This is a genomic window from Marinobacter sp. SS13-12 (assembly GCF_030227115.1).
Taxonomy (GTDB): Bacteria; Pseudomonadota; Gammaproteobacteria; order Pseudomonadales; family Oleiphilaceae; genus Marinobacter.
Genome location: NZ_JASSUA010000003.1, coordinates 401,932 through 459,602 on the forward strand (window position 1 = coordinate 401,932; position 57,671 = coordinate 459,602).

General features: G+C 55.9%; 48 protein-coding genes and 1 pseudogene (2 of these 49 only partly in view). 26 read left to right on the top strand and 23 right to left on the bottom strand.

The window, feature by feature from the left end; genetic code table 11:
* On the top strand, nucleotides 1-1,338 hold the 3' portion of the coding sequence (gorA, locus tag QPL94_RS17785; protein ID WP_285359237.1) for a glutathione-disulfide reductase. 24 nt of this gene lie to the left of the window's left edge; 1,338 of the gene's 1,362 nt are visible here — the last part of the coding sequence; its start codon lies beyond the left edge, outside the window; it ends in the stop codon at nucleotides 1,336-1,338.
* Between the two features lie 18 nt (nucleotides 1,339-1,356).
* Here the strand turns inward: gorA and QPL94_RS17790 are convergent, their stop codons facing one another.
* From QPL94_RS17790 to QPL94_RS17800, 3 genes are read right to left on the bottom strand one after another with little or no spacing between them, the layout of a single operon-like run.
* The gene (locus QPL94_RS17790) at nucleotides 1,357-3,303 is read right to left on the bottom strand and encodes an ATP-binding protein (protein ID WP_285359239.1); all 1,947 of its coding nucleotides are present in this window, start codon (nucleotides 3,301-3,303) and stop codon (nucleotides 1,357-1,359) included.
* Nucleotides 3,296-4,273 (bottom strand): ABC transporter substrate-binding protein, encoded by a 978-nt coding sequence (locus tag QPL94_RS17795; RefSeq protein WP_285359241.1) that lies wholly within the window; start codon nucleotides 4,271-4,273, stop codon nucleotides 3,296-3,298. The genes QPL94_RS17790 and QPL94_RS17795 overlap by 8 nt, the downstream gene beginning before the upstream one ends.
* A 32-nt stretch (nucleotides 4,274-4,305) precedes the next feature.
* Nucleotides 4,306-6,444 (bottom strand): TonB-dependent receptor plug domain-containing protein, encoded by a 2,139-nt coding sequence (locus tag QPL94_RS17800; RefSeq protein WP_285359243.1) that lies wholly within the window; start codon nucleotides 6,442-6,444, stop codon nucleotides 4,306-4,308.
* Between the two features lie 183 nt (nucleotides 6,445-6,627).
* On the opposite strand from QPL94_RS17800, the gene QPL94_RS17805 reads away from it, so the two are divergent.
* Complete coding sequence (locus QPL94_RS17805) at nucleotides 6,628-7,278, top strand: J domain-containing protein (RefSeq protein WP_285359245.1); 651 nt, start codon at nucleotides 6,628-6,630, stop codon at nucleotides 7,276-7,278.
* Here QPL94_RS17805 and QPL94_RS17810 read toward each other — a convergent pair.
* The 4 genes from QPL94_RS17810 to QPL94_RS17825 form a co-directional block, all read right to left on the bottom strand.
* Nucleotides 7,249-8,253: a bile acid:sodium symporter family protein gene (locus QPL94_RS17810; protein ID WP_285359247.1), complete on the bottom strand. Its 1,005-nt coding sequence runs from the start codon at nucleotides 8,251-8,253 to the stop codon at nucleotides 7,249-7,251. The genes QPL94_RS17805 and QPL94_RS17810 overlap by 30 nt on opposite strands.
* Complete coding sequence (locus tag QPL94_RS17815; RefSeq protein ID WP_285359249.1) at nucleotides 8,250-8,930, bottom strand: FadR/GntR family transcriptional regulator; 681 nt, start codon at nucleotides 8,928-8,930, stop codon at nucleotides 8,250-8,252. Before QPL94_RS17815 ends, QPL94_RS17810 begins: the two co-directional genes overlap by 4 nt.
* Before the next feature lie 79 nt (nucleotides 8,931-9,009).
* On the bottom strand, nucleotides 9,010-10,491 hold the full coding sequence (locus tag QPL94_RS17820) for a flavin-containing monooxygenase (RefSeq protein WP_285359251.1): 1,482 nt from the start codon (nucleotides 10,489-10,491) through the stop codon (nucleotides 9,010-9,012).
* A 106-nt stretch (nucleotides 10,492-10,597) separates the two neighbouring features.
* The gene (locus QPL94_RS17825) at nucleotides 10,598-11,566 is read right to left on the bottom strand and encodes a beta-ketoacyl-ACP synthase III (protein WP_285359253.1); all 969 of its coding nucleotides are present in this window, start codon (nucleotides 11,564-11,566) and stop codon (nucleotides 10,598-10,600) included.
* Between the two features lie 187 nt (nucleotides 11,567-11,753).
* Between QPL94_RS17825 and QPL94_RS17830 the strand changes: the two genes are divergently transcribed.
* Nucleotides 11,754-12,536 carry a hypothetical protein gene (locus tag QPL94_RS17830; protein WP_137434354.1) on the top strand — a complete coding sequence of 261 codons (783 nt, stop codon included), beginning with the start codon at nucleotides 11,754-11,756 and terminating at the stop codon, nucleotides 12,534-12,536.
* Between the two features lie 92 nt (nucleotides 12,537-12,628).
* Nucleotides 12,629-12,883, top strand: a complete 255-nt coding sequence (locus tag QPL94_RS17835) for an HP1242/YdcH family protein (protein WP_137434355.1) — start codon at nucleotides 12,629-12,631, stop codon at nucleotides 12,881-12,883.
* Nucleotides 12,884-13,217: 334 nt separating this feature from the next.
* Here QPL94_RS17835 and QPL94_RS17840 read toward each other — a convergent pair whose 3' ends face one another.
* The 4 genes from QPL94_RS17840 to QPL94_RS17855 all read right to left on the bottom strand — a co-directional run bounded on the left by QPL94_RS17840 (nucleotide 13,218) and on the right by QPL94_RS17855 (nucleotide 18,610).
* A complete protein-coding gene (locus QPL94_RS17840) occupies nucleotides 13,218-14,447 on the bottom strand; it encodes an MFS transporter (RefSeq protein WP_285359256.1) in 1,230 nt (409 codons plus the stop codon).
* Between the two features lie 124 nt (nucleotides 14,448-14,571).
* Nucleotides 14,572-15,447 (bottom strand): peptidoglycan-binding domain-containing protein, encoded by an 876-nt coding sequence (locus QPL94_RS17845; RefSeq protein ID WP_285359259.1) that lies wholly within the window; start codon nucleotides 15,445-15,447, stop codon nucleotides 14,572-14,574.
* A gap of 106 nt (nucleotides 15,448-15,553) precedes the next feature.
* Nucleotides 15,554-17,557 carry a methyl-accepting chemotaxis protein gene (locus QPL94_RS17850; protein WP_285359261.1) on the bottom strand — a complete coding sequence of 668 codons (2,004 nt, stop codon included), beginning with the start codon at nucleotides 17,555-17,557 and terminating at the stop codon, nucleotides 15,554-15,556.
* 87 nt (nucleotides 17,558-17,644) lie between these two features.
* Nucleotides 17,645-18,610, bottom strand: a complete 966-nt coding sequence (locus tag QPL94_RS17855) for an ABC transporter substrate-binding protein (RefSeq protein ID WP_285359263.1) — start codon at nucleotides 18,608-18,610, stop codon at nucleotides 17,645-17,647.
* Nucleotides 18,611-18,998: 388 nt separating this feature from the next.
* Here QPL94_RS17855 and QPL94_RS17860 point away from each other — a divergent pair, with 388 nt between their 5' ends.
* On the top strand, nucleotides 18,999-20,453 hold the full coding sequence (locus QPL94_RS17860; protein WP_285359267.1) for a malate:quinone oxidoreductase: 1,455 nt from the start codon (nucleotides 18,999-19,001) through the stop codon (nucleotides 20,451-20,453).
* A 23-nt stretch (nucleotides 20,454-20,476) separates the two neighbouring features.
* Here QPL94_RS17860 and QPL94_RS17865 read toward each other — a convergent pair whose 3' ends face one another.
* Nucleotides 20,477-23,089 carry a putative bifunctional diguanylate cyclase/phosphodiesterase gene (locus QPL94_RS17865; protein ID WP_285359269.1) on the bottom strand — a complete coding sequence of 871 codons (2,613 nt, stop codon included), beginning with the start codon at nucleotides 23,087-23,089 and terminating at the stop codon, nucleotides 20,477-20,479.
* 165 nt (nucleotides 23,090-23,254) lie between these two features.
* Here QPL94_RS17865 and QPL94_RS17870 point away from each other — a divergent pair, with 165 nt between their 5' ends.
* The 6 genes from QPL94_RS17870 (at nucleotide 23,255) to QPL94_RS17895 (ending at nucleotide 30,464) form a co-directional block, all read left to right on the top strand.
* Nucleotides 23,255-23,803: a methanogen output domain 1-containing protein gene (locus tag QPL94_RS17870; protein ID WP_285359271.1), complete on the top strand. Its 549-nt coding sequence runs from the start codon at nucleotides 23,255-23,257 to the stop codon at nucleotides 23,801-23,803.
* 14 nt (nucleotides 23,804-23,817) lie between these two features.
* A complete protein-coding gene (locus tag QPL94_RS17875) occupies nucleotides 23,818-25,959 on the top strand; it encodes an EAL domain-containing protein (RefSeq protein ID WP_285359273.1) in 2,142 nt (713 codons plus the stop codon).
* A 26-nt stretch (nucleotides 25,960-25,985) separates the two neighbouring features.
* Nucleotides 25,986-27,734 (top strand): isocitrate/isopropylmalate family dehydrogenase, encoded by a 1,749-nt coding sequence (locus QPL94_RS17880; RefSeq protein WP_285359275.1) that lies wholly within the window; start codon nucleotides 25,986-25,988, stop codon nucleotides 27,732-27,734.
* Between the two features lie 142 nt (nucleotides 27,735-27,876).
* The gene (egtB, locus tag QPL94_RS17885) at nucleotides 27,877-29,205 is read left to right on the top strand and encodes an ergothioneine biosynthesis protein EgtB (RefSeq protein ID WP_285359277.1); all 1,329 of its coding nucleotides are present in this window, start codon (nucleotides 27,877-27,879) and stop codon (nucleotides 29,203-29,205) included.
* Nucleotides 29,202-30,176 carry an L-histidine N(alpha)-methyltransferase gene (egtD, locus tag QPL94_RS17890; protein WP_285359279.1) on the top strand — a complete coding sequence of 325 codons (975 nt, stop codon included), beginning with the start codon at nucleotides 29,202-29,204 and terminating at the stop codon, nucleotides 30,174-30,176. Before egtB ends, egtD begins: the two co-directional genes overlap by 4 nt.
* 57 nt (nucleotides 30,177-30,233) lie before the next feature.
* Complete coding sequence (locus QPL94_RS17895; protein WP_285359280.1) at nucleotides 30,234-30,464, top strand: ChaB family protein; 231 nt, start codon at nucleotides 30,234-30,236, stop codon at nucleotides 30,462-30,464.
* 69 nt (nucleotides 30,465-30,533) lie between these two features.
* Here QPL94_RS17895 and QPL94_RS17900 read toward each other — a convergent pair whose 3' ends face one another.
* The 4 genes from QPL94_RS17900 to QPL94_RS17915 form a co-directional block, all read right to left on the bottom strand.
* Nucleotides 30,534-31,118 (bottom strand): DUF6448 family protein, encoded by a 585-nt coding sequence (locus QPL94_RS17900; RefSeq protein ID WP_285359282.1) that lies wholly within the window; start codon nucleotides 31,116-31,118, stop codon nucleotides 30,534-30,536.
* Nucleotides 31,119-31,321: 203 nt separating this feature from the next.
* Nucleotides 31,322-32,473, bottom strand: coding sequence for a helix-turn-helix domain-containing protein (locus tag QPL94_RS17905; protein ID WP_285359284.1), 1,152 nt, complete (start codon nucleotides 32,471-32,473; stop codon nucleotides 31,322-31,324).
* Entirely contained in the window at nucleotides 32,464-33,789 is a 1,326-nt protein-coding gene (locus tag QPL94_RS17910; RefSeq protein WP_285359286.1) for an ATP-binding protein, read from the bottom strand. The genes QPL94_RS17905 and QPL94_RS17910 overlap by 10 nt, the downstream gene beginning before the upstream one ends.
* Nucleotides 33,779-34,444: a response regulator gene (locus QPL94_RS17915; protein WP_285359287.1), complete on the bottom strand. Its 666-nt coding sequence runs from the start codon at nucleotides 34,442-34,444 to the stop codon at nucleotides 33,779-33,781. Before QPL94_RS17915 ends, QPL94_RS17910 begins: the two co-directional genes overlap by 11 nt.
* A 142-nt stretch (nucleotides 34,445-34,586) precedes the next feature.
* Between QPL94_RS17915 and QPL94_RS17920 the strand changes: the two genes are divergently transcribed.
* The 4 genes from QPL94_RS17920 (at nucleotide 34,587) to QPL94_RS17935 (ending at nucleotide 39,133) form a co-directional block, all read left to right on the top strand.
* Nucleotides 34,587-35,897 (top strand): ferredoxin reductase family protein, encoded by a 1,311-nt coding sequence (locus QPL94_RS17920; protein ID WP_285359289.1) that lies wholly within the window; start codon nucleotides 34,587-34,589, stop codon nucleotides 35,895-35,897.
* An 88-nt stretch (nucleotides 35,898-35,985) separates the two neighbouring features.
* Nucleotides 35,986-36,390, top strand: a complete 405-nt coding sequence (locus tag QPL94_RS17925) for a PepSY domain-containing protein (protein WP_285359291.1) — start codon at nucleotides 35,986-35,988, stop codon at nucleotides 36,388-36,390.
* A gap of 30 nt (nucleotides 36,391-36,420) precedes the next feature.
* Entirely contained in the window at nucleotides 36,421-36,891 is a 471-nt protein-coding gene (locus QPL94_RS17930; protein WP_285359293.1) for a DUF2271 domain-containing protein, read from the top strand.
* 22 nt (nucleotides 36,892-36,913) lie between these two features.
* Nucleotides 36,914-39,133, top strand: coding sequence for a PepSY domain-containing protein (locus QPL94_RS17935; protein ID WP_285359295.1), 2,220 nt, complete (start codon nucleotides 36,914-36,916; stop codon nucleotides 39,131-39,133).
* A 102-nt stretch (nucleotides 39,134-39,235) separates the two neighbouring features.
* Here QPL94_RS17935 and QPL94_RS17940 read toward each other — a convergent pair whose 3' ends face one another.
* The 3 genes from QPL94_RS17940 to QPL94_RS17950 all read right to left on the bottom strand — a co-directional run bounded on the left by QPL94_RS17940 (nucleotide 39,236) and on the right by QPL94_RS17950 (nucleotide 44,261).
* The gene (locus QPL94_RS17940) at nucleotides 39,236-41,350 is read right to left on the bottom strand and encodes a putative bifunctional diguanylate cyclase/phosphodiesterase (RefSeq protein ID WP_285359297.1); all 2,115 of its coding nucleotides are present in this window, start codon (nucleotides 41,348-41,350) and stop codon (nucleotides 39,236-39,238) included.
* Nucleotides 41,351-41,559: 209 nt separating this feature from the next.
* A complete protein-coding gene (locus QPL94_RS17945; protein ID WP_285359299.1) occupies nucleotides 41,560-42,303 on the bottom strand; it encodes a response regulator in 744 nt (247 codons plus the stop codon).
* Complete coding sequence (locus QPL94_RS17950) at nucleotides 42,300-44,261, bottom strand: DUF4118 domain-containing protein (protein WP_285359301.1); 1,962 nt, start codon at nucleotides 44,259-44,261, stop codon at nucleotides 42,300-42,302. Before QPL94_RS17950 ends, QPL94_RS17945 begins: the two co-directional genes overlap by 4 nt.
* 309 nt (nucleotides 44,262-44,570) lie before the next feature.
* On the opposite strand from QPL94_RS17950, the gene QPL94_RS17955 reads away from it, so the two are divergent.
* The 5 genes from QPL94_RS17955 (at nucleotide 44,571) to QPL94_RS17975 (ending at nucleotide 48,907) form a co-directional block, all read left to right on the top strand.
* On the top strand, nucleotides 44,571-46,025 hold the full coding sequence (locus QPL94_RS17955) for a TrkH family potassium uptake protein (protein WP_285359303.1): 1,455 nt from the start codon (nucleotides 44,571-44,573) through the stop codon (nucleotides 46,023-46,025).
* A 111-nt stretch (nucleotides 46,026-46,136) separates the two neighbouring features.
* Complete coding sequence (locus QPL94_RS17960) at nucleotides 46,137-46,547, top strand: ACT domain-containing protein (protein WP_285359304.1); 411 nt, start codon at nucleotides 46,137-46,139, stop codon at nucleotides 46,545-46,547.
* A gap of 206 nt (nucleotides 46,548-46,753) precedes the next feature.
* Nucleotides 46,754-47,293 (top strand): glycoside hydrolase family 108 protein, encoded by a 540-nt coding sequence (locus QPL94_RS17965; RefSeq protein ID WP_285359305.1) that lies wholly within the window; start codon nucleotides 46,754-46,756, stop codon nucleotides 47,291-47,293.
* Nucleotides 47,293-47,883, top strand: coding sequence for a 3TM-type holin (locus QPL94_RS17970; protein ID WP_285359306.1), 591 nt, complete (start codon nucleotides 47,293-47,295; stop codon nucleotides 47,881-47,883). The genes QPL94_RS17965 and QPL94_RS17970 overlap by 1 nt, the downstream gene beginning before the upstream one ends.
* A gap of 118 nt (nucleotides 47,884-48,001) precedes the next feature.
* The gene (locus QPL94_RS17975) at nucleotides 48,002-48,907 is read left to right on the top strand and encodes a pirin family protein (protein WP_285359342.1); all 906 of its coding nucleotides are present in this window, start codon (nucleotides 48,002-48,004) and stop codon (nucleotides 48,905-48,907) included.
* Nucleotides 48,908-49,529: 622 nt separating this feature from the next.
* Here the strand turns inward: QPL94_RS17975 and QPL94_RS17980 are convergent.
* The gene (locus QPL94_RS17980; RefSeq protein WP_285359307.1) at nucleotides 49,530-49,745 is read right to left on the bottom strand and encodes a hypothetical protein; all 216 of its coding nucleotides are present in this window, start codon (nucleotides 49,743-49,745) and stop codon (nucleotides 49,530-49,532) included.
* Between the two features lie 275 nt (nucleotides 49,746-50,020).
* On the opposite strand from QPL94_RS17980, the gene QPL94_RS17985 reads away from it, so the two are divergent.
* Nucleotides 50,021-50,518, top strand: a complete 498-nt coding sequence (locus tag QPL94_RS17985) for a hypothetical protein (RefSeq protein ID WP_285359308.1) — start codon at nucleotides 50,021-50,023, stop codon at nucleotides 50,516-50,518.
* The gene (locus QPL94_RS17990) at nucleotides 50,515-51,195 is read left to right on the top strand and encodes a hypothetical protein (protein ID WP_285359309.1); all 681 of its coding nucleotides are present in this window, start codon (nucleotides 50,515-50,517) and stop codon (nucleotides 51,193-51,195) included. The genes QPL94_RS17985 and QPL94_RS17990 overlap by 4 nt, the downstream gene beginning before the upstream one ends.
* A gap of 85 nt (nucleotides 51,196-51,280) precedes the next feature.
* On the opposite strand, the pseudogene QPL94_RS17995 reads toward QPL94_RS17990, so the two are convergent.
* The 3 genes and pseudogenes from QPL94_RS17995 to QPL94_RS18005 all read right to left on the bottom strand — a co-directional run.
* Nucleotides 51,281-51,424: pseudogene (locus QPL94_RS17995) on the bottom strand (IS3 family transposase); the annotation flags it as partial.
* A gap of 135 nt (nucleotides 51,425-51,559) precedes the next feature.
* The gene (locus QPL94_RS18000; protein WP_285359310.1) at nucleotides 51,560-52,435 is read right to left on the bottom strand and encodes a PhzF family phenazine biosynthesis protein; all 876 of its coding nucleotides are present in this window, start codon (nucleotides 52,433-52,435) and stop codon (nucleotides 51,560-51,562) included.
* 13 nt (nucleotides 52,436-52,448) lie between these two features.
* Nucleotides 52,449-52,661, bottom strand: a complete 213-nt coding sequence (locus QPL94_RS18005; protein WP_285359311.1) for a DUF1127 domain-containing protein — start codon at nucleotides 52,659-52,661, stop codon at nucleotides 52,449-52,451.
* A gap of 120 nt (nucleotides 52,662-52,781) precedes the next feature.
* Between QPL94_RS18005 and QPL94_RS18010 the strand changes: the two genes are divergently transcribed.
* The 4 genes from QPL94_RS18010 to QPL94_RS18025 all read left to right on the top strand — a co-directional run.
* A complete protein-coding gene (locus QPL94_RS18010; RefSeq protein WP_285359343.1) occupies nucleotides 52,782-53,669 on the top strand; it encodes a LysR substrate-binding domain-containing protein in 888 nt (295 codons plus the stop codon).
* A gap of 272 nt (nucleotides 53,670-53,941) precedes the next feature.
* Complete coding sequence (locus QPL94_RS18015) at nucleotides 53,942-54,403, top strand: (2Fe-2S)-binding protein (RefSeq protein ID WP_285359312.1); 462 nt, start codon at nucleotides 53,942-53,944, stop codon at nucleotides 54,401-54,403.
* Entirely contained in the window at nucleotides 54,400-56,736 is a 2,337-nt protein-coding gene (locus tag QPL94_RS18020; protein WP_285359313.1) for a xanthine dehydrogenase family protein molybdopterin-binding subunit, read from the top strand. Before QPL94_RS18015 ends, QPL94_RS18020 begins: the two co-directional genes overlap by 4 nt.
* A 5-nt stretch (nucleotides 56,737-56,741) precedes the next feature.
* Nucleotides 56,742-57,671, top strand: partial view of an XdhC family protein gene (locus QPL94_RS18025; RefSeq protein ID WP_285359314.1) — the 5' portion only. It continues 60 nt past the right edge of the window; only the first 930 of its 990 coding nucleotides appear in the window; the start codon lies at nucleotides 56,742-56,744; its stop codon lies beyond the right edge, outside the window.

Sequence of the window (57,671 nt, forward strand, 5' to 3'; positions counted from 1 at the left end):
CTGATCATTATTGGCGCCGGTTCCGGCGGTGTTCGGCTGGCCCGGATGTCTGCTGCCAAGGGTGCCCGCGTAGCTGTGGTTGAATCACGTTACCTTGGCGGAACCTGCGTCAATGTAGGCTGCGTTCCCAAAAAACTGTTCGTCTATGGGTCCCATGCTGGCGAGGATATAGAGGATGCGGCCGGTTATGGCTGGAACGTGCCTGGCGACCAGGTCACCTTTGACTGGACCCGGCTGGTGGCCAACAAGAATGCCGAAATCGAGCGGCTCAATGGCATTTACGGCCGCATGCTGGAGAACGCAGGGGTGACAGTCATTGACGGGACTGCGTCACTGGCCGATGCCAATACCGTAGTTGTTGGCGACCAGACCTTCACCAGCAAACACATTACCATTGCGACCGGCAGCTGGCCTGTGGTGCCTGAGGTGCCGGGCAGGGAATGCGTTCTTACCTCAAACGAGATGTTTTACCTGCCGCAACTGCCAAAACAGGCTGTGGTCTGGGGTGGCGGTTACATTGCCGTGGAGTTTGCCGGTATTCTTGCCGGTCTGGGTGTGGACACGACACTGCTGTACCGCGGAGAGCTCTTCCTGCGGGGGTTTGACGACGACGTCCGGGACTTTACCGCGTCGGAAATGCGTAAGAAAGGTATCAACCTCCGTTTTGGCGTCAATATCGAATCCATTGAGACTGACAACGCTCACTATGCCGTCAACCTGACCGATGGCTCTCGCCTGAATACCGGGCTGGTCATGGCAGCAACGGGCCGTCGGGCGCTGGTGGACGGCCTTGGCCTGGAAGAACTGGGGGTTCAGCTAAGCGCCTCCGGGCACGTGGTGGTGGATGATCATTTCCAGACCGCGGTTCCTTCCATTACGGCGTTGGGTGACGTGATTGGCACGCCCCAGCTGACACCGGTGGCCCTGGCCCAGGGCATGGTACTCTCGCGGCGCCTGTTCGGGGATGGCAAGGGAGAAATGGATTACAGCAGCATCCCCACAGCCGTATTCTGCCAGCCCAATATCGGCACGGTTGGCCTGACCGAAGCAGAGGCTCGGGAGGCCGGCCATAAACTGCGCATTTACCGCTCCGAATTCAAACCCATGAAGCACACCCTCAGCGGGCGGGACGAGCGTTCGCTGATGAAACTGGTGGTGGATGATGAATCGGACCGCGTGCTTGGTGCGCATATGGTAGGGCCGGATGCCGGCGAGATTACCCAGGGAATCGCTGTTGCCATCAAGGCGGGTGCCACCAAGGCACAATTTGACAGCACCATAGGTATCCATCCGACCTCTGCAGAAGAGTTCGTCACCATGCGTGATCCCGTCGCGTAACCGCGTTTTGGCCGCTGTTTACATCGGTATCCAGCGGCTGAGCACCTGTCTCAGGTTTTCTTTTCTGACCGGCTTTGAGAGGTAATCGTTCATTCCCGCTTCGCGGCAGGTGGATTCGGTGCCCGGCAGTGCGTCAGCGGTGAGCGCAATGATCGGGGTACCACCCTGGCCGTTACTCTTTTCCCACTCCCGGATGCAGCGGGTGGTTTCGTACCCGTCCATCACGGGCATCTGGCAGTCCATCAGAATCACGTCATAGCCGGAGTGGTTGGTCTGTACCAGCTCCAGTGCCTCCTCACCATTGATCGCGGCATCGGCTTCAAATCCCAGGCGCCTGAGCAGGGCAGTAGCGACCCGCTGATTGACCATATTGTCTTCCACTACCAGCGCCCGGGCCTTGCCTTTCCCGGTTATCAGCGGGCGCGGATTTCTGGGGAGGGCTGAGGCTGGCGGGGTCGCCAGCTCAAACGGCAACTCGAAACGGAACGAGGAGCCCTTGCCAAGGTCGGTTTCCACCTTTACGTGGCCGCCCATCAGTTCCACCAGCCGTTGCACCAGGGAGAGCCCCATACCGGTTCCACCGTAACGCCTGGAATGACCGGTTTCCAACTGCTCGAAGGAGTTGAAAATGTCATGAATCCGTTCGACGGGGATACCGCAACCGGAGTCGCTGACGGTGCATTTCAGGACAACGCAGTTTTCCTCCAGCGAGAACCAGTCGGCCTGAACGTTGATGAAGCCGTCGCCGGTAAACTTGATGGCATTATCAATCAACCCGGCGAGGATCTGTCGCAGTCTGGAGGCATCCCCAAGCACCAGGGGATGGTCTGGCCATTCCCCCACGAACTTGGTGGATAGCGTCAGGCCCTGCTGCTCGGCAATATGACGAAAGCTTGCCGTACAGTTGGTGATCAGCTGTTGCAGGTCAAATTCGCGGCTGTCCAGTTCCAGCGTTCCACGGTCAATGTGGGAGTAATCCAGAATATCGTTGATAACGGTCAGCAGGTCTTCGGTGGACTGGCGTGCGGTCTTCAGATAATCAATCTGGCGAGGGCTCAGTGGCTCCTCGGTGACCAGTTCAATCATCCCCAGCACGCCGTTGAGAGGGGTGCGCAGTTCATGGCTCATGGTTGCCAGGAATTCTGATTTCGCACGGTTGGCCAGTTCTGCCCGCTCCCTGGCTTTCTCTGACGAGGCAAGTGTCTCGTCCCTCGATTGCTTCAGTGTTCTCAGGTGGGTGGCCAGCGAATTCAGGCTCTCTTCCAGTTCGCGGATTTCACGGGTAGTGCCGGTGCGGCTGACCGGAACTTCTTCATACTCCCGGTTGGTCAGTTTCGTCACCCGCCTGGACAGACCGCGAATGGGAGAAATGATGCTGTTGAGGGAGTGGTTTACGATCAGCAACGTAAACAGCAGCAGTGAAAAGCCAACGGCGAGCGATGTCCAGAGGATGTCCTGACGACGGGCAGCCAGTTGTTCCTTGTTAACACCAACCTGAACGGTGCCCACCCTCAGGGCGCCGGCGCCGAATCCGTAATCCGGTTCAAACCACTCTGTCTCGCGGTCTCCACCCAGGTCTACTGGCTGTTGCAGTATTTCCGATTCAAAAACATCGAAGGTTTCGTCCGGCGTTGTCTTTAGCGGCTGTTCGGTAGACACAAAACCGACTTCGTCACCCATCAGGTTGGACACCCTGATCCATTGTGCCCGGCTGCGGCGCAGCGATTGCGAGAGAATCTGCTCAAGGGCTGCGGTGTTGCCGGATACCACCGCGTACTCAACAGCGGGAGCAAGGCTGTCCGCCAGCATCTGGCTGCTATCGGCGAGATCCTTGCGGGCATCATCGAGCCGTGCCGAGGTGAAAAACACCATCAGTACAACGAACATGACGATCGCCGGCGCGGCCCCCAACAGCAGAAGCTTTCTGGAAAGCGGGGCCTGCTGCACGTCTGGTTGCTTATTCATCAGCAGCCTCCTCGGGCCCGGCAAGCTGTTCCATTACCGATGTAATAATGTCCTGCCTGTCAGGCAACGGTATATTCAGGGATCTCGCTACTTGCTGGTTCAGATCGATACTGAAGTTTTCCGGATAAGCTGGCGCAGGAAACTGGCCGCTGGCCCGGTACTCTTCGATGTAGTCCGCTGCCAGTTCAGCAATCTGGGTCAGGGGTGTGTAGGTGGACGCCAGTGATCCCGCCTTCACATAAGCCTGACTCGGGCCTATGACAATCCGGTTGCGCCGGTAAGCCGTGAGCAGGATGTGCTTGATCGTTCTCGGGTTGTAGATGCTGCTGTCAGGCGCAGCGAGAATGAAATCCCCGTAGTTCAGCGCCCGGATCAGAGTCGGTATCAGCTTGTCATCGGAAGTGACAACAAATATTTTGCCCTCCATCCCATAGTCAGGAAGCTGTTCCGTTACCGGCTCATATATTTCAACCGTATCAGGGCGTGCCAACATCGCCACCCGGGTGGCTTGCGGCAGAATGACCCCGCCGGCAATGGCTTGCCGCAGAAGGGGAGGGTTGTAAAGAATGCCAGAAACGGAACCAACGGAGCGCTCGGCATAGCCGTCAATGAATGTCTCATCAACGAGCAGTGCCAGGATAGGTACGCGCTTGTCCTCCTGACGAACGCGGGTAAAGGCTTCGGCGCCAAGGGCAATAACGGGTGTTGTCCTATCCTGGGATGTTTGCCCCCGGCTGAAAGGCCGGATAACCGTTGAACTTCCCAGTGCGTCTTCAAGCAGGGATAGCATGCGGCGGTTCAGGGCATTATTCTCGGACCCGGCAAGGTAGACCAGTGCACCGGTGTCGGATTGAGCGACCGCAGGATGAAGTGGCGCGACAATCAGGAAAAGGGCAAGGATAACCAGATACCATCTGGTTACAGGCGAAGCTGTTCTTGCCGGGTTGTTCGGGGTATCTGGTGCTTTCATACCATCCGGGGTCTGATGACATCCGTGTTGTTTCAGAATCTTACGCCCGCTTCAACGAAGAACTGATTGTGATCTTTGATAATGTTGTCCGGGCTGAGAGTCGGGACCGTGTTCAGATAGTGTTGCATGGTTAGCGCCAGTTCGTAACTGTAGCCTGTGTGGAAAACCTGCCGGGCCAGCCGGAAATCGGCCCGCTCGAACTGGGAACGGCGGAATTCGTCGGCAAAATAGAAAGCAGCCGAGGAGGTCAGGTCAAACGGCAAGTCCTGAATCCACGCGAAGCTTCCCGAGTGCCTGACTGAAAGCCGCCCCAGCAGATCGATGGCGTATTGCTTGTCCCCGGCATCACGGTCATTTTCCCCGGTGTAGCGTCCGTCCTGGTCCAGGTAAGCATAGCTCACCCGGAGTTTGGTGCCCGGGAAATCCAGGGATGCTTCCACCTCGAAACCCTTCTGATCCAGTGCGACATTGTTATCAATGGTCCAGTCCTCTTCATTGATAATGCCACTGATCATGTCCCTGAGTTGATCGTTAAAGTACCGGACCTCCAGAGAAACAATAGATGAGTCAAGGTAGTACTGGCCGAAATAGCTTATTTCCCGTGATGTTATGCGCTCTTCTTCAAGTGTCTTGCCAAGCGTGGATGTGGCGGGATTTACCAGGTCTTCCACAAGGAACCTCTGGCCTTCCACGGCCTCGAAGGGCGGCCGGACGTTTCTGGGGCGATAGGACCAGTCCGGATTCTGCTCGAAGGCATCCGGTGTCCGGACAGCCCTGGAGTAGACGAAACGCAGGGTATGATTGTTCGAGAGGATAAAGTTTGCAGCAAGTCGCGGGGAGAAATAGCCCTCATCCGTTGTGGTTGTTTTCTCCCAGTTGCCACCGGAATTCAACGTTAGCCAGCGAAAAGGTGAGTACTCAAGATTGCCGAATACCCGCGACTGGTAATTATTGCCGCGGCCGTTAAAAAACGTCTCGGACCGATAGGTATCCTTGCGGTAGCCCAGACCGGAGACAAGTTTCAGGTCCGGACTGAACAGAATGGTATCCTGAATCTCGAACTCCAGGCGCGACTCTTCCGTATCCTCATTCAGGTTGGCCCTGAAGGGATCGGCATCGCCCGGCTCACATGCCCTGAGCTCGGGGGTTGGTGTATTCGGATCAGCAATGGCAATGAACTGGTCCTGAGGAATACAGATGGTCCACCTTTGCCTGCGATCGTAATTCTGGAACGACGCCTGAACATGGTAGAAGTGGCGTTCCGAGGTGGTAATGTTCAGCCGTGTCTGGAGGTAATAATCGTCAACCAGGATGTCAGGGTCCTGGTCCGCACCCAACTTGCCGTTCTTGCGCGCGTCTTCCTCGTCAACGCCATCGACAACGCCGGCTCTAAAATCGAGATCATAGTCGTTGCTGATTGCAAGATTGCTGTCGTAGTTGAACGTGTTCATATCGTACCCGTCATGAAACGGGTAGACCTTGTTGTCGTCTACCTGCTCATCGAAGCCATCTGACCTGCGTTTTTCATAGGCCAGACGCCACCTGTACTCTTCAATGGCGTCGCCCACTGAGCCAAATGCCCGCCGGTAACCCCGCGAACCCGAGATGGCGCGCAGTTTAATGCCAGCGGTGTCCTCGGGTGCATGGGTAATGATGTTGATGGTTCCGAGGAACGCGTTGATGCCATAGGCTGCGCTGTTGGGGCCGCGGCTGATCTCGATCCGCTCAATCAGTTCCAGCGGTACCGGCATGGTGTTCCAGTCCATATCCGACAGGCTGGGGGTATAGGCGGTGCGACCGTCAACCTGAACCTGCAGCCGGCGCTGCTCATAGTGTACGGTTCCGTGGTAACTTGTTACCGGCTGGTTACTGCCTACCGAATTTACTGTCATGCCTGGTACCAGGCGGAAAACCTCGACCAGGTTCATGATGCCGAGATCCCGGATCATGTCTCCGGTAATGATGGTGGTTGTGCCAGGAACCCGGGACTTCGGTTGCCTGAGCCGGGTAGTGGTCAGAACCTCGGGGATAGCCGAGTCCGTTTCAAAGGCTTCAGGGGCGTCACTGAGGGCAGCCAGATCGTAGGTTTCGGGAATGTCGTCTGCTGCTTCCGCCGTTGTAGCGGTGGCAATGACGCCAGCCAACAGGATGGGAATCAGGCGAAGACGCATCCGGGAGCGTCCGGGAAGCTCCGGATTTTTAAAGGGATAGTTCGTAACGGACATGGGTGTCGTTTTATACTTTGCCGAGTGTTGGAGTTTTTTTTATGAACTGCCTTATCTTTATCCTAAGTGACAAGATTACATTTGTCTCTCAAAAATGTAATGAATATACGCTAAATGAGTTGTAACACTATGAATTGTTGGGAAATATTGGGTATTGAGCCCACCCGTGACCGGGCCCGGATTGATGCCGCTTACGAGCGGCAGGAGAAGTTTGCTTCTGAGGAGGAGCTGGAACGCTTGCGTCAGGCCTATCGTGAAGCCACTGGCGGCGAGTCTGTCGTGTCCGGGGTCGAACCGGAAAACAGGGAAGAGGCAAACCAGGCTTCGGAGCAGGCCGAACCGGCCGAGCTGGATGCGTCTGAGCAGCAGATTGTGCGGGAAGTGGTTATTCAGATCCGCGCCCTGCTCAATGATTCCCGCCGCAGCAGCGACCCGCAAATCTGGAAGGCCATTCTTGGTGAGCCGCCAGCGGATCAGCCCCGAATAAGGAAAGAAATAGGCCGCGCCCTGGAACAGCAGGTACGGCCGATGGCCGAGAATGGCACGTTCCCGGCGCCTGTGGTGGAGTTTCTGGCAGGTTGGTTTGACTGGTACAGCCTTCGCGATGCGCCTGAACTCCAGGCTGAGGATGAAACTTTTTCCGATAGACCCGATGCAGACCAGGGGCCCCAGGAAGAGTTGCCGCCCCAGATGGTCAACTTCTGGCCTGCGGTCATCGGCTGGATTGTAGGCCTGGCAATCCTGGCGACCTTATTCAGTGGAATGGGCGGAGGTGGCTGACGCCGCCTCGATCTTGCTGCGGTATTTTTGTGCCAGCATGGCACCGACGATGACCTGAATCTGGTTGTAGCACATGATCGGCAGCACAATCATGCCGAACCCGGGATGCCCGGAGAATAACACCTTCGCCATGGGCAGGCCTGACGCCAGGCTTTTCTTGGAACCACAGAACACCACCGCGGCTTCATCTTCCAGGCTGAACCCGAGCCTGCGGACGACAAACATCGCCATCACCATAAAGAACCCGAGCAGTGCAAAGCACAGCGCTATCGCCAGCAGGATGGCGTTCAGGGGCAGGTTTTGCCAGAGGCCGCTGGCAACCGAGTGCGAGAAGGCGGAATAGACGATCAGCCAGATCACACACTGGTCATAGCGGGAAGTGAGGGTCTCGTGGCGTGCCAGGAAGCCGCCCAGCCACGGTCGCAGTCCATGGCCGACTGCGAATGGCAGTAGCAGCTGAATCACGATGTCGCGGAGCGCTTCGGCCACCGAGAAATTGCCATCACCGGACGTGCTCACGAGCAATAGCAGCAGGAACGGCGTCAGCATCATACCGAACACATTGGACGCAGCAGCGCTGCAGATCGCGGCAGGAACGTTGCCTCTTGCCATGGCGGTGTAGGCGATGGAAGAAGACACCGCGGATGGCAATACCCCCAGATAGAGAAAGCCCAGACCCAGGTCCGGTGGCATCCAGCTCGGTGCAAAGCGGCTGATCTCATTAATGGGCAGCACCACCAGCGGAAAGAATACGAAGGTAAACGCGGTAATAATGATGTGCAGTCGCCAATGGGTGGCGCCAGCGACAATCTGCTCGCGGGACAGTGCCGCACCGTGCAGGAAGAACAGCAGTGCAACCGCCACCGTTCCGGCGCTTGCCAGAGCGTCGGCAGCATCGCCACGAACGGGCAGGAAAGTGGCCAGAACAATGGCGCCAAGCAGCAGGCTGGTGAAGGTGTCGAGGCGGAATTTCATGGCAGACGGCTTCCCAGGGCATCCAGGCTTGGTTGCAGCAGAGCCCTGGCCAGTTCTTCTGCCTTTGTCTCATCCTGCCGCCGGATAGCCGCCAGCAACAATTCATGATCTTCCTGAGAAGGCTCGGGGAGTTCGGCATCGAGTTCTGTCTGCTCGATGGTGAGCGCGACCGCATGGGCGAAATAATCGTACAGCTCGGTGAGGGCAGGGTTGTGGGACGCGGCTACCAATGCTGTGTGAAAGGCCTGGTCATGGCGGATACGGTCCTCGATCATGTCACCGGCCTTTGCCCGGTTATCCAGGGCAAGGGTCATCCTCTCCATATCCTTCGAATCACGCCGCTTCGCTGCCAGCTTCGCCGCTTCCGTTTCCAGCATGATGCGCACTTCCAGTTTGTCTCTCAGTTCAGAGCGGCCGATTCGTCGCAGGGTTTCTCCGGCGTCTTTCGTAGCCCGAACGTAGGTACCGTCGCCCTGGCGGGTTTCCAGCATGCCCACATGAACCAGTACCCGGACCGCTTCCCGAACCGTGTTACGGCTGACACCCAGTGATTCCGACAGGTCTGCTTCCACGGGGAGGCGGGCACCAATGGCCCAGTGACCGTCTTCGATAGCGTGGCGAAGGCTCTCGATGGCTGTTTCGACCAGAGAGCCCCTGGTAATTCTTGCGAGTTTCATGTTTAAGATCCTGACAGCAGATGATCCAATCATCCTATGAATATTCTGGCGCTGTCAAATCCTGACCTTCAGCGGGCTGTTATTGGGAGGGTTGAAGAAACTCGTAGTCGTCCGGGTCTACCTGCCGGGTGGCCTTGCGGTAGGTAAACGTAAAACCGGGCCAGTTGACGGTATTCTTGCCGTTCTTGTCCAGGTACCAGGACTGACAGCCGGACTCCCAGACGCTGTGTTGAAGCTTCTGCTGGATAGTGGCGGAAAAATCCCGGAGCCGGTCCGGTTTTACATCCATGGCGACGCCCGGCTGAGCCTGCAGTGCGTCAATGCAGCTGAGTACGTACCGAACCTGGGATTCCAGCATATAGACAATGCTGTTGTGGGCGAGGTTGGTATTGGGGCCATAGAGCATGAACAGGTTGGGAAAGCCTGAAACGGTGATGCCTTTGTAGGCTTCCGTGCTATTGGCCCAGGCCTGATTCAGTGACACGCCATTGCGCCCGGTGATTTCCATGGGCGACAGGAATTCAGAGGCGGCGAAGCCGGTGCCGGCAATAATGGCGTCTACTTTATGTAAGGTGCCGTCGGAGGTCACAATGCCGTCTTCGACAACTCGTTCGATGCCGTTGGTGACAAGGTTCACGTGAGGCTGATCCACAGCCGGATACCAGTCGTTGGAGATCAGGATCCGTTTGCAGCCAATCTTGTAATCCGGGATCAGATGCCTGAGCTTGTGCGGTTCGCGAACCTCGCTTCTGGCAAAACGCTTCGCCTGCCAGGCGAATATCTCCAGCAGGCTGTTGAAGCGGGTAAAGGCCAGGGCGCGGCTCTCGTTCTTCCAGTAAATCAGGTAGCGGTAAAGGCGGTCCCAGGCCGGAATCCTACGGAACAGCGTCTGCTCCCATCGGTAAAAGGGCCTGTCCGGTTTTGGCAGTACCCAGGCGGCGGAGCGCTGGAACAGGCTGAGGGACTGAACCTTCGGCACAATTTCCGGCACAAACTGGATGGCACTTGCGCCGGTGCCGACCACCGCAACCTTCTTTCCGTTGAGGTCATAATTGTGGTCCCAGCGCGCGGAGTGGAACATCTTGCCGGTAAAGCTTTCGAGGCCCGGGATTTCTGGCCATGCCGGCTGGTTCAACTGGCCAGTGGCGGTTACCACAATATCGGCGGTATGCGAATCGCCATCGGTGGTTGTGACCGTCCAGGTGTTGGTTTTCTCGTCAAACACGGCTGTGGCGACTTCCGTGTTGAAACGGATGTGGCCAGCCAGACCGTATTTGTCGACGCAGTGCTGCAGGTAGCCGAGAATTTCCGGCTGCAATCCGAACTTCCTGGACCAGTCGTGCTTGGGCTCGAAGGAAAACGAGTAGAAGTGAGACTGCACATCGCAGGCGGCGCCAGGGTAGGTGTTGTCCCGCCATGTGCCGCCAATACCGGATGCCTTCTCCAGCATGGTAAATGCGTTGATGCCCGCCTTTTTGAGCTGAATGGCCATACACAGGCCGCCAAAGCCTGTGCCGATAATGACCACGGAGGGTGTCTTGCCACTGGCGCTGTCAGCCATGAAAGCTTCCCTTTAGCAGGTTTCAGGGTTCCTGACAGAGTATACGGGTGGTTGTCCCTCGGGTAGTTGGCTTTACTCTCCAATGGGAGTAGTCAGAACGATCATTTTAGAAACGGATCAGCGCTGAGCCCCAGGTGAAGCCGCCGCCAAAGGCTTCCAGCAGGAGCACTTCGTTTCTTTTGATACGCCCGTCGCGAACGGCGGCGTCCAGCGCCAGGGGAATAGAGGCGGCAGAGGTGTTGCCGTGCTTGTGGACAGTAACCACCACCTGGTCCATGGACATGTTCAGCTTGCGGGCCGTGGCGGAAATGATCCTCAGGTTGGCCTGGTGGGGCACCAGCCAGTCGATGTCTGACTTCTTCATCTGGTTGGCTTCCAGGGTTTCATCCACAATCCTGCCAAGGGTATTCACGGCAATCTTGAAGACCTCATTGCCCTTCATGTGCACATGGCCCTTGCCGGCGCGAACCTGGTCGAAGCCATCGCCAATGCCGAAGGGAACATGAAGCAGGTCTTCGTATTTGCCATCGGCATGAATGTGTGTGGACAGGATGCCGGTTTCTTCGCTGGCCTCCAGCACCACCGCGCCGGCGCCGTCGCCGAAGAGCACGCAGGTGCCGCGGTCTTCCCAGTCCAGAATGCGGGAAAATAGTTCCGCACCCACCACCAGGACGCGCTTGCTGCTACCGGTTTTGACGAACTTGTCGGCGATCGACAGGGCATACACGAAGCCACTGCACACCGCCTGGATATCGAAGGCCGGGCAACCATGGATATCAAGCCGGGCCTGGAGGATGCACGCCGAGCTCGGGAAAATCTTGTCGGGTGTGGACGTGGCGAAGATGATCAGGTCAATGTCATCGGGCTTCAGGCCAGCGGCTTCAATCGCCAGTCGGGAGGCTTTTTCAGCCAGATCAACGGTGGTTTCGCCTTCCACAGCAATGTGCCGCTGCTCGATTCCGGTACGCTCACGAATCCATTGGTCGCTGGTGTCGACAATCTTTTCCATGTCTTTGTTTGTCATGACATTTTCGGGCAGGTAGGAGCCCGTGCCGACAATTCGCGCGTACGTCATGTGCCATAGTCCTCAGGTAAACAGGTCAATGTCCAGATTCTTTCAATCATGCTATACCTTTTTGATCGCTCCCAGCTATTAGCGGTTTGTCAAAGGCGAGAGCAGTGGGCTGAATGCAACGTTGGTAGTCAGGCCATAATCAGCTATACCTGTATAAAGGAATCCCTGTTGTGAAGGAGAGCTGCTGGTGACAGACCTTCCCCTCGGCATGAAGTACTACCTGTTAATTCTCACCTCTAGCCTGATTGAAGACCTCAACGACTATGGCGTCAAATGGGTTGCTAACGAGCCCGGTGTCGCCGGCCGTGATGTAGAGAAGGCATTTTTCAGCGCCCGCGCTATTGAAGCACGGCTTCCGGACGAACCCGGGCAGGCCGATCCCCGGCTCTGGCCAGAGCTGATGAAGTCTATTCACACCATTCGAAGGGTGCTGGATGTGGTCGAAAAGACCACGTTTGACGAAGTCATTGCCGAAGCCATGGAAACGACCTCCAGCATTGCCCGCGCTGACATAAAACAGGTATTCGAACAGAAACGAGCGGCAGGCGAAGTCGATTTCCGCTTGCACGGCTTGCTGAATACCCGCCCAACGGCCGATGAACCGGACCCGGCGGTGAAGGAAGCCTTCATGCTGAAACGGGCACGGCGCTACCAGAGCTTTATGGAGTTTGATGGCGCAAGCCTGAACGATGAGGAAACCGTAATACTGGGCGATGCCAAGGCCCTTGCGCGTCACATCATGGATGGAGACCGTGACAACCGGCGCATTGACGCTTTGCTGGTCATGGGAGCCGTGCTGATTGAAACCGCCAGTGTAAGGCTGAAAACAAACATTCCCGGCCTGATTCGTGATAGTTTTGATCGCATGGCCACCAAGGCCGCCATGGCGCTGGGGGCGATCGTCTACCGCGATAAATACAGGGATTTCAAGCAGTCCCTGGGCCTGGAGCCACTGGATTCGGATTTGTAGATTTCCTGAAAATCAGCTGTTCGGCTGTTCACAAATCCCGAACAGGAATGGCATTCTGACTAACCACTCTGCGACAAGAAGGAGACGAGGTAATGGGCATTTCCAACCACGAGCTTCACAACGAATTCCCGCAATTCAGGGAACTGATCGACGAGTTAAAAGAGAACGACCTGACGTTCAAGGAACATTTTAGGCATTACGCAGAGCTGGACCAGGAAATCGAGGGGCTCGAGCGCCGCGATGCACCAATTGGTGATGACAAACTGCACCGCATGAAACAGAAACGCCTGCAATTGAAAGATGACCTCTACAAAACGCTCGTGAACAAGTCCAACGGCGCAGGATAGGTATAAATCATTAGGCTTCCGGGCCCCTGAATGAGGCTGAGTAGTGGTTTCCAAGTATGGGGCCGGGAAGGCATTATCCATAACATAGGTAACTAACAAAGACCGGTTACGGTTTACCCCTTTTGTGCGTACCTATGAATGGATGATTGAAATGAACAGAGCAGCATCACTATACAAAGGGTGGAGAATGAAGCGTAACTTCCTCCACCTGGTCTTGACCATGGAACCACGCCTTCTCAAGGATGTAGGATACCCGCCCGAAGTTGTTGAGCAGCGTTTGAGAACGCCGTTCTGGAAGTTCTCGGCATAACGTCCCGGCATGGCTGAGAGCGACTCAGTCAGGCTGAATGCTTTGCCGGGCCGGGTTTTCCTGAAGGGTTTCCGCTGAGGCTTGCTGCCGCCAGGCCAGCATAAATATCGCCAGACCTGCTGCAGCCGTTGTGGCACCAACATAACCTGTCGACTGCCACCCCAGCCCGGCGCTTATGGCCATGCCCCCGAGCCATGGCCCCAGCGCATTGGCAACATTGAACGCAGCGTGGTGAGACGCCGCAGCCAGGGTTTGGGCGCCGTGAGCCACATCCATCAAGTGGGTTTGCAAAGCAGGGCCAAGGCCCACCATCAATGCCACCAGGAAACAGATCATAAGCATGGTCCAGATGGTTTCGGTGGCGTAGGGGTACAAAAGCAACATACCGATGGCCCACAACAGCATTAAGCCAATGCTGCGAAATCCCAGCCGATCGAACAGCCACCCGCCCAGGATATTTCCGACAAATCCACCCAGCCCGAATACTGCAAGCGCGATTGGTATCCAGTATGGGCTAACGCCGGTGACTTCCAGCAATGTCGGTGCCATGTAGCTGAAGACACAGAACATACCGGCAAAGCCGATGGAGCCGATAGCCAATGGGTACCAGATTGCCGGCCGGTTGAAAGCGCGTAATTCCGAAAAAGGGCTTTGCCGCACCTCGTCACGATTGAGGGGCAGGAAAACAATGATCATTACGCCGGTAAGTGCTGCAATGGTGCCGACAAATCCAAACGCATAACGCCAGTCCAGACTCTGGCCGAGTATTGTCGCGAGTGGATTGCCAATCAATAGCGCGAGGGTGAGCCCCATCATTACCAGGCTGACAACTTTGGCACGCCGGTTAACCGGCACCAGAGAGGCCGCCACCAGGGCTGCAACACCGAAATAGGCTCCATGGGGCAAGCCGGCAATAAAGCGGAATGCCAGTAGCGTGCCGTACCCGGGCGCCATGGCGCTGGCGATGTTGCCGACGGCGTAGAACCCCATCAGCATGATCAGCAAATGACGGCGATATAACCTGGCGCCGCTAATGGCCAGGAGTGGTGCACCAACCACAACACCCAACGCGTAGGCACTGATCAGGTGGCCGACCTGCGGTTCGGAAACCCCCAGGTCCTGTGCGACCCCCGGCATCAGACCCATGATGGCGAATTCTCCGGTACCAATACCAAAGCCGCCCATGGCGAGGGAAAATACGATCAGCGTTATCCGGGCGGGCGAGTAGGGCGCTTCCTGCGATTGAGAGGACATCAAATAGGGGGCCTTGGCGTAATTCAGCGGATTTGAAACAAGGCCATCTATTGTGGGCTATTCCGACAGGTTTCGGAATAAGAGGATGCCCCGATTCATCAATCGGGGATGTAGAGGGTAGAGGTCAGATCAACCAGCCAAACAGGAAATCGAACACGGAACTGAAAAAGCCGCCGCTGCTTTGTACCGGCGGTTCAGACTCGTCCGGTGTTTCTGACATCTGGGGATTTCCCGCCGCCGTTGGTTCGTCTGGCAGCTGGAAATCGGCCTCAGGCGATTCCTCAACGGCTGAGACTTCAACTATTGCCTCTGCCTCAGGCCCTGTCTTTGTCTCAGGCTCTGCCACCGTCAGTTCTGGTTCTGGTTCAGATTCTGGTTCTGGAATGGATTCCGCCACAGGCTCGGTGGTCTGGGAGGCCAGCTCAGGCTCGGCAGTGGGTTCCCTGGCTGGAACCACTTCGGGTTCGGCCGGCGCGGACGCCACAGGTTCTGGTTCCGGCTTCTCCTGAACGGCTACTTCCGGTTCTGGCTGCACCTCAGGCTCTGGGGCAGGCTGTACTACCCGTTCGGGCTCAGGTTCGGGCTCAGGTTCTGGTTCCGGCTCGGGTGCAGCGGCCATCCGGCGGCTGGCACTGCCCGAACCGAAACGCTCTTCGCTCAAACCTATCGTAGCCATGGCGGCCTTGCGATCGGGAGCGGCATTATCGCTGATGGTGCTGTTGCTTTCCGGGGCGATCCCCAGCGCGGATAACGTTTGCGGGTCGAGATTGCCAGTAGCCTGCAACTCGTCGTTACCGGACTGATATTGCCGGATGGCAGAGCGCAGGGTGTTATCCATCCACCCGTCGGCCTTGCCGATCTCATGGCCGGCACCATACAGCGCGTTTTCGGCGGCATAGATGGTCTGAGCGGGGCCGGCCTGAACGGAAACTGCATACAATGAAGCCAACACTGCAGCTGCGGTAATACCGGGTGCCCGGGTAAAGCGTGATTGGCTCATGGGTGAATCTCTCCCTGATACTCTACGTAACTTTTTGTTGAGTATTGAAAGTATCAGTAATTCGAGATGTCGCCCATGACGCAGTTAACACCCGTGAAAATGAACGTTAATTTGATGTCTTGAAGCGGCGCACCACGCTGCCCAGATCTTCCGCCATATCCGCCAGTGATTTACTGGATTGGTTCACATGGGAGATGTCATCCGTCAGTTTATCAATGGCACTGCTGCTGGCTTCAACGTTCTGGGTCATCTCGGCGGCCGTTGCCCGCTGCTGCTCGGTGGCACTTGCTACCTGTGTTGTCATGTCCACAATGCGGTTCACCGCAGCCAGGATGTCCGTCAGCGCCTGGCCTGACTTGCCTGCTTCCTCGCTGGCCTCGCCGGCCATCTGCTTGGCCTTGCTCATATCCACCACCGCGCCAGCCGCGCCACTCTGCAGATTGGACACGATGCGTTCGATATCTACCGTCGAGTCCTGAACCCGCTTGGCGAGATTGCGCACTTCGTCAGCAACAACCGAGAAACCACGGCCTGCCTCACCGGCACGAGCGGCCTCGATGGCGGCATTCAGGGCCAGGAGATTGGTTTGTTCCGCAATAGCCTGGATCACTTCCAGGACGTTGCCGATTTCACCCGACTCCTGCTCCAGGCGCTGGATACGCTTTGAACCTTCTTCAACCTGCTCCGCGAGCCTGTTCACGGATTTCACCGCCGTTAAAACCGTCGATTGCCCGGTGCCTGCCAACTCGGCAGCCTGGCGTGCGGATTCATCGGTATCACTTGTATTGGAGGCAATCTCGTCCGACGTAGAGACCATTTCCTGCATGGCTGCTGACACCTGGGTGACCTGATCTCTCTGTTGCTCGGCATTTGCGGTGGTACTGTCGGTAATGCCGGACAACGATTCGGATTCGGTGCTGAGTTTTCGCGATGAAACAACAATCTTCGAAATGATGTCTTCCAGGGTTTCCAGGAACGAATTCACGGCAGCAATAAAGTCGCCGATCTCATCCGGGCGTCCTGTGGTCAGGCGGGTGGAGACATCGCCGTTGTTATTACCAATGTTCTCCAGGTAGCCCAGGATTTCTGCTCGCGCACGCTTCACGCTGGCCCCCATCATTCGGCTCATCAGCAGTGCAACTACCAGGCCCAGAACAATGGAAATGACAAAGGCGGCAAGTATCAGTGTCAGTGCGGTTTCGGTTTCCGCTTCTGCCTCGTCCGCCACTGCTTCCAGTGAAGTGAATACTTTTTGTTCAAGATCCCGCGCCAGACCGGTAATCTGCGGCCCCAGTACATCAAGCTTGTCCTCTTTCGTGCGGATCATCGTTTTTTGCTGAATCAACAACTTGTCGACCGATGCCTGGTAGTTCTCGAGCGCCTCAATGGCCGTATCAAAATACTGCCTGACGTAATCCGGCACCGTATCCATATCCAGAAACTCCAGGGCATCCGAGACATCCTCCATGGCATAACCGAGGGCCGTTTCCGAGGACTCGTTACCGTCTGCGAAGAAACGCTGTGCCGCCATCCGCATCAGGAGCGTGTCGTGAATCAACTGCTCCAGAACCACTCGCAAGCGGCTGTCAGGCTCACGGTTGGTAACCCCGTCAATGGCTCTGCGCAGTGCTTCCGACGCATCGGGGCCGTATTGGTCGAGTTCATTGGCAATGATGGATTTCACTTGCTGTTTGGCGGGTACCAATTCGTTCTTGAAGACACCCACAAACTGCAGGGTTGCCTGCTCAATTTCTCCGACAAGCCGTGTCCGCTCCGCATTATCAATAGCCTGCCTGGCGTCCGAAAGTTCTTTCAGAAAATCCGATTCAAGCTGCTCGAAGCGGGACAGAATGTCATCGTTACCGGTGTCGTAGTAATCAAACACCCTCAATCGCATGTTGTAGAGATTGATCAGGACACCTGTGGCAATAGACGTTTCCGGGGCCAGGTCCCTGGCAACGGTGCCCATGCGCTCGTCCAGCACCTGGAATTCCCTGACACTGTAGAAAATGACGAGGGCAAACAATAGAAGAATGAATACAGGAGCAATCAGGAGTTTCCCGCTTACACCAAGACGACGCTCAATTCCTTGAAATGTATTTACAGCCACTGGTCTGCCTCTTTTCCCATGCTCGATGTCTTGCTTAACGACTGGCCGGGGATAATCTCCAGCCCATCGCCTCGAATTTATTCAACTCTATTCAACAAACTTCGCCTGGCTGGCGATCATGGGTGAGAGTTTCAGGTTCCAGTGTTTCATGCCGCTATCGCTGTAAACATAATGCCCGCTCAAGGAGTTCATTTTCGGAATGCGGTTCGGCTTGACCCCATTGAGTATCAGTGACGCGAGGCGGGATGCAGTAAGGCCTTCCTGATGGGCGGAGATGGTGAAGCCACCAATGGCTTGCTGCTCTCCAATGAAAATATCCCAGAACGAGAAGATGGGAACCTGGCTACGTGTAAATGCCTCACCGATCAGGTCTTTCGGCTCGATATAGTTTTCCTCGGCGTCCCGGATGGTGTGGTGCGTACCGACCACGATGGCGTCATACTGTTCGTGGGCACTGAAAACCGCCTGCAACCAGGTGTCTTTGTCGTTGGTGAGGACAATGTCCAGTTGTGAGCCATACACCTCGGCGCTTCGCTTTTCGCCAAAGTATTCATTGACTGCATTACGCATGGTTGGTGAATCATCCATCAATACGAGGAAACGTTCATCCACCCTCAGTACCTTCTGCAAGTGGCGAATGCTCTCTGCGAAAAACGGACGCTCCAATATGCCTGCGACCAACTCATGTTCCAGGGTAGGGTGTTGGGCAGGCCCGCCATTGACCCCCAGGAATACAACAGGAATCTGCTTCTCGACCAGGTGGCTCGCCATCAGTGAAAATGCATTGTCATCGCCGAGGATGGCAACGTCGGGCTGAAGCTGTGAAATCGATTGCTGGATACTGGCAACTTTCTGTGGCCATTCAGATTTGGGTAAACGTTTGGTGTCCAGTTCAAAGATATGGATGTCATGGTCATCGCCAAGTACCGACTGGACGGCATCGACGTAATCCGCATCCCATTTGTATCCCAGGTGGTAGCTTTGAATGACGACGACGGTTTTCGCAAAACACAGGGGGCTTGCCAGCAAAAGGGCCAGGAGGAAAAAGCGCATGGAAGTACCTTATTGTTATCTGAACGACGGATATACACCCGTTCTTTCTTGTTGGTGACGCGTAGTTTTTATAATTATCAGAGCCTCCCTAACAGAAACTGTGCCAGTTTCTCAGCGCACTGTTTTTTCGGGTTTTTTACGACAGTTCAGTGATAAATTAGCGATGACACAGGCATGGTTGTCTGGTTCTCGGGACAATTCCCTGAATTTCGGGATAAAAGTGTCGGCTTATAAGGACATCTACGTCCTGAATTACGGACATCCATCAGGGAACCTGGCGCGTAGGGTCCGGTAGTGGAAGTCATGATGTAAAGCCACGGTACCACTGCTGTAAAAAAGCCAAATCATCAGATACCCTGAAAATCATCAAAACTGGCGAGAAGACTTTATGAACGTAGTCATTATTGGTGCGGGGATTATGGGAACCACTTTTGCCACCCTGGCAAAAAAACTGGCACCGGATCTGGATATCACCATTCTGGAGCGGCTGGACGGTCCCGGCGCGGGAAACTCTTCTGCATTCTGGAACGCCGGAACGGGCCATGAGGCCAACTGTGAGCTTAACTATACCCCGGTGGATGAAGAGGTCATTTCAGTTGAAAAAGCCTTGAAGATCCATGCGCAGTTTAACGTTGCCAAGCAGTTCTGGGCGCATTTGATCGAAAAGGGCGCCATCAAAGACCCTAAGACTTTTATTAATCAAACCAAACACTGCACCATCGTTTCCGAATCTGCCATTGAAGAACTGAAATTGCGTTTCAAGGAAATGTCGGCTCATCATTTTTTTGAGCACATGCGTTACTCGGAAGACTTTGATGAAATAGAAAGCTGGATTCCTTACACCATGGAAGAGCGTCCTCGCCATGAAAAGATGGCGGCTACCGTCATCGAGACAGGCACAGACGTTAACTTTGGTGCGTTAACGGCGCAAATGGCGGCACATGCAGTGAATGATCTGGGTGTAAAAATTGAATATGGCACTCACGTCAAGCGCGTACACAAGAGCCCGACCGGCCGCTGGGTTATCGAGGCTGTTAATAAAGGTGAGCCCATTCAGCACCGGGCAGATGTGCTGTTTGTAGGGGCCGGTGGGGGCGCATTTCCACTCCTGAAAAGGAGCCACCTGCCGTTTCGTAGCCGGTTCACAGGATTTCCTGTCGGCGGTCGGTTCTTGCGGGCAGCGATCAGTGAAGAACAGGCGAAACATTACACGGCCAAAACCTATGGCAAAGCCAAAGTCGGCGCGCCTCCCATGTCTGTTCCGCACCTCGACCTGCGCGTGGTGGATGGTAAGCACTATTTGCTTTTCGGCCCTTTCGCGTCATTCAAACCGGTTCTCGAGAGAGGCCGTGGATTTTTCGATTACCTGACTTCAATGCGCCTGCATGATATTCCCGGCTTGCTTAACGTTGCCCTGGAGCATTTCCCACTGGTCAAATATCTGATTTCGGAGAGCTTCAAAGGCGAGAAAAGCATGTTCGAGGAACTGGACAGCTTTGCTCCGGGCTTGAGTAAAAAGTTTGACTGGAAACCGATTGAAGCGGGCCAGCGCGTGCAAATCATCAAAGACGGAGATCTGCAGATGGGCACAGAAATCCTTGTGTCCACAGACAAAACCTACGGGACACTCCTGGGGGCGTCGCCCGGCGCATCGGTTTCGCCTGAGGTGATGTTGCGCTGTCTCGAGCAATTGATACCGTCGGTTTTTTCCAAAGAAGAAGCCAGGAAAAAGAGGAACGAGATTTTTCCGGAGGACGATCTGGATACCTTGATCAATCAACCTGATCGTTACCGGGAAATTCGCGATGCAGTCAACCAACAGTTGGGCATAACCCGGCCCTGACTGTGTCCCGGGACCAGGGGGTTTCACGAGTATCGCTTCTGGTCGATCAGTAATTGACGCCAGCTGGGCTCTGGTACCGCGTGGCTGTAGTGAAAACCCTGACCTTTTTTGCATCCAAGGTGCTGCAAGGTTGCTATATCTTTCGTTAATTCAATACCTTCAGCAACGACAACGGCATCAATCGCCGCGGCGATGAAGATAATTGCCTTGACGATGGCCTGGGCGTAAGGCCCATCGTCCAGTTGCGAAACAAAGCTCTTGTCGATTTTGATTTCGTCGAAAAAGTAGTCGTTCAAATGCGCCAGTGACGAATAGCCCGTTCCGAAATCGTCGAGGGACAGGCGGACCCCCATTGCGCTGAGGGCCTCCAGATCCTTCTTCAAATCACGACCATGGTGCTCGAAAACGCTTTCGGTGATCTCCAGGGTCAGTTCCCCCGGGGCGATATTGTACTCGGTTAACGCCTGGCGAACCCTGTCGGGAACAGAACCGAGCTGAAACTGGATCAACGATAGATTGATCGAAACCGGGCAGACTGCAAGCCCCGCATCTCGCCAGGCCTTGAGATCCCTGCACGCCTGGCGGAGCACCCAGTCCCCCAGAGGCCCGATGAGCTGGCTTTGTTCAGCCAGCGGGATGAACAGGCCTGGAGGGATAAAGCCTGCCTGCGGATGATTCCAGCGCAACAGGGCTTCCGCTGAGATGATACAGCCGCTCGCCAGATCGACCTGAGGCTGGTAGTAAAGCTCAAGTTGATCGGCTTCTAGGGCGCGCCGTAGCTTCGTTGTCAGGTCCACGGTTTCGCGGGTTTTCTGCTGGAGGGCTTTCGTGTATTGGGTCCAGGGCAGCGCCGGATTATGCTGGCTTCGATGCATCGCTAATGCGGCGTCTGTCATCAACTTTCTGGCATCGCCGGCGCTGCTACGGATTCGGGCATAGCCGAACGATGCCTCGACGTGGAAAGCAAAGCCTCTGATTTCGAATGGCACGTCGAAGACAGCCGCCATGCACTTTCGTAATTGACGCTTCGTGCGCTGGTGCTCAAGGAGGGTAAGCACGGTGAATTCATCACCTCCGGTGCGTGCAATCAGACCACTGTGACCTATCTCCGCCGTCAAACGACGGGCAGCCTCCCGCAGTACCTCATCTCCGACGTCATAACCCCGGGTATTGTTTATTTCCCTGAGCGCCTTTATGTCCACCACTACCACAGGGCTCGCCGGATGAAGGTTCATCGCTTTCAAGAGCTCGTCCAGGCGATGGGCGAAGCCTTCCGGAGTCAGAAGACCGGTCAGCCGGTCCTCATAGGCGGCACGCTCAACTTCCTTCTCGGCACGTTTCAGTTCAGTGATTTCCTGTGAAGCGGCGATCCACTCGATCAGATGATTATTGTCATCGAACACGGGCGTGACGCAATCCAGAAACCACCTCGGAGATGAACTTTGACCGGATAATTCATAGACCACTTCAAACGGTGTCACGGTCCTGAGGGCTTCGATCCATCGGTCGTGGAACGCCAGTGCTGCCTCTGGCGTCAGGGCGCCGCGGATGGCTGCCAGATCGGGCGGACCGCTCACGGATGACAGGCCGGCCAGCTCTAACCATTTTTCGGGTACGTCCTTGAGTTCGCCTTTCCCATTCATGAGCCAGATGTATCCGGATTGCGTTCTGATCAGGCTTTCGTAGCGGCGCTTTTGCCGAGCCAGCGACTCGAGGGCCAAGTGCTCCCTGGTGACATCGAGCTGAATACCGATTATGTGAGAGAGGGTGCCATCATTGGTACGGATAGCTCTTAGCTTGACCCTGTTTTCGAAGGGTTCACCGTTTCGGCGGAAGTTGGTTACCACAGCTGTGCAGTCTGTACCACGGGCGAGGGCGTTGCGAATAATCCGAAGACCGGGCTGATCGTGAAGATCTCCCTGCAGGAAGCGGCAGTTGCGACCCAATAATTCCGCTCTTGAATAGCCCGTCATACGCTCGAACGCGGCGTTGGCATAGACTAGGGGGGTGTCTTCAAGGCCAGGATCAGCGATGGTCACGCCGCATTCGATTTCCGCAAAAGCAGCTGCCAGAAATGGCGTTTGCCTCAGAAACATCAGTTCATTGGCGGCTTCTGTTGCCAGGGAGTGCAAGAGCGCCACCGCGCGGTCGCAATCGGTGAGGTGCTCGCCTGCAAACGCAATCACAGTTGTTAATGATTGTTGGTGGGGGAGACTCAGGGGTTCGACTGCAATGAAGGCGGCTGCGGCCAGAGCCGTGTCGGGTGGCGGCACTTCTGTCCTGGGAATCCCGTCAGCCAGTGTTGCCTGAACGCTGTCGAGCGACAGCAGTAGCTGGGCGGCTTCGGGGTCGCCGATATAATGATCCGGAGATTCCCTGTCTTTGACAACGATTGCCGCGCAAACCACAGAGCAGGCCATCGCTAACGCTTCGGTGAGGTCAGTGAACAACTCGTCGTTGTCGGGCGTCCCTGCCATAGATCTCTCCTGAAAATTGCTGTTACACGATTGAATTGGCAATGCTACGGAGGAAACTGTTGCTGTGTTCCTGTCAGCAACCGCTCCTTGCACAAAGATAGTACCTGAAAGCAAAATTTTTAACCGGAGTTTGAGCGGCTGCGCAGCGAGGCCGCGCATTACCTAACCGGATTGTAACGACTCGGCAATCAACTGCCCCCCAGTATTGGTTGTATAATGACCAGCGGCTATTTAGGCGTTACCGGGTCAGGGACATTCTTTGTCGCTCATCTTTTCAAGCAATGCCTTCCCTCTCCGGTGTTGCCAAGCAAGCAGGAAACTGTCATGGCAACCCTTGATACCGATTCCAGAAGAATCCCCCTGGCCCAGTTGGACATCCCACTGGAAAGAGATCTTTTTCTTCGCAATTTGATACGTGAACTGTCCGGTGTGCTGGAAGACGTCGTGGGGCTCAGAGAGGCCGCGGGGTTTATCAGTATCGTTGGCCAGAATATGGGGAATCAGATGGACCTTGATTATAAAGAGGCCCTGGGTGTTTCCAGGCTAACCCGTTCCCAGGTTGCCGACGTGCTCGTGGACCTGAAACGCAGAATCAAGGGCGACTTCTACATTGTCGAACAGAATGACGATCGCATTGTGCTTGGTAACCGGGCCTGTCCTTTTGTTGAGAAGGTAGTCGGGCGCACTTCCATGTGCATGATGACCAGTAATGTGTTTGGCATCATCGCCTCTCAAAGTCTTGGTTACGCCAAAGTCACGCTGGAAGAGACGATAGCCCGGGGCGATCAGGGGTGTCGGGTCGTCGTTCATCTTAAATCCAACGCAGAGTCTGAAGCTGCGTCAGGCCAGGAATATTTTGAGTCTTTAACTTGATGGCTGATTCGGATATGAATCATAAATCGCTGGAAAACCTGCTTCCCGAGCCACTACTTCTGCTTTCCGCCCAGGGCCGGGTTGTTGATATGAACCATGCTGCCCGGAACGCATTCACTGCTCTGGATAATGGACACCAACTGCATAAACTGGCTAACGATCCGGCCAGGCTGGACTCCTCGATAAGACTCTGGGTCCGGAGTGGGGATTTTATTCGCGGCCTGGTCACCATCAGTAGCGCCATCGGCGAACGATACATTACCTACGGAGCCAGACTTCGTGCAGACAAGGGCTCAACTGCTCAGGTTATCGTGCGCTGTTATGTCGAGAGTAAGGCCAACCAGCGTTTTGTCGAGATCACCCGGCGCGTAAATGCCCTGAATCGGGAGATCGCTCGTCGCAAGAGGGTAGAAAGCCAGCTGTTTGCTGAAAAAGAACTGGCACAGGTCACACTGCATTCCATCGGCGATGCCGTCATCACGACTGACAAAGAAGGTCGGATCAACTATCTGAATCCCGTTGCAGAAGAACTTACTGGCTGGTCTGCAGCCGAAGCCCGGGGGCTTCTGATGCCCGAGGTTTTCCGTATTATCAATGAGCAGACTCGCGAGCCGGTGGAGAATCCGGTAGTGCGGGTATTAGCCGGTGGCCAAACTGTGGGAGTGGCTAGTCAAACGGTGCTGCTGCACCGGGATGGTACAGAGTTTGCCATTGAAGATTCGGCTGCGCCCATTCGGGACAGGGATGGGCGGATTATCGGGACTGTCATGGTCTTCCAGGATGTCACCCATGCCCGCAGGCTGGCGGCAGAGGTGGCACACCAGGCAAACCACGACAATCTTACAGGGTTACTTAACCGGCATGCATTTGAACAACGTCTGCGTAGCCTGCTGGATGCACCCTTGGGACTGGATGGCTCCCACAGCCTTATGTTTATCGATCTCGACCAGTTCAAGGTGATCAACGATACCTGTGGACACATGGCGGGTGATGCCTTGTTGCGCGTTCTGGGGCCCGTTTTCAAGAAACACCTCAGGCAGTCTGACCTGCTGGCACGCCTGGGTGGCGACGAATTCGGCGTATTGCTGCAGGATTGTCCCGCGCCCGTAGCCAAGCGGATTGCCAGAGCTCTCAAAGAAGAGATCGAGGACCTAAATTTTACCTGGGAAGGCAAGCCCTTCCGCGTCGGCCTGAGCATTGGCCAGGTTAACTTCAGCGACAATAGCTGGTCGCTGGCCGACCTGCTCAGCGCCGCCGACAACGCTTGCTACCTGGCCAAGGAAAATGGCCGCAACCGGATCCATCTCTACAGCATGGACGACCAGGCTCTTGCTCGCAGGTTTCGACAAACGCAATGGGTGGGGCGTATCAGTGAAGCGTTTGAGGAAAACAGGTTCCGCCTGCATTGCCAGGCCATCGTGCCAACCTCCGTACCTTCGGCACAGTCTGAAGAGGGCGCGCATTTCGAGCTGTTGCTCCGTCTCCACGATAAAGACGGGAAACTGGTACTGCCCATGGCTTTTATCCCGGCCGCGGAACGTTTTAGCCTGATGGTCAGAATCGATCGATGGGTGATCCAGACGGCCTTCGCCAAGCTTGCAAAAGCCGGCCCCGGGCACGTTGCGACCTGCAGCATTAACCTGTCCGGGGCATCCCTGGGGGATGAGGGCTTCCTGTCGTTTATAAACGAATGTTTTGCGCGCTTTGATGTTTCCCCGCGGATTATCTGCTTTGAGATTACCGAAACGGAGGCCATAGCGAATCTGACCAGGGCACGTTTTATTATCCAGAGCCTGAAGACACTCGGATGCCGCTTTTCCCTCGACGATTTCGGTAGCGGGATGTCGTCCTTTGGCTACCTGAAAAACCTGCCAGTGGACTACCTTAAAATCGATGGCACGTTTATCAGGAACCTAGTAAGCGATCCCATTGACCATGCCATGGTGACGGCCATCAACAATATTGGCCATGTGATGGGATTGAAGACGATTGCCGAATTCGTCGAGAGCGCCAGTGTCTTGCGGTTGCTGAATGAACTTGGTGTGAACTACGTGCAGGGCTACTATATTGCAAGGCCCGAACCTCTTGAGACCTACCTTGCAAAATTGAAGTCACCAGCGAGTCATGGCCTTGGGGTAGCAAAGACAGGGCGCTGATCCACCCAACCCGCAGGGAGAAGTCTATGGACCGCCGAATCAATGTAACGTCGCCATTGGTCATCCTCCACGGCGACGAAATGGCCCAGGTTGCTTTCGAGCGGATTCTCGAAAAATTCGTTACTGGGCGCCTGGACATCCGGCTCGAGGAAATCGACCTGTCCGCGGAACACCGACTACTGACCAATGGTCAGGCAGTGACTGACGCCATCGAAGCCCTTCAGCGCCATGGGGTAGGGGTGAAGAACGCCGGCATGACCGTCAACCGACAGCAACTGGAGGAGCTGCTCCGCAAGCATCCTGATGTGGACTCCGGCAACCTTCACCCACTGGCCACCAAATCCCCGAACGGCGCCATCCGCAAAGGCATCAGCGGCAATATCACCCGTGAGGACATCCAGTTCCGCAATCTCAACATCAGCCGCCCGGACTGGATCGGTCGCGACATCGAAGTAGACACCATGGAATTCGGCGGCATCAAGGACAGCTTCAACCAGTTGTCCCAGGCTACCGGCGTGGTCAAACTGATGTTTGTGGGCAGCAGTGGCGACCCGGTGGAATTGCACCGCCGTGAAGTCCGCAAGGGTGACCCCTGGCTACTGGCCACCAACGACGTTGAGGACGTAAAAGCCTGGGCTCATCGCTTCTTCCAGCGCGCCATCGACGAGAAAAGGGATGTCTACCTGGGCCTGAAAGACACCGTTATTCCCGGCTACGACGGAGCCATGCGTACGGTGATCGAAGACATCTACACCAACGATTACCGCGAGCAGATCAAGGAGCTTGGGCTCAACTACTACTACGAGCTGATTGATGCCCAGGCTGCGCGCATTGTCTCCAACCCGCCAGAGCGTGCACTGTGGGGCGTACCCGACAATACCACCGGGCGTAAGCTGTTCAAACTGGTCAACCACCTGCGGGAGTTCGGCATTCCCAGTCGCGGTGCCCACGTGTCCATTTCCCGCATGAGCGCAGGGGGCGGCGACCAGTACGGCAGCTTCAACATGCCGGCGCAGGAAAACGGCATCCTCAAGGTGATCGTTGATGGCGACGAGAAGCACGCCCGCCGTGTCATGAAAGGTGACCCCATTCTGCTCATGTCCAACGATCGTGAAGCCATCAAGGACTGGGTGTCCCAGGTGTTCCGCGACGCCTCCCGCAAGGACAAAGAGGTCTATTTCGGCCTCAAGCGCGAGTACATGGAATACGACGAAGTCTTCAGCGACGTTATTACCGAAGTGCGGCGGGAACTGGCCCGGGATCACACGCCTCCGCCATCTTTCATGATCATGCGTCCGTCCAGCCAGCTCAAGAAGATGATTACCGATCCCCCGAGAAACGCCCTCTATCCGTCCCAGAACCTGGACGGCGACATCTTTTCGGACATCTCTGCTGCACTCGGCGGCAGCCTGGCTACCGCCAGCTCCATCATCGAGAGCAAGGACGGCACCATGCTCTTTGAGGCGCCCCATGGCACCGCCCATGACCTCTACCTGAAATACCTGGAGAGCGACGGCCGCGACGCGCACTTTAATCCTTCAGCCCTGGTTTTCGCCCTCGCCAATGCCCTGGAAACCCTCGGTGAGCGCGAGGGCAATGCGCCCCTGAGTGAATACGCCGTCAACCTCAAGGCGGCACTGACCGACACCGTCGACAGAGGCATTGTCACCGCCGATCTCAAGGGCAAGACCGTCGATCCGGATTCGGAGCAGGTGGTGGATATGGCAGGCTTTCTGGACGCTGTAGAAGCCGCGCTCCAGTCATTTTCAGCTTGACCAATCCTGTCAGGCGGCCTTAACTTGAGGCTACGGTACTGCCGGCAGGCGCCAGTTCACACGGCGCCGCCGGGCAGGATTCAGGCACCGGTGGTTGGCCATTGATGGCCACGGGCAAAACCTATAAGCAGGGAACGCCGCCATGTCACACGCGGAAGAGCTTTACCCGACTCTCGTTGTGGAAGCCAATGCGCCAGAAGACTGGCTGGATGCCTTCAGGGAGGTACGGCTCGCCAGCGAACAGTTGTGCGGGCCGCTGGAGACGGAAGATTACGTCATACAGAGCATGGATGACGTCAGCCCGCCCAAATGGCACCTTGCCCACGTTACCTGGTTCTTCGAGACCTTCCTGCTCAAGCCGTTCCTGAAGGGGTATGTGCCCCTGAACGAGGCTTATGACCATCTGTTCAATTCCTATTACGAAACCCACAGCAACCCCTTTCCCCGGCCCCGGCGAGGCTTGCTGTCCCGTCCGACCGTAGCCAACGTCTATCGTTACCGCCGTTACGTGGATGACGCTATGGGATTGCTACTGAATAACCCGCCTGCGGAGCATAGCCAGGCCATTGCAGAACGGGTCTGTCTGGGCATCCACCATGAACAGCAGCACCAGGAACTGCTGGCCATGGATATCAAGCACATACTGGCCCAGAACCCGCTGCAACCGGCCTACAGCAAACGTTTGCACGCCCCGCCCGGTGGGCAGCCGGTGCCCATGGGCTGGCGGGCCTACGAAGGCGGACTGGTTACCATTGGCCTGGAACAGGATGGGGGCAAGTTTGCGTTTGACAATGAACGGCCGGCCCATCGCCAGTACCTTGAACCCTTCGAGCTGGCAACGCGCCCGGTGACTAACCAGGACTATATGCATTTTATGGAGCAGGGCGGTTATCAGGACCCGGCATTGTGGCTCTCGGACGGCTGGCACCTGATCCGGGAGAACGGCTGGATTGCGCCCCTGTATTGGGCCCGGGAGGGGGAGCAGTGGTACCACTTCACCCTGACCGGGTGGCGCAAGGTAGATCCCCATGCGCCGGTATGCCATGTCAGTTTTTACGAGGCTGATGCCTTCGCACGTTGGGCGGGGGCCCGCTTGCCGACCGAAGCGGAATGGGAGCAGGCCGCCACCCACACCCGGAACCGGACTGGCAATTTTGCTGAGTGCGGTTATTTGCAGCCCGTTGCCGCGGAGGCTGGCAGTGCGAGCAACCCCCTTGATGCGCCGTTGCAGATGTTTGGCGATGTCTGGGAATGGACGGGGAGCGCCTACCGGCCCTATCCGGGGTTCAGGACGCTCGCCGGCAGCCTCGGTGAGTACAACGGCAAATTCATGTCCGGGCAGATGGTACTGAGGGGAGGGTGCTGTGCCACGCCGGCCAACCATATCCGCCCCACGTATCGTAACTTCTATCCCCCATCGGCCCGTTGGGCCTTTTCGGGAATCAGACTTGCCAGGGAGGCCACCCGATGAACGCGGCAGAGATTCATTTTCACAACCAGTTGCCGGAAGACCATTCCCCCACCATGGCAGAAGAAGTGCTCACGGGATTCACCTCCAAGCCGAAGTACTGTTCCCCAAAATACTTTTATGATCAGCAAGGTTCAGCACTTTTCGAGAAAATATGTGAACTTCCTGAGTATTATCCCACCCGCACCGAGGAAGCTATTCTGACCCGTGCCATGCCCGAGATCGCGGCTCTGGCTGGCGAGGATGCAACCCTGGTGGAATTCGGCAGCGGTGCCAGTCGAAAAGTGCGGCTGTTACTGGAATCCATGTCGGTGCAACGTTACCTGGGTATCGACATATCCCGGGAGTTCCTGCTCGAAAGCACCCGGCGTCTGGCGGCGGACTATCCCTGGCTGGAGGTCCACGCCGCCTGTGCCGACTTTACCCGGGGCATAGCCCTGCCAGAAGCGATCGATCCCCAGCGATTGGTGGGTTTCTTCCCCGGATCAAGCATCGGCAATTTTACGCCGGACGCCGCAGAGGGCTTTCTTGACAGCCTGCATCGACTGCTACCACCGGGTAGTGGACTGTTAATCGGCGTTGACCTGGTGAAGGACCATCAGACACTGGAAGCTGCCTACAATGATGCCGACGGCATTACCGCGGCGTTCAACCTGAACCTGCTTGACCGTTTTCAGCGGGAACTGGGGATCGCCTTCCGCCGGGAACTGTTCCGTCACCGGGCTTTCTTCAACGCAGAAAAATCCCGCATCGAAATGCACCTGGACAGCCGGATTGCTCAGGTATTGCACCTGAATGGGCACACCATCCGTTTCCGCGAGGGTGAATCGATCCACACGGAGAACTCCTACAAATATTCTGTGCCGGGCTTTCAGAGGCTGGCCGCCCGCGCCGGTTTCGCGAGCCGTAAGGTGTGGATGGACGAGCATGGGCTGTTCAGCGTTCATTACCTTACAGCCTCCCCGGGCGAGTAACGTCGGCCGAGGTCTGCCGTTGAACAGGAAGTCCAATAATCTTGGAGGGTCGATCAAATGCCTTACGACAGTAATTCAGAGTTGCCCGACCGCGTCCGTAATAACCTGCCATCCCATGCCCAGGAAATCTACCGGAATGCTTTTAACTCCGCCTGGGAAGAATACCGCAAGCCGGAGGATCGCCGTGGCGATTCAGACCGGGAAGAAACCGCTCATAAGGTGGCCTGGTCTGCAGTGAAAAAGGAGTATCACAAGGAAGGCGAGAAATGGGTTAGGGATAAATCCTGAATTTCTGAAGAGGCAGCAGGGTGAATGCGGGCTCTGCAGCCCGCATTGTGTTCTTGGCAAGGAGGGGGCTCAGTGCCCTTCGCTGCCACCCGCTGCACCGTGTACGCCTTCGACGTAGTGGATGTAGCTGACGTAGTCAGTGACGAAATCACGTCCCTCCTCTACGCTCTGATCGGCGCGCGCCTGTGCGTTTCGCGCCTCCTTATAACGCTCGCGAATACCGTCTTCGATCTTGCGGGTGATGTTTGCGACCAGGCGATCAATCTGTCCGTTCTCCAGCGCCGCATCCGCCGCCATCAGTCCCGGGTCGATCTGCCCGGAAGGCTTGATGCCGGTGAACGGCGCACCTTCCGAGGCACGATGAACCTTCACGAGAGTCGCGAACAGATGCCGGTCGGCGATGTCCCGCGTGGTCTCGTTCTGGCCCCGGACTTTGCGCACGTCTGCAAACACGCGCCTGATTTCTGCCTCATCCTCGGCGGGTACCCATTTGAGCAGAGGCGTAACATCGCCCGCCTCGAGCGCTGTGCGGGCCTCGGTAATCACCGGGCCATCCAGGGCATCGCAATGCGCCTGGGCGCTGCCAGCAAATACCAGACTGAAGATGGCGGCCGCACCTGCGGTAAGGGTGGTTTTCCGTAGCTTGGTTTTCATAGACGTTCTCCTCGTATTGCGTTGATTCTCGCGATTACCGGATTCGGTACCGCTTGGAAACCAGCGTAGGGAGAAGCTCTCGGAAAAGCGTTCGCGAGCGTGAAATCGGCCCTCTGTCGAAATCTTGGTAAAATCCAATAAAAACAGTTGCCTGGAGGTTCGAACTTCCCGAAAACCGAAACTCGAACCGATTGGCGTGGCGTTCAGGGCTGAGGCTCGGCACCAATGTTCCCCTGGAGGGCGCGATGGCGATATTCACTGGGAGTAAGCCCGGTATCGTTCTTGAAGGCCGTGTTGAATACGGACTTCGAGTTGAAGCCAGAATCGTACATGACTTGCAGGATATTCGACGTGTTTGCCGGGTCGGCCAGTCGTGCTTTCGCTTCCGCCAGGCGATAGCCGCTGACGAACTCGAAGAAGTTGCACCCGAAGCCCTGGTTGATCACCCGCGAGACTTCTTTTGGATGCGCATCGACTTTCCGGGCGAGCTGCTCCAGGGTCAGGTTAGAGTGGAGGTGCGGCTTGTTCTCGCGCATCTTCCACTCCAGCCGTTCCTTCAACGCCTGATCGAACTGCGGTGGCGTCTCCTCCGCCAACAACGCAGCCTGGTCGGCTGCGAGTCCCGAGAAGATGACCGGTTGGCGAAGGGAATTCACCATCAGAAAGTTGATGAAGACGAAGCCGGTCACCGCGCCAGCACCGGCTACCCACTCCGTTCCCGGCGCGCTTCTGAACACGTGTGCGGTGAGGCAGTAGAGCATACTCACTGTCCAGGCCACCGCGTAGCCGATCAGGAGCATCCGCAGCCACGCGAGTTGCTTGTTCTCGATGCTGGAAAATATCTGCCGAAGGCCGATGCCGAAGCGGGTGATTGCGCGAATCGTGGCGTACAGATAACCGAGGAAGACGGCGTGGATCGCCACCGCGAGGAGGGGTGAGGTCAGCACGCCCGGATGGTCCCGCTCCAGCAGGATCTGCACTTTGGTCCCGGTTGGCTGCAGATAATACTCGACCAGGAAGATGGCGCCGACAACCCAGAACAGCAGGGTATGAACGAGGTGCTCCTTGCGTAACCGGAAGTCCTGATACATCAGCGACTGCGCATACAGATAGAGTGTCCCCGCTTGCAGAAGCCCGATGAGCGTCCCGAGGTAGGCGAAGTTGGGGTGTTCGAGCGCGAGCCCGCTGCTGTAAAGGAAGATTTCGCCAAGCCCGGCGGCGAAGAAAACCAGCGTAGCGACCAGGAGCCGATTGCTGATGAGCCCGACGTTAAAGGGAAGCATCAGAAAAATGGCCAGACTCAGGGACTGAATGATGCTCGTCAACAACACGAGGTCAGTAAGTGTCAGATACATGCCACGTTCAGCTCCGCTTCAAAACCGTCCTGCCGTCCTGTTGCCGGTGACTGCAAATGCAATGTCATACCTGCACCTGTGGCAATCGCGTCTGCAATGGCCAGGCCCAGGCCGGAACCCGTCGCATCTGTTTTTGAGCGTGCAAACCGGTTCCTTAACCGGGCAAGCTGGTCCTGAGGCACTAGGTTACCGCCATTGCTCACCCTCAACGTTCCATCCGCTGCCATGCTGATCTCAACTTGCTGTTCGGGGGAGCCATGCTTTAGCGCATTCTCAATCAGGTTACGAACAAGGATGGCGAAGGCATCGGGATCGAGGAAGGAGTTCACTTCGCTCTCGGGCAGGGTCAGCGTCATTCGTCCTGGTGCGTGGCTCTCAAAATCACCGACAATCATTGCCAGTATGGGCACAAGATCGTGCCGGTTCTGTGATATGGCGCCGGCTCCTTCGGCTTTCGCCAGTTCGAGCAGCTTTCCGGACAGGACCGACAGGCTGCGCAGAGATTTCTCAATATCGGCAACATCAGCTTTCAGTTGGTCACTTTGAACCCGGGTTTTCAGCCGCTGCACTTTGGCCAGTGCTGTTGCCAGTGGTGTCCTCAATTCATGGGCACTGTTCGCCGTAAAACTCCGTTCTGTCTCCAGCGCGCGGTGTAACCGTTCCAGCAGCCGGTTGACGGCCAGGGCAATAGGTTCAAATTCCTGTGGTAACTGATCCCCGGCAACAGGTGAGAGATCTCCGGCGCCACGGAATTCTATGGACTGCTGGAAATCGACAACCTTGCGCAAGGAAAGCCGGACGATCCACCAGATACCCAGCAGGCTGACCGGGATCAGGAAGGTTAAAGGCATCAGCAATGCCAGGCCTGCTTCCAGCGCGGCTTCACGGCGGTGAGCCAGAGGTTCGGCTACCTCGAGGTAGATAGTCTCGCTGACGGCCGATGCTCCGTATATCCGGTGTGTCGACGTGTTCGAGAAGCCTTCCTGTGGCAATGGGCCAAAAACCCCGGGATCGGCGTCGTGAGACTGGAGCAGGAGGTTGCCTTGCCGGTCTCTGACCAGGTAAGTGAGGTATTCGTCGTGGTCTTTCAGGGCAGGGGCCCTTTGATTACTGGCTCCGTTTTCCCGGTTCAGGATGTCGGTGACGGCCAGCGGCAGAATGCGTTGCGCGGTTTCTTCAAGGGCGCTGTCAAACACTTCATTCATTTCGTGCTGCGCCACGAGTCCGGAAGCGGTAACGCCTAGCAGCCAGAGCAGGGTGACTCCGAGCGTGAGGCCGATGCCCAGGCTTTTCTGTAAGCTGGTTTTATTGGTCATGTGTTTCCAGACGGTAGCCCATGCCCCTGACGGTTACGATCGCGTCCCGCCCCAGTTTTTTGCGCAGACGGCTGACATAGACCTCAATGGTGTTACTTTCAATTTCTGCTCCGAAGGCGTAAAGACGATCCTCCAGTTGCGACCGCGATAATAGCATTCCGGGTCGGTGGATGAAGCCCTCGAACAGGGCCCACTCCCGGGCAGTAAGTTCCACTGGCTGGCCATTGCGACTGATACGGTGATCACCAAGATCGACCTCCAGATCACCCACGCGAATCAGCGGGTTCGGATTGCCCCGGTACCGACGGGCTACCGCGGCCACACGGGCCGACAGCTCGGAAAGATCAAAGGGTTTTACCAGATAGTCGTCGGCGCCGGCGTTCAGTCCTTCAATCCGGTCAGACACCTGATCCCTGGCGGTGAGGATGATCACGGGTGTCGTTTTTCCGGCTGTCCTCAGCTTCCTCAAAAACCCGAACCCATGGCCGTCCGGCAGGATCAGATCAAGCAAAATCAGGTCGTAGGCTGTGGTCTGAACTGTCGTTTCGGCAAAGGCCAGGGTCTGCACCCAGTCCACTGCGTGGCCGTCATCCGCAATCTGATCCCGCACCGCTTCGCCAAGCCCCTCGGTATCCTCAACCAACAGTACCCGCATAGTTCACCTCTGATCCAGCCCTGGGAGAAAGATACTACAGCCGGAACCTGACAGCTGCCTGAATGGCTGACCTTCAGGTGGCTGTCAGGTTTGGGAGATAGCCTTACCTCAATTATTTCAGCTGTCTTTCGGAGGAGAGGTCATGATCCGGATCATTTTACCTTTTATTATCCTGGTTTCCGGCCTCTGGGCCTGGAATCTGGCTGCAGGCCCGGACGCCGGTACCCCCTGGGGCGTTTATAAACAGAGCCTGCTACTCAGCGGGTGGTTGGCCATCGCCTTGATGTCGCTGGCCATGATGCTGGCGCTGCGACCTGCCTGGCTGGAACGACCGCTGGGCGGACTGGACAAGATCTATCACACCCATAAGTGGGCCGGCATTCTGGCCGTGGTATTCGCCGCTGCCCACTGGCTGATTGAAATGGGCGATGACGTAATCGAGTCGGTTTTCGGCGAAGCCGGTGAGCATGAGCCGCATTATTCCGGGTTTATAGACACCATGCGCGATGCTGCCGAAGACATTGGCGAGTTTGCCATTTATCTGTTGTTCGCCATGTTGCTGATTACCCTGTGGCGCAGGTTCCCCTACAAATACTGGCGCTACCTGCACCGGGTTATGCCCGCGCTTTACCTGTTGCTTGCCTTCCATGCAGCCTGGCTCGCTCCGCTGCAATGGTGGCAGCAGCCCATTGGTGTGCTGATGGCCATCCTGCTCCTGGGCGGGAGCATCGCCAGCGGGCTTTCGCTGGCTGGCAGAGTTGGTCGACATCGCCAGGTTCGAGGCACGATTACCGCGATCAACACTCCGGCTCCGGATGTCACCGAGGTTACCTGCCATTTGGGGCAAGCATGGAGAGGGCATCGTGCGGGGCAGTTTGCATTCGTGACCTTTGACACCCTGGAAGGAGCCCACCCGTTCACTATTGCCAGTGCCGATCGGGGAGATGGCAGGGTTACATTCCTTATTAAATCGCTCGGAGACTTTACCCGCAATCTCAGCCAGAAAATCAGGGCAGGGCAAACGGTGACGGTTGAGGGCCCCTACGGCTGCTTTAACTTCGACCGAAGAAAGCGCCATTCTCACCAGATATGGATCGCCGGCGGCATCGGTGTGACGCCCTTCCTGGCCTGGCTTGAAGGCATTGGCACCAACGCGGTCGCCGCACCGGAGGCAGACCTGCACTACTGCACCCGAAACGCCGATCAGGACCCCATCGTGGAACGACTTCGCGAGCATTGCCGGGACTTTCCCGGCATTCATCTGCAGATCCATGACAGCAGCAAGGGTGAGGTGCTCTCGGCGGAAAAACTGGCTGCCGGTGTGCCTTCCTCTGCAGCTGCAGAAGTCTGGTTCTGCGGCCCGGCAGGCCTGGCGCGGGCAATCAGACAGGGTTTGCGCTCAGCACCCTTCCGTCTGTCGCGATTCCATAAAGAGGCTTTCCAGTTTCGCTGATCTTTGCGGATCAGGGGCCGGGCGCGTTCAGGCCAGTGTCAGGTAAACCTCATAGAGTGTTCATTGTGGATTCAACAGGAGACATCCCATGAAAACCAAACCCGTGATTTTAAGCCTCACTTTATTGCTTCTGAGTGCACCACTGTTGGCTGACGATGACTGTGATGATCCGGTGGCCAATTGGCAGCCGCGGGAGAACCTGCGCCAGAAACTGGAAGCTGAAGGATGGACGGTTTACCGCATCAAGGTGGATGACGGTTGTTATGAAGTAAAAGGCCTGGCTCCACAGGGCTTCCGCGCAGAGGCGTCTTTTGCTCCGGCCTCCCTGAATCTGATGGAACTGGAGCGGGAAGAAGACGATGACGACGATGATGATGAAGATAACGATGGCAGATACGGCACCCAGATGCCGGATGCTGCCCGGGGCAAGGGCCAGGGGCCGGTTCCAGACAATGGCATTGTCAAGGGTCGCCCCAGCGTAACCGTGGAATAACCCGTCGATGCTTTTTACCGGAGAAACTGTATGAAAACGATTTTATTTGCTCTGGGCCTGGCGATAGCACTTGCTGTGCCCAGTGTTGCGCAGGCTCGTGAAGTGACGTTCACAACCGAATTACTCGACTACGGTGGCGATGGTGCCTATCTGGCGCTTTACCTCACGGATGCTGCCGGCAAATACCGGGGCACTCTCTGGGTTTCAGGGAAAAAAACCAAGTACTACAAGCATCTGAGTGGCTGGGCCCGTGGCAGCAGGCTGAACCCGGCTGAGTACGATGGCCTGACCGGTGCCAGCATAACCAGTGGGCGCACCCTGAAAATCACTCTGGACCTGGACGACGCCCTGATCGACAACGGCTACGAAATTCGGGTCGACACTTCCGTTGAAGATATGCGGGATAACCGGGCGGATATCTCCCTACCACTGACCAGCGAAGGTTCCGGAAAACCGGTAGCCGGGCGTGGTTATGTTCGCTCATTCCGCTACGAATTTTGATCGACTGGCAGGAGCCAAGGTGATGTTACGACAATTGCACCGGTTACCGGGACTGCTGGCGGCGCTATTCCTGGTAACACTTGCCATTACTGGCGCCATTCTGGCCCTGGCGCCCGCAATGGACAGGGCGGCAGCAGTCATCCCGCCCGCTGGCGAGGTGAGTGTGGCGGAGTTGGCAGGTCGGGTTGTCGCCCATTACCCGGGAACCGAACAGATTGAGCGGGGCTCTTCCGGCGGAGTGATCGTCTATTACAGCCGTGATGGCCAGCCTGGAGCTGCTCTCGTCAATCCCTTGACCGGCGAGGGCATTGCACCCTACGAGCCATCGCCTTTTTTTACCTGGATCAAGGACCTTCATCGCGCGTTTCTGCTGGATGACGTCGGTCGGGCGCTGGCGGGGGTGATGGCCGCCTTTATGGTGCTTCTGTGCATCTCCGGAATTCTTCTCCTGGTCCGTCGGACTGGTGGTTGGGCTGGCTTGTTCCGGCCGTTCGCAGGTTCCGGTAACAAACGTGTTCACTCCGAACTGGCACGGTTTGCCGTTCTCGGGTTGCTGCTGTCCGCATTGACCGGGAGTTATATGTCAGCGCAGCGTTTTGGTTTGCTGCCCGAAACCTTCGAAGCCGGGCCAACGTTCCCCGCTGAAGTTTCTGGGGGACAACCGGCTCCAGTGGCCAACCTGAGCGCCCTCTCGGAGGTTGATCTCGGCGAATTGCGGGAACTGGTGTTTCCCTATCCGGATGACCCCCGGGATGTCTATTCCCTGACAACCAGCAGTGGCTCCGGATTTGTTGATCAGGCGACCGGTGAACTGCTGAAGTACCAGCCTCGCTCTGAAAGTAGCGTGTTCCAGCAGTGGGTAGTCAGTTTGCATACCGGCGAGGGCCTGTGGTGGCTGGGACTGATTCTTGGAGCTGCGGCGCTGACCGTCCCGGTGCTCTCGGTGACCGGAATAGGTATCTGGTGGCGCCGCCGATCTTCTGAGCAACTACCGGACAATGCCAATGTCTCTCAGGCGGATACCGTTATTCTCGTCGGATCTGAAGGTAATACCACCTGGGGTTTTGCCCGGGAACTCCACGCCAGTCTGAACAAGGCGGGTTTCAGGGTGCATTGCAGCGAGATGAACGCATTGGCCGATCATTATCCGCAGGCCTCCATGCTCTTTGTACTGACCTCCACCTATGGTGACGGTGACGCGCCGACGTCAGCTCGGCGGTTTATGGCCAGGCTCGGGGATTTCAGGGTTAGGGAAACGCTGAAATACGCGGTGCTGGGATTTGGCGACAGGCAGTTTCCGAAATTCTGTCAGTTTGCATTGGACGTGGATGCAGGGCTCGCCAGAAAAGGGCTGACTCGTCTGCATGGCATTGAGCTGATCAATCGGTGTTCCGCTTCCCAATTCAGCGAGTGGGGAAACAAGATTGGTGAGCTAATTGGTGCTCCGCTTGCGATGACCTACGATCCGTTGCCGCCGCCCTCGGTAAAGCTGGAGCTTGTAGAACGGGCGGATTACGGGCTTGCAGTGCAGGCGCCTACCAGCATCCTGCGTTTCAAGGCAGCAGAGCAGGGCGGTCGGAGGCTGAAGTTTCTCCCCCGAGCTCCCCGAACGTTGCCGTCATTTGAGGCGGGCGACCTGCTCGGTGTGATGCCGCCACATGGACAAGCCGCACGATTCTACTCCCTTGCATCTTCTGCGACAGACGGTGTGCTGGAAATATGCGTCCGCAAACAACCCGGTGGTCTTTGCTCCGGATATTTGCACCAGCTCAGGCCGGGGGATTGTATTGATGGCTTTGTCCGCCCTAATCCCGGCTTCCGGCCAGCCACTGGTAATACCCCGGTTATCCTGATCGGAGCCGGTGCAGGGATTGGCCCGCTGACCGGATTTATCCGGAAAAATACCGAACGTCATCCTATGTATCTTTACTGGGGTGGACGCAGCTCGCAGTCGGATTTTCTCTATCAGCCCGAATTGGGGCGCTACCTTGAAGACCAGCGTCTGACAGGGCTAAACACGGCGTTCTCGCGATCTGACGAACGTGCCTATGTTCAGGACAAGCTCAGGCAAGATCAGATCGCGGTACGCCAGATGGTTGAAAAGGGGGCACAGATTCTGGTCTGTGGCGGCAGGGACATGGCCGTTGCGGTAAAACAGGTTATTGAGGACATTCTCGAGCCACTGCGCATTGATGTGGAGACGCTTCGAGCTGAGGGGCGGTATCTGGAGGATGTTTACTGAGTATGCAAACATACCCTGGCCCCACCGAAACAAGGAAATCTCCAGTGGCTACCCGATTGCCTACGATGCTGCTAAAGCGTTGAACGGAGTTGCAAGCACAGATCAAGAAGGTTCTTCCTGGCAGCCCTTTCTTAGCAATGCCTCGAATTCATCCTGGCGTAGGGGCCTGGAAAAAATGTAGCCCTGGGCGTAGTCGCAGCCGACACGGGAGAGGAATTGCAATTGCTCGTCTGTTTCAACGCCTACTGCAACCACCCGGACGTTAATCGCGTGGGCCATAGCAATGATGCCCTCCAGTATGGGGTCGGCCTCGCCCCCCTGGCCAGCGTCCTTGATCAGCTCTCTGTCCAGCTTGACGCTGTCCAACTTGAACTCATGAAGAGCCAGCAGGGAGGACGGTTCAATACCAAAACCGTCAATGGCCAGTTTTAACGGCGACCCTGTCAGCCCCAGGCTCTTGACTGGATTGAATCCGGAGGCTCGAAGGTTGTTGAAAGAGGCCGGGGTGAGTTCCATCATGATCCCGCTCTCATCGGCGCTAATTTTTGTCAGCCGCTCCCGCCATTGGTCCACAAGGCTTCTTGTCACAAAGGAGGCGGGTGATTCGTTGACGCTGATCGAAAGCTCTTGCTCATTCAGCTCGCGCCACCGCAACTGGCAGATTGCTGCCTGCTCCAGTACATAGGCAGTGATGCTGTCCGTCAGGCCGCCTTGCTCTGTCACGCCGAGAAAGGCGTCCGGAGTCAACAGGCCTTTGCACGGATGATTCCATCGGAGCAACGCTTCTGCCCCGTATATGGCGCCGGTGTGGATGTCGATGATGGGCTGGTAGTAAACCTCCAGTTGGTTATCCCGGAGGGCATCATACAGTTCCCGGCTTAACCGGATATCTTCTGATTCGCTCTTCGCCATCGAAGGCGCGTAGACCAGAACCTGGTGGCCTCCCCGTTCTTTGGCGGCGTACATGGCCTGATCGGCATTGTGCATCAGTTGATCGATATCCTTGCCATCATCGGGGAAAACGGTCAGGCCGATGCTGCCGGAAATGTGTATCCGGTGAGCATCCACGTCAAACGCCTGTTCCAGACTGCTCAGAAAGGCCTTTGCAGCTTCCTTCGCACCCTCCCGGTCGGTTTCCTTCAGGATCAGGGTAAATTCGTCTCCGCCGAGGCGGGCCACGGTGTCCATGGCCCGCACTATGGTACTCATACGTTTGGCCACCTGCGCCAGAAGCCGGTCACCGGCTTTGTGGCCGAGCTGGTCGTTAGCCTGTTTGAAGCGGTCCAGGTCGATGAATAGCAGAGCAAAGGAACTGCCCATTCGTTCGGCCTCCAGCAGGGTCTGCTCAAGTCGATCAAGGAACAGCCGCCGATTGGGGAGGCCGGTCAGCAAATCAAAATTGGCACTTCGCCAGACCTGATATTCAGCTTGTTTACGCTCAGTAATATCCCGCGACGTTTTAACCACAGCTTCAATCTCGTTCTGGTCGTTACTGACCGGGACCAACTGGCAGTCCAGATACAGTTCGCGGCCAGACGGATAACAGTGATGATACTCCCTGAGTTGAGTCTGACCGGTGGAAACGGATTTGGTGATCGCGTCGTGCAACCCTGTGGCCAGGTCCAGGCCCAGCTCCCATGGGGTTTTACCAATAACCTCCCGGTGCGGCATGTTGACCAGATCGGCCATCGCCGTATTGATAAACAGGTACTTGCCGTCGGGGTCGAATATTGCGGCGGGGTCCGGAGAGGCTTTCAGCAGAGTTTCGATCAGGCGTGTTTCCTGTTCTTTGAGGGCTGAGAAGCTGGACACTGAATTGGCAATCAAATGGTCGATGGCCTCATTGAACCGCACCAGTTCAGCGATGTCTTCTGCGGTGAGGCTCTGCTGCTCATCACTCCAGTCCTCGGTAACCCTGGCCCGCAGGGAGCGGAATTCCTGAACCATCTGAAACATCGAAAGACCCTGCTCGACACGGTCCATGGCATGGGCTGACGAAGCGGGCGCTTTGACGTTGCCAAGGGCCTTGCGGGCCAACTCGTCCCGGGTCTGGGGCGCACTCAGGTCTTGGCGTATGAACTCCAGCATCGAACGGGCGTGATCCCTGAGGGCGGGGCTGTCTTCGCCCTTCAATTGCGGAGCGATGTCCAGTGCGGCTTCTTCCCAGTCTTCAAGCAGTTGCTCCATTTTCGTCTGGATAAATTGAACCAGCTTCATAGTGAATGGCCTCCTCCATGATAGGGCGGCGCGTACCGAAATGGTTCACAAGCCGTCAACATCCGTGGCCCGTGTAGCCCGTTAAACGTGGTTTCAGAACCCATGTCAGGGGGTACATGTCGACTATAGATAGGGCAATCAATCCGGGCAAGCTTAGGAACATGAACAACAGGCAACTCCAACAGCCAGGAAAACACCGCAGCCCTGATTCAGGCACTGTGTGTGCCTGCACAAAACCATTCCAGAAAACGGTAGCCAACACCAGGTTCCGTCTGGATATAATTCTGCTCTGTCGGGTCATCCCCGAGCTTTTGCCTGAGCCTGCCGATCAGGATTCGAAGATAATGGGTATCTTTGGTATGGGTCGGACCCCAGATATCCTTCAAAAGTTGGGACTGAGTGACGATCTTCCCGGACGCCAGCATCAGAACCTTCAGCACTGCGAATTCTTTCGGGGTTAACCTGACAGACTCTCCATTCACCGCGATCTTTCGCAGGGAGAGATCAATGTGCAATGCGCCATCATCAAAAATCACCGGAGCCTCAGTGAGTGGCCTGCTGTTCCGTTCACAGTTGCGCAGCTGGGTTCTGACCCGGGCCAATAATTCATCCACGCCGAACGGCTTGGTAACGTAGTCGTTAGCGCCCAGGTCGAGAGCTTTTACTTTCTCCAGCTCCTGGTCCCGAACAGACAGAACAATAACCGGAACCGACGACCGTTCACGCAGAGCGGCAAGGACGTCAGAACCGTCCATATCCGGCAACCCCAGATCCAGAATTACGAGCCCGGGCGAGTGTCTGGCGCACAGGGCCAGGCCGGTTTCGCCAGTTTCAGCTTCCAGTATCTCGTAGCCCTCGGTTTTCAGGCTGATACGCAGGAAATGTCGAATCTGCGGTTCATCGTCGATAATCAGGATGCCCGGCTTTTCCCGGTTATGTGTTGATTCAGTCATTCAATGGATTCCCGGTCAGATTCCTGTTCCGGTGATTCTATCAGGGGGAGGGTAATTTCTATGGTGGCTCCCCGATTGTCGGGGCCCGCCAGTGCCTGAATGCGCCCGCCATGGGCGGCAACCATGCCGTGGCAGATGGCGAGCCCAAGACCGCTGCCATGGGGGCTGCGATCGCCTTCACCACCGGTAAAGAACCTATCGAACACCTGGCCTCTCTGGTGCTCGGGGATGCCTGGCCCTTCATCAGCGATGGTGATAACCAGTTCATCCATTTCCCGATAGGCACGGATGCTCAGAGTTGATCCGTCCGGGGCGAATTTTGCAGCGTTCTCAATGACATTTACCAGCGCTTGCTCGATCAGGGCAGGGTGCACGAAGAGCAAGGGCAGATCATCAGCCACATCCCGCTCCACCCCGACTCTGGCCATCATGCTTTTCGTGCGCCTCAGAGCTGACGACAGGATGTCAGTCAGTGCGATCCAGTCTCTTTCTATCTCGAGAGTTCCGTGGCCAAGTTTTGTCATGTCGAGCAAGTTACGGATATAGCGATCCAGTCGCTCACCCTCGCCGAGAACGGAATCCAACAGGCTTTCCCTGTCTTCATCAGACAGCCGATTCGACATGGATTTCAACGTGCTCGCGGAACCAATCATTGAAGCGAGGGGCGTTCTCAGATCGTGAGAAATTGATGAAAGCAGGGCAGAGCGCAATCGTTCCGTTTCCTCAGCAACCCGGGAGGCGGAAAGATTGGCGGCCAGCTGCGTTCGAAACCAGGCCAGTCCCAATTGATGCACATAGACGCCAATGGCAAGTCCCCGGTAATACTCAGGCGTCATACTGTCTACCCGCAGTCCCAGAACTGCGTAGACCTCACCATCTGCCTCGATAGGTTCAAACCGCCAAGGCAGACGGTTTATGGTATCCGAGAATGCACCACTGGGCTTTCCGTTACGCATGGCCCAGTCGATAGCAGAGTAGGCGGCCTCATTGAGCGTATGGGTCGGCCCACCTTGCGTGACCAGTTCGAGGTCACCCTTGTCCTGGCCAGGTTTAACAATAACGAGTGGTATCTTCAGTTGTGCGTACAGAGCTTCGATCGCTTCGTGCTGCACCGTTGTAATGTCCGGTGCGGAGGCCAGGCGACGGGTGAAGTGGAGGTGGGCGTCCGTCAGGTCATTTGAAGCACGCAGCATCTGAACCTGGTCTCTGAGCCTGCCTGCAAGGTTCCCGCCCATGACCGCGACAATCAGAAAGAGGACGACGGTCAGCAGCTCATCCGTCTCCACCATGTGGAAGGTCAGCCGGGGTTCGGTGAAAAAATAGTTATAGGTCAGAAAGCTCAACACAGCAGCAAACAATGCGGGGCGAATACCTGTTCGGGCTGCGACCCAAAGCACAGAGGTCAGGAAGATCAGGGACAGGTTGCCCAGAGGCAGCGCATTCTCGAGCCCCATTGAAACCGCCGTAGCGGCACCGACACTGGCCACCGCCCAGGCATAGTCACTCCATTCGGTATACGTGTTGAGATGTTCGACCAGATGGCGGCGCGGTTTGCGCGGGGCAGGGACGAAGGTGATGTCGAACGTTTCGGCCTGCTTCAGCAGTCGGCGACCGGTGGATTGGCGGAAGTCCCACCAGCGGCTGTAAGATCGGCCCAGAATCAATGTGGTGATGTTCTGCTCTTTTGCGAATGCCAGGAGCTCTTCTGCGACGTTATGGCCCCGAAGTCGCCTTACCTCCGCACCTGATCTGGAAGCCAGTTCAAGTATCTGCTCCAGACGCTGCCGTTCCGCGGGCCCTGCACGTCCATTGTCGACGGTTACAACGGTCCAGTGTGCTTTGCCGCGATTGGCCAGTCGCCGTCCTGCCCGAACCAGTGCTTCGCCTTGGCCCGAGCCATCAACAGCGACCAGATAAGCCTCCGGTTTGCTCTCGGATTTGCACTCTATGGATGTCATGCAGCCTCTGTACGACGGGAAGCTCTGTCTGCACCAGGAATCGCCCTTGAGTTCGCTTCTGGCCCCGTAAAAATACCGTAAAAATTGACTACTTGCCGTCCTAAATTTCCTGTAGATATGGTTTGCTTACGCCTTTCCAGGAAAGTCCGGTCTTAAATAGGAGTAGGGGCGTGCAGCAGATTACGTTGATACTCACCCAAAAGCAGGTTTGTGCTCCGCCAGTATTCCAAGGTATGCAAAATTCACCGGGGCAGCAATGGGAATAGCATTACCGGAAAAGATTCGTGAAATGTCGGGACGATCCTGAATATGGCGCTGTTCAATATACTGCCTGTCGTTCAAATTCTTGGATTCTTGCTGATTCTCCTCAGCTTTTTGATGACGCTCCCGGTAAATCTATTGATGTTCGGTGAGACACCGGATTGGCTGGCCTTCGTAAAATCGGCAAGCATATGTTTTGGCGTTGGCTTGCTCTGTTTCCTCAGCGCTGGCCGAAAACGGCACGCACTCAAACAACGACAGATGTTTATCCTCACCGTCTCGGCCTGGATTTTCATTCCCTTGTTTTCGAGCCTGCCCTTGCTTTTGAGTGACCTGAAACTCAGCGTTACCGATGCCTTCTTCGAAAGTATTTCTGGCGTGACAACTACGGGCTCCACTGTATTGAGTGGCCTTGACCAATTGCCGGACGATATTTTGCTTTGGCGCTCAATCATGCAGTGGATGGGCGGCATCGGAATCATTGGGATGGCCGTCGCAATTCTGCCATTTCTGAGAATAGGTGGCATGCGACTGTTTGCTACGGAATCGTCCGAATGGGCGGAAAAAGCGGTACCACGCACTAACCGCCTGGCTCGCGGGCTTGTATTCAGTTACCTGATTCTTACGGCAGGTTGCATATCTGTGTATTGGCTATTGGGAATGGATCTGTTCAATGCACTCAACCATGCTCTGACCACGGTGTCGACAGGCGGGTACTCCACGTCCGACAGCTCAATGGGGCAGTACGATCAGCTTTCCATTCTTTTTGCGTCGACTATCTTCATGATGCTTGGTGGCATTCCATTCTTTCTGTTTGTCAGACTGCTGAATGGCCAGGTTCAGCCGCTACTGAGAGATCAACAGATCCATTTTTTCCTCAAATTTTTGCTGGTGATCGCGAGTGTAATTGCTTTTTACCGTATTGTGACTGACGGGACGGTTCCACTGGATGCCTTTGTCCATGCTTTATTTAATGTGACATCAGTGGTCACCACAACAGGGTATGCCTCGCAGGATTATTCGTTGTGGGGCCCATTCGTTATCGTATTGTTCTTTTTCCTGACATTTGTAGGTGGTTGTTCTGGTTCCACCAGCGGTGGAATGAAGATGTTCCGCTTTCAGCTGTCGATGCTACTTTTAAGAGAGCAGGTGCTTCGACTGTTGCACCCGAATGCGGTCATCGCCAGACACTACAATGGGCGTATTATCAGTGACGAAATTGTCGCTTCCAGTGTCGCGTTCTCTTTTATATTCCTGGCAACCCTGGCAGTGGTCGCCGCGATCCTGGCACTGTTGGGGCTTGATCTGACCACTAGCCTCACTGGTGCGGCAACTGCATTGGCAAACGTCGGTCCGGGACTGGGGGATATCATCGGCCCGGCAGGTAACTTCCAGCCATTGCCGGATGCAGCCAAATGGGTATTGATGATGGCAATGCTGTTGGGGCGGCTGGAGCTTCTGAGTGTGTTTGTTATGTTTTCACCGCAATTCTGGCGTAGTTGATCAGATGACCACACAAAGCGCGATATCCGACTACCATCGTTCATAAACGCGCTGAATTTTGTCTACAATGAATGGACATTCCCACGACAGTTGGCCAGAGGATAGATAAAGATGAAGCGACCAAAGCATCTGCAGGATTTGATCAAGCAGCTCTCGCCAAAAGTGGACTCGACGACCTATGTCTATTGCACAGTGCCGCACGCAAAGTATGGCGAGCTGGAAAAACTGAAACCCATTGTCAGCATTGCCGAACTGGAAGGTCTTACCCTGGTCATTCCTCTGGATCAGGCCAAAGCCGAGGGCCTGGACTACTACAGGGTGTTCCGACGCATTACGCTCGAGGGCCACTCCAGTCTTGAAGCCCTGGGGCTCACATCCGTAGTAACGAGCCTGCTTGCAGAGCGGGGCATTACCACCAATGTCATAGCAGGGTTTTATCATGATCACATGTTCGTACCCAGTGATCGGATTGATGAGGCGATGGAGGCATTGAAGGATCTGGCCAGCAATCCCGACGGTTAAAGGTGGGGGGCCGACCAGAGAAAGTAAAGGATTTTATTCTCAGGTAAGCTATTTTTAAATTAAGTCTAATTCCACGTCTTGGTAAACATCATTGGAACGGCAGTTGGAATTTCGCAACATCGAGATAGGCTAGTGTTCGATGGTGTTGAGGTCCTTCGGCAACCAGCCTCACGGTTATAGCTTCTTAACCCGTTTAAGGAGAAGTCATGGCTGGCATAGAGGAAATGATTGACGACATACTGCGTCGCGAAGGCGGTTATGTCGACCACCCCGCCGATCGCGGCGGGCCCACCAAATTTGGGATTACCCAAAACACCCTGTCCCGTTACATCGGCCGCGCCGCGTTAAAAAGCGAAGTCAGAAATCTCAGTGAAGACGTGGCCCGGGATATCTACGAGAGCAACTACTTCGAAGGCCCGCGCATCCACCGCTTGCCGGAAGAAATCCAGCCGTTTATTTTCGATTGCGCGGTCAACCACGGCCCGCGGCGGGCGATAAAATTCGTGCAAAGTGTGATCAACCAGGCCGGTAAGGAACCGCCCCTGGACGAGGACGGCGCCATGGGCCCCAACACCGCCAAAGCCGCTGCCTGGGCCCAAAACGTCATGGGCGACTATTTTCTCAAAGCCTTATTGGAAGAGCGACGCAACTTTTACCGCACCATCGTCGCTTCCCGTCCCTCCCAGGAAGTTTTCCTCCGAGGTTGGATGAACCGTGTCGCCGAATTTGAGCAGGAGGTAGCCTGATGGCCTGGTGGAGCGCAATCGGCGATGTTTTCAGAGGTAGCAAGGAAGTTGTCGAGGTTTTCAAGCCCAACGCCACCGAAAAAGAACAACACCGCCACAACGAAGTCATGGCCGACCTCGACCGCGACAAAGCCGTAATGGGGCAATTCGCCGCTGAGTTCGTCGACCGGAAAAATCGCACCTGGTGGGATTCGCTAATCGACGGATTAAATCGCTCGGTGCGCCCGGTCATCACCTTCGGCGTCCTGGCGTTTTTTATTATCGCACCCTTAAGCCCGGAAAAGTTCCTTCTGATAGCCCAATCCTACAGCCTCATGCCCACCGGCTACTGGGCGTTGCTGAGTGTTATCATCGGTTTCTATTTCGGCGGGCGCATGCAACTAAAATCCCAGGATATGGCAGTAAGAAAAGACGCCGTGCAGGCTGCCAAAAACCTGGTCGTGATGCGCAAGGAATTTCGGCAATTAGACGAGGAGGACGACAGCAAGGAATCGAAAATCTTCGAAGCCGCCGTGGCCGAGCAGGGAACTCGGCCGAGCAATAAAGTGGTCGCGGAGTGGTTGGCGATGAAGAAGCCGGCGCATGATTGAGCGGCAGATCCCCTGGTTGCTTCGGGCATAAGTATAACCATGCTCGTAGACTTGGCGAGATGGGTGCGGCCCTGAGAACGTTACGCTGATAAATGTGAGGTAGAAGTCGGTGAGCAACATGCTTCCAACACTAGAGCAGGAATGCAACGCCCTACAGGCGCCCTGCAAAGCAATCGAGTTGTTGCTGACGCCAAGGGTCGCAGATCTTGGTGGTTTCTCCGTGCGTCGTTTGTTACCGACTGCGAAGAGAAAAATGGTTGGCCCCTGGATATTCTTTGATGAGATGGGGCCTGCGACGTTTTCCGCCGGAGAGGGAATCAATGTCTTACCTCATCCGCACATAGGCATTGCCACTGTGACCTACCTGTTCGAGGGTGAAATACTACATCGGGATTCGGTAGGTAGTTTGCAGTCCATTCGCCCCGGTGACATCAACCTGATGGTGGCGGGCAGGGGCATAGCTCATTCTGAACGGGAGCGACCTGAGATAACCAATGTTGACCATGGCCTCCACGGACTTCAGCTTTGGTTGGCTCTGCCTGATCAGGATGAGGAAACCGAGCCTTCATTCCATCACTACAGTGAGCACGAGATTCCTGCGATGGAAGTTGATGGGGTGCCGGTACGCGTAATGATCGGCAGTGCCTGGGGAGTGACATCGCCCGTGCTTCAATTTGCCGATACCCTCTATGCCGAAGCTTCACTGAAGGCTGGCCAGGCTCTCGAATTGCCAGATGCTCCGGAGCGCGCTGTATACGTCGTTCAGGGCTCGCTCGACGCAGCGGGCACAAATTTACCCACTCACAGCATGGCGATAGTGTCTGCCGGTGAGACGGTATCCATCACTGCCGCGGAAAACTCCCGTATCGTCTTGATTGGAGGTAAACCGGTAGGGCGGCGATTTATAGAGTGGAATTTCGTATCTTCCCGGAAGGAACGTATCGCTCAGGCAAAAAATGACTGGCGTGATGGGAGGTTTGCCAAAGTACTCGGAGACGAAAACGAATTTATACCACTACCCTGAACGTCCACTAATGACGCTCAATCACGAGAATAATCGATTGGAGAAATTGGCCGTCCGGCTCAAAGGGAGGCCGCTCAGGCGGGGCGCTTTCAGCGGCTCCTGAAATCAATGTCCCAGTACATCGGTTTCGTTTTTCTTTGCGTTTTTCTCCTTTTTCTTTTCCTTGGGGGTTAAAAGTGGTTTCTTTTTAGTGTCTTTTTTTCTGTCCTGGCTTTTACTCATGCGGTCTGTCCACCTATGTCTGATGCCCATGCTTTCAGCATCCAGTATGAACCCAATTTCGAGTAACTGATAGGATTTAGAGCGTGGCTCACACAAAAGGACGCACTTGATGACCAACGGTCTCACTGGCAAAAAACGTTCATTCAAAAACCGGAAATGTTTGGCAGTCAACCAAGCCTGCCTGCCCGAGTGTCCGTGGAGCTGTTCGCAAGGGAAGGAATAAACCGGATTCTTGAATCGGCCAGAAGAACAGCGCCATCGACGAGCTATTGCCGTACAACTGGAGGTTGGCCATTCCTGACAAGGTATAATGGCCGGATGCTTACTCGTAACCGACATTGCTAAGCAGTGAGCGGGTCAATGATTGGGGGGCAGGTCAATTCTGGCTTCGAGACAATTGCTAGCCGATCAATTGATTTTCGTTATGCTTCTCAATGACCTGAGTTTTGCCGACAGCATAACTGAGTGTAACGGCTAGAGTGAAAAATGCCGCCAAGCCGCCAAACAGAGTAATTACAGGGATAATGTTCATCAGTTCAGAAACCTCCAGTGGTTTGTCGTTGGGGCGTGCTCCCGTTTCCAGAAGCCTTTCCAATCGATCAGGATCAGCGAACACAATTCGTCGGTTGCCTCATAGTGTTCAAGCTCATCATTAGTGTACTAGGAAGAGGCTCTTCAAGGCGTATGAAGAAACCATTACTCGGCGTATGCAAATACCCGTATCTTACCCGCTTTGCCTAGACCACCAAGCAAAGCACATGTATTCGCCGGTTACGGCCTTTTCCAGGTGCCCGCTGCTTTTAGTTACACCTTCTTTGGTTGTTGAAACTGCTTTACTATGGCGGTGAAGTGGTGAAGCTTTAACCAAGCTTATAATCAGAGGGTGAGACTATGAAACATTCTCCTGATTTAAAACCAAGCCTCTCTGAAAGTTTTTCATCTCTAGTTTCAAGTCACGCGTTTGTTTGGCTAGTGATCCCGCTGTTTTTTTTCGCCATATCGCATTACTCGCTCGCTGAGGACCTGACTCCAGTGCCTATGGCGTCGCTGGATGGGAAAGCCTTCAAGAGCAAGCTCGGGCCCGTGGGGAAGCCCATGGACGTCGACGACATCCTGGTTTTCGAAGACGGCCAGTTCGTATCCAAGGAGTGCGAGCGGCGCTGCGGCTATGCAAAGGTCGATTACTGGGTGAGAAGGGCTCAGGATGGCGCTATTGAGATGCGAGCAGACGTGCCGTGTACGGAGTCTGACGCGATGATGCACTGGCGGGGTACCGTGCGCGGGGACAATATCGAAGGCTCCTTTACATGGGTAAACAAGCGTTGGTACTGGAACTTTGAAAAAGAGTTCCGGTTCAAGGGTCGGTTGGTGGAGGCCGACAGTCCATGATCCGGCCGGCCATGCCAGCCGAGCGACGTTTGGCAGGGCTACTGAAGCTTTCGATTCTGATCGGAATTATTGTCGGGGGCAACCTGCTGACGCGGGGCGTTATTGATGGTCTGGAGGTGGATATTCGGCCATCGAACGAGCCCATGCTGCATAAGCTCATCATGACCTCCATGGCCGCTTACATCCTCTTGATGGCGCTTCCGTTTGTGCCTGGTGTTGAGATCGGGCTGGCACTGATGATGATCCTCGGGCCTGAGATCGTGCCCTTGGTGTATGGATGCACTCTGACTTCTCTTTTTCTGGCCTTTCTTGTTGGACGGTTTTTACCGGAACAAGCTCTCACCCGGTTTTTGCGAGAAGTGCATCTCGTCCGGGCGGCCACGTTTTTGGAGACATTCCACGGGCTTGATACCGGACAAAGACTGGCCTGTCTGACCGAAAAATCGCCCCAGAGATGGGGTCCGTGGCTCTTGAAGCACCGCTACCTGACTCTGATGCTCGCCATCAACCTCCCGGGCAATATAGTTCTGGGCGGAGGGGGTGGGCTGGCGCTGGCGGCCGGAATGAGCAGGATGTTTGCCATTCCCCGCTTCATACTGGTTGTGGCGGTTGCGATTTCACCCATGCCGCTGTTTCTGATGGTAGTCGGAGATAGAATTGCAAATTGGCCGATTTAAGTGAATCTCGGTCGAATAGGAATAAACATGTTGCGCTTTGAAATTCCGAGTGGACTTCCCCCGATACGCATGACACACCCCAGCCTCAAACGGAGGCCATCTCAAAGGCCTCCGGGCTGACGCCACCCAGGTGGGTATGACGTCGGACTCGGTTATAAAAGACTTCGATGTAGTCGAACACATCTGCTTTTGCCAGGTCACGGGTTTTGTAGATCCCTCGGAATCGAGTTGCCTCAGCCCGGAGCAATCGGCTGTATTTATTTGATGAACCGCTGGGAGATTATCAACGCCAATGTGACTAAAAAGTGGCTGAAATGTGAGTGCTGCATCAAAGCCAGATCGTATTAAACTTCTCTCAGAATCATCAAAATTCAACCTCAGCGATTTCTTTGAGGGCTCCTCGTCCTCCGGCAAACAGATTCTCGATCTTGCCGCTTGCGCCAATATCCAAACGTACATTGATAACGCTAGGTGAGGGCGGTGACATCCAGCGTCCCTGCTCCAGCAGGAACTCCTGTTTGTCGAAGCCGATATGCTCTCGCAGGTAACATGCCAATGGGCCAGCAGCCATGCCTGTTGCGGACTCTTCCTGGATTCCATACCGGGGCGCGAACATTCGGGATCCCGCATCTCGTCCATTTCCGACACTATCGAAGGAAAATATGTAAAGTCCGATCAGATCAAGAGCATCACTGAGCTTTTCGATCAACGCAAAATCTGGCTCGAGACTCTGGATTACTCCAGCGTCCTGAATGCCTACGACTACAAAGCTATTTCCTGTATTAACCAGTGTCGGCTTGGTACCCGCAATTAGATCAGCGCTGGCTATCCCTAGCGCCTGGAGCGTCAAGCGATGAACGTCATCAGTGAGTTGCTCATAATGGGGGGCTTTTTGCTCCATATACGCTGACTCACTCTCCATCTTTATCGACCTGCGTCCATCAATCGTCTCTTTGGATGACTCGTCGCTTGCAAGCAGGCCGTTCTGACGCAAATAACTGAATGTCGCGATCGTTGCGTGGCCGCAGTGAGCGATCTGTTGGGTTGGCGTATAGAATTCCAGCTTTATGTCTGCCAGCTCAGACGGGGATACAAACGCCGTCTCCGACAAACCGACAGCCGCCGCGATCCTCTGTTTTTGCTCAGAATCAAACCGTTCGGCGTTCAACACAACACCTGCCGGGTTGCCGCCGGAATCACCGTCAACAAAAGCACTTACAATTGGGACTTGAATTTTCATGGTCGGCGCTCCTTCAGTTCTTCCAGAATGGCTTTGTGTATTCCTGCTCGACCTGGCTCCTGGAGATTCCTATATCCTTGAGCATGAAATCTGACAGGGCGGTGAGCTCTTTATGGCCTCGGTATTTCATTCGCCACTTCATAAGAAGAGCGGTTACGTTGAATTTAACTGTGTTCGCCCGTGAAGGACCTTCAGCTCCTTTGGTAGCAATCGCATCAAGTGACATTTTAGGCTCCTCTGTTCGTTGTTTTCGTCGGTTAAATTCTTTCAATGACTGGTGTCCGGAACAAACAGAAAAAATTCGTCTATGCTTAATTAAAAATTAACCGTAAACAGAGTGGAGCCAATGCAGAAACTACCTCCGCTAAGGGCATTGCAGGCATTTCGATACGCGGCGAGAGAGCTAAGCTTCAAGTCGGCAGCTGACGCCCTGAACATTTCCCAGGCAGCCGTCAGTACCCACATTCGAGGCCTGGAAGAGTTTCTGGGTTTGAAGTTATTTGTCCGTTTGACCCGCGAAGTGCAATTAACGCATGAAGGCAGGGCGCTTTCAGGGTATGTGGAGACGGGCTTTCAGGAGCTGGAAAGGGGCATAGCGCTGTTTGCGCCAAATGCTGATCCCGGACGCCTAACAGTAGCAACGGTGCCATCCTTTGCCAGTCGGTGGCTGGTACCCAGAATCGATTCGTTTCAGAAGGCTCACCCAGAGATCCAACTAAGCCTGCAACCCAACCTCCAGTTAGTCGGTTTTCAGGGTGATGGCGTGGATCTGGCGATCCGTTTTGGTAAAGGTGATTATCCGGGGCTTGAATCCAGGCTGTTACTGGAGGAAAAGCTACTGCCGGTGTGTCACAGCAGGCTCGTTGAAAACAGCGATGTGACACCTGAGAGTCTGATAACACTTCCGTGGCTTATCGATGAATCGATCGACATGCAAAGCTCGTGGATAGCGTTTCAGGAAGAACTCGGCATCGAAATACCGGACAGATCCATAACACTACGAGTAACAGAGGGAACGACGCTCGTAGAAGCAGTGCTTGCCGGCAGGGGTATTGCATTGATGCGATACAGCCTAGTTGCTGACCTTCTCAAAGCGGGCCTGCTTCAGTGCCCGATCAATATTTCAGTGCCGGCGGAATACCAGTATTACCTGGTTGCACCGGAAGCAAAATTTCGCACGGATAAGGTTCGCGCCTTCGTTTCGTGGATTATTGGGGAAGTAGGTTCCGGGTAAGGCTTTGCGAGGGAGTGCTCCAGCTGGACGACCACAGAAAGAACTAAACATCGCTCAACCACAAATCAACAGCTTGCAATACTCATTCCACGCAAAGTACTAAACAAACTTAAAGTAAATTCTAGAATACAGGGATTGATGAATCGTGCTAATAGGACCGACCCGCGAAGACTAATAATACTCTCTGGTATGCGCTGTCAGTAGCAACTACTCTAAATATATTTGGTTCACGATACACCCCGAGCCCGATCAAATCAGGATGGGAGAGATTGATGATTAGCCTGACCATAAACGGACAACAGCATGAGCTGGACGTACCTGACGACATGCCCCTGCTTTGGGCTATTCGTGATGTCGTTGGCATGAAAGGTACGAAATTCGGATGCGGCATCGCCCAATGCGGTGCCTGTACAGTGCACATCGATGGAGAGGCAACGCGCTCCTGCGTGACACCCGTATCTGCTGCCCAAGGGGAGATCACCACTATAGAGGCCATGGCCGACGACGCCGTTGGCCAGAAAGTGCAGCAGGCCTGGCTGGACCTGGGCGTAGCGCAGTGTGGTTATTGCCAGGGCGGCCAGATCATGAATGCCACGGCTCTGCTCAAGAAAACCCCGGAACCGGATACCCAGGAAATCGTCGACGCCATGGCCGGTAACCTGTGTCGGTGTGGTACCTACAATCGCATCCTTGCCGCCATAGAACGGGCCGCGGGTAAGGAGACCAGCTCATGAACCAGTCAAACGATACACTGCTGCTTGCCAACGTTAGCCGCCGCGGCCTATTGAAAGGTCTGGCAGGGGGCTCGGCTCTCTTACTGGCTGCCCGCTGGGATATCGGGCTGGCTAATGAACAGGCCCAGTTCGGTGCCGGCGCTATGCCGGGTGGCTGGGTGGATAACCCGAACGTGTTTATCCACATCGACTCTGACGGCACGGTCACCATCATCAACAACCGTGCCGAAATGGGGCAGGGCATCCGCACCAGTCTGGCCATGGTGGCTGCCGATGAGCTTGGTGCAGACTGGGAGCGGGTTCAGGCGCGTCAGGCCGACGGGGATCAGGACAAATACGGTAACCAGAATACCGACGGCTCCCGCAGCATGCGCCACTGGTTCGACCCCATGCGCCGAGCGGCGGCCGCCGCCAGACTGATGCTTGAGCAGGCCGCAGCCAACCAGTGGGATGTACCGGTACATGAGGTGCGCGCCGGAATCCACAAGGTGACCCATCCGGCCACCGGACGGGAAATCGGCTTTGGAGACCTTGCGGAAGCGGCGAGGCAACTGGATGTTCCCGATAGGAGCGCCCTGGTTCTCAAACCCGACAGTGAACTGCGCTTTATCGGCAAGGAATCCGGCCTGATCAATGGCGAACTGAAATCCGCTCATCCCAAAGCCATTGACGGTGAAGACATTGTCACTGGCAAGGCGGTCTTTGGTGCGGATATTGACCTGGAAAACACGCTGTATGCGGTGGTGGCCCGTCCACCGGTCTACGGCGCCAAGGTAAAAAGCGTCGACGACAGCGAGGCACTGGAAGTGCCGGGTGTAAAGAAGACGATTCGCATCGAGGGCGCGGACCAGCCTGCCGCATTCAGTCCGCTCGGCGGCGTCGCCGTGGTGGCCAGTAATACCTGGGCTGCCATGGAAGGACGCAGGGCCCTGAAGATTGAGTGGGACAACGCGCCGGCGGGGGACAATGCCGACTATACCTCCGATGCTTATCGGGAGTCCCTGGAAAAGGCGGCGCAATCCCCCGGCAAGGTCATCCGCCAGTCCGGCGATCTCGAGGCTGCTCTGAAAGAGGCCAACAAGCGGGTCTCAGCCACCTATTACATGCCCCATATGGCACAGGCGCCGATGGAGCCGCCGGTGGCCGTAGTAAAGGTAGAAAACGGCAAGGCTGAAGCCTGGGCGCCGGTCCAGAACCCGAGGGCCACCCGCGAGGGCATCGCGGGACTCCTTGGGATAGACATGGAAAATGTCATTGTTCACCAGACATTGCTTGGGGGCGGCTTCGGGCGCAAGTCCAAACCGGATTTCGTGATTGAAGCGGCTCGCGTGGCGAAGGAGTTTGAGGGCCAGCCCATCAAACTGCAGTGGTCCCGGGAGGACGATATCCAACACGCCTACTTCCATGCGGTCTCTGTCGACTATCTGGAAGCTGGCCTGGACGGGGAGGGCAAAGCGACCAGTTGGCGCCATCGCACCCTGTCGCCCAGCATCGCGTCACTCTTTGCTCCGGACCCCAAGCACAAAGGGGAGTTTGAGCTGGGTATGGGCTTCAACACCATGCCCTTCAGTATTCCCGCTATACGACTGGAAAACCCGCCGGCACCTGCCCATGTCCGCATTGGCTGGTTCCGGTCGGTTTATAACCTTCCCCATGCCTGGGCTATCCAGAGCTTTGCCCATGAAATGGCGGAAGCGGCCGGCAAGGACCATCGGGACTACGTGCTGGACCTGCTTGGCCCCGGGCGCGAGGTCCATAACCTGACCGTCGGCGATGGCTGGAATTACGGCGAGGATCCGGACATGCATCCCATCGATGTGGCGCGGATGCGCAGGGTGATCGAGCGCGCCACCGAAGAGGCGGGCTGGGGACGTGAACCCCAAAAGGGAAGGGGACTGGGGCTGGCGTTCCACCACAGTTTTGTCTCCTACACCGCCATTGTCTTTGATGTGGAGGTGGCCGATAACGGCGAATTGACCATTCACCGCGCAGACATTGCCTTCGACTGTGGTCCCCAGGCCAACCCGGAGCGAATCCGGGCCCAGATGGAAGGCTCGGTGGTGATGGGTATTGGTATTGCCCTGCAAAGCGAGGTGTCCTTCAAGGATGGCGTCGCCCAGCAGAGCAACTTTGACAACTACCTGATCCCACGCATGCCGAACGCGCCAAAGGTCGTCCGAGTGCATTTAATCGACAATCCCGATGACGCCATGGGTGGAGTGGGAGAGCCTGGCCTGCCGCCGGTTGCCCCGGCACTTTGCAATGCAATTTATGCCGCCACTGGAAAACGCATCAGACGTCTTCCCGTTGGCAATCAGTTGCAGGTGAGCTGACTCCTATGCAAAACCTGGATTATCGGGTAGTTGAACGGGCCATTGAATGGCTTAGGGACGATAGGGCGATCTGGTTGTGCACGGTGGTGTCCACCTTCGGCTCATCGCCCAGGGAGCCGGGCTCACTCATGGTTGCCACCGCTGACGGGCAGCTTTTGGGCTCACTCTCGGGCGGCTGCGTTGAGGAGGATTTTCTCGCGCGCCTGACCAATGGGGAGTATCAGCTTCCAGCCGTTATCGTGCGCTATGGAGCACCTGAAGGCGGCCCCGAAAACGCCCGTGTTCGCTTGCCTTGTGGTGGCATTCTGGAAGTGCTGGTGGAGCGAATGGCAGCCACCAATGAGAACCTGGCCCATCTGAGGGAAGTCCTGGGAGCACTCGGCGGTGAAAAGGAAGTCGAGCGACAGGTGAGCCTCACGGATGGCAAAAGCCGGCTTGAACCTGCCTCAGCAACGGGTCCACGTGTAGTCGTAAATGACGGCGAAGAGGTCGTCAGGATTCGGATAGGTCCGGTCGCCAAACTGATCCTGGCGGGCTATTCAACTGTGGCAGAGGCTTGCGCCAATTTTGCCATCAGCCTCGGTTATCAGGTTGTGTTGTGCGATCCCCGTGAAGAGGTCACCCGTGATCTTGAACTGCCTGGGGAAGTTGAATTTATTCCGCAGTTGCCCTCGCTTTATATTGCATCACCCGGCACGTGTACGCCGTCCACGGCCGTGGTGGCCGTAACCCACGATCCACGCATTGACGATCTGGCCATGATGGCAGCCGTGAAAACCGCTGCCGGCTACATCGGAGTCATGGGTTCGGTTCGCACATCCCGGGCCCGGGCTGAAAGGCTTCTTCGCACAGGCGGGCTGGGCGCGGCGGAGATTGAGCGCATTCACATGCCCATCGGCCTCGACCTGGGAAGTAAAACGCCCGCCGAAATTGCG

Coding starts and splice junctions, on each gene's coding strand:
- egtD (WP_285359279.1), top strand. CDS start 29,202: ATGAACGCGGCAGAGATTCATTTTCACAACCAGTTGCCGGAAGACCAT.
- QPL94_RS17970 (WP_285359306.1), top strand. CDS start 47,293: ATGGCCTGGTGGAGCGCAATCGGCGATGTTTTCAGAGGTAGCAAGGAA.
- QPL94_RS17800 (WP_285359243.1), bottom strand. CDS start 6,444: ATGCGTCTTCGCCTGATTCCCATCCTGTTGGCTGGCGTCATTGCCACC.
- QPL94_RS17900 (WP_285359282.1), bottom strand. CDS start 31,118: ATGAAAACCAAGCTACGGAAAACCACCCTTACCGCAGGTGCGGCCGCC.
- QPL94_RS17925 (WP_285359291.1), top strand. CDS start 35,986: ATGAAAACCAAACCCGTGATTTTAAGCCTCACTTTATTGCTTCTGAGT.
- QPL94_RS17990 (WP_285359309.1), top strand. CDS start 50,515: ATGATCCGGCCGGCCATGCCAGCCGAGCGACGTTTGGCAGGGCTACTG.
- QPL94_RS18005 (WP_285359311.1), bottom strand. CDS start 52,661: ATGTCACTTGATGCGATTGCTACCAAAGGAGCTGAAGGTCCTTCACGG.
- QPL94_RS17895 (WP_285359280.1), top strand. CDS start 30,234: ATGCCTTACGACAGTAATTCAGAGTTGCCCGACCGCGTCCGTAATAAC.
- QPL94_RS17790 (WP_285359239.1), bottom strand. CDS start 3,303: ATGAATAAGCAACCAGACGTGCAGCAGGCCCCGCTTTCCAGAAAGCTT.
- QPL94_RS17870 (WP_285359271.1), top strand. CDS start 23,255: ATGGCAACCCTTGATACCGATTCCAGAAGAATCCCCCTGGCCCAGTTG.
- QPL94_RS17835 (WP_137434355.1), top strand. CDS start 12,629: ATGGGCATTTCCAACCACGAGCTTCACAACGAATTCCCGCAATTCAGG.
- QPL94_RS17965 (WP_285359305.1), top strand. CDS start 46,754: ATGGCTGGCATAGAGGAAATGATTGACGACATACTGCGTCGCGAAGGC.
- QPL94_RS18000 (WP_285359310.1), bottom strand. CDS start 52,435: ATGAAAATTCAAGTCCCAATTGTAAGTGCTTTTGTTGACGGTGATTCC.
- QPL94_RS17880 (WP_285359275.1), top strand. CDS start 25,986: ATGGACCGCCGAATCAATGTAACGTCGCCATTGGTCATCCTCCACGGC.
- QPL94_RS17825 (WP_285359253.1), bottom strand. CDS start 11,566: ATGACGTACGCGCGAATTGTCGGCACGGGCTCCTACCTGCCCGAAAAT.
- QPL94_RS17845 (WP_285359259.1), bottom strand. CDS start 15,447: ATGAGCCAATCACGCTTTACCCGGGCACCCGGTATTACCGCAGCTGCA.
- QPL94_RS17795 (WP_285359241.1), bottom strand. CDS start 4,273: ATGAAAGCACCAGATACCCCGAACAACCCGGCAAGAACAGCTTCGCCT.
- QPL94_RS17930 (WP_285359293.1), top strand. CDS start 36,421: ATGAAAACGATTTTATTTGCTCTGGGCCTGGCGATAGCACTTGCTGTG.
- egtB (WP_285359277.1), top strand. CDS start 27,877: ATGTCACACGCGGAAGAGCTTTACCCGACTCTCGTTGTGGAAGCCAAT.
- QPL94_RS17940 (WP_285359297.1), bottom strand. CDS start 41,350: ATGAAGCTGGTTCAATTTATCCAGACGAAAATGGAGCAACTGCTTGAA.
- QPL94_RS17855 (WP_285359263.1), bottom strand. CDS start 18,610: ATGCGCTTTTTCCTCCTGGCCCTTTTGCTGGCAAGCCCCCTGTGTTTT.
- QPL94_RS17985 (WP_285359308.1), top strand. CDS start 50,021: ATGAAACATTCTCCTGATTTAAAACCAAGCCTCTCTGAAAGTTTTTCA.
- QPL94_RS18020 (WP_285359313.1), top strand. CDS start 54,400: ATGAACCAGTCAAACGATACACTGCTGCTTGCCAACGTTAGCCGCCGC.
- QPL94_RS17810 (WP_285359247.1), bottom strand. CDS start 8,253: ATGAAATTCCGCCTCGACACCTTCACCAGCCTGCTGCTTGGCGCCATT.
- QPL94_RS17910 (WP_285359286.1), bottom strand. CDS start 33,789: ATGACCAATAAAACCAGCTTACAGAAAAGCCTGGGCATCGGCCTCACG.
- QPL94_RS17860 (WP_285359267.1), top strand. CDS start 18,999: ATGAACGTAGTCATTATTGGTGCGGGGATTATGGGAACCACTTTTGCC.
- QPL94_RS17975 (WP_285359342.1), top strand. CDS start 48,002: ATGCTTCCAACACTAGAGCAGGAATGCAACGCCCTACAGGCGCCCTGC.
- QPL94_RS17935 (WP_285359295.1), top strand. CDS start 36,914: ATGTTACGACAATTGCACCGGTTACCGGGACTGCTGGCGGCGCTATTC.
- QPL94_RS17920 (WP_285359289.1), top strand. CDS start 34,587: ATGATCCGGATCATTTTACCTTTTATTATCCTGGTTTCCGGCCTCTGG.
- QPL94_RS17875 (WP_285359273.1), top strand. CDS start 23,818: ATGAATCATAAATCGCTGGAAAACCTGCTTCCCGAGCCACTACTTCTG.
- QPL94_RS18015 (WP_285359312.1), top strand. CDS start 53,942: ATGATTAGCCTGACCATAAACGGACAACAGCATGAGCTGGACGTACCT.
- QPL94_RS17840 (WP_285359256.1), bottom strand. CDS start 14,447: ATGTCCTCTCAATCGCAGGAAGCGCCCTACTCGCCCGCCCGGATAACG.
- QPL94_RS17960 (WP_285359304.1), top strand. CDS start 46,137: ATGAAGCGACCAAAGCATCTGCAGGATTTGATCAAGCAGCTCTCGCCA.
- QPL94_RS17905 (WP_285359284.1), bottom strand. CDS start 32,473: ATGTATCTGACACTTACTGACCTCGTGTTGTTGACGAGCATCATTCAG.
- QPL94_RS17820 (WP_285359251.1), bottom strand. CDS start 10,491: ATGGCTGACAGCGCCAGTGGCAAGACACCCTCCGTGGTCATTATCGGC.
- QPL94_RS17955 (WP_285359303.1), top strand. CDS start 44,571: ATGGCGCTGTTCAATATACTGCCTGTCGTTCAAATTCTTGGATTCTTG.
- QPL94_RS17805 (WP_285359245.1), top strand. CDS start 6,628: ATGAATTGTTGGGAAATATTGGGTATTGAGCCCACCCGTGACCGGGCC.
- QPL94_RS17815 (WP_285359249.1), bottom strand. CDS start 8,930: ATGAAACTCGCAAGAATTACCAGGGGCTCTCTGGTCGAAACAGCCATC.
- QPL94_RS17865 (WP_285359269.1), bottom strand. CDS start 23,089: ATGCGCGGCCTCGCTGCGCAGCCGCTCAAACTCCGGTTAAAAATTTTG.
- QPL94_RS18010 (WP_285359343.1), top strand. CDS start 52,782: ATGCAGAAACTACCTCCGCTAAGGGCATTGCAGGCATTTCGATACGCG.
- QPL94_RS17945 (WP_285359299.1), bottom strand. CDS start 42,303: ATGACTGAATCAACACATAACCGGGAAAAGCCGGGCATCCTGATTATC.
- QPL94_RS17950 (WP_285359301.1), bottom strand. CDS start 44,261: ATGACATCCATAGAGTGCAAATCCGAGAGCAAACCGGAGGCTTATCTG.
- QPL94_RS17915 (WP_285359287.1), bottom strand. CDS start 34,444: ATGCGGGTACTGTTGGTTGAGGATACCGAGGGGCTTGGCGAAGCGGTG.